This window comes from Azospirillum halopraeferens DSM 3675, from assembly GCF_000429625.1.
GTDB lineage: Bacteria > Pseudomonadota > Alphaproteobacteria > Azospirillales > Azospirillaceae > Azospirillum > Azospirillum halopraeferens.
Window position 1 is genome coordinate 1 of record NZ_AUCF01000009.1, and the last position, 57,671, is coordinate 57,671.

Genomic DNA, 57,671 nt, shown 5'->3' on the forward strand with positions numbered 1-57,671 from the left:
TGCCGTGGCTGATGATCCTGCTGACCTTCCTGGTGTTGGTCACCTACATCCCGACCATCTCCACCTTCCTGCCCGACCTCATGTTCGGCAAGGACACCTTCGCCCATTGAGGCCGGACGGCGGGGCGCCGGTTGCGGCGCCCCGTCCGCTTGCCCCTGCGCCGGGCCGCGTGCCATACCTTACGCAGTCGTGGAGGGTTCACCTTGGCGTTGCCCGGTATCGCTGCCCTGCGCCGGCCGCCGCGGGCGGCGTCTTTCATCCTCGGTGCCGTGCTGATGCTGACGGCCCTGTGGACCGTAGGGGAGTGGCGCGCCCGTTCCGCCGCCGCGGACCTGGAACACGCGGCGGAAGGGGCCCTCGCCCTGCATCTGGCCGCCTTGCTCAGCGGGCTGGACAAGCACCGATCCGTCCCCTTCGTGCTGGCCCGCGACCCGGAGGTGGCGGCGCTGCTGCGCGACCCCGCCGACCCGGACCGGCGCCGGTATATCGACCACAAGCTGGACCTTCTGAACGCCGAGATCCGCGCCGACGTCATCTACGTGATCGACGGCGACGGCAACACGCTGGCCGCCAGCAACTGGTCGTCGGGGCAGAGTTTCGTCGGCCACAACTACGGCTTCCGTCCCTATTTCCGCAACGCCATGCGCGACGGCCTGGGCGAGCATTTCGCCATGGGGACCGTCAGCCATCAGCCCGGCTTCTACATCGCCCGCCGGGTCGACGCACCGGACGCGCCCGGAGTCGTGGTCGTCAAGGTGCGCTTCGAGGACGTGGAGGCCGCCTGGGCGCGCAGCGATTCCCCCGTGTTCGTCACCGACGGGCAGGGGGTGGTGATCCTGACCAGCCGGCCGGACTGGCGGTTCCGCCCGATCACGCCGCTGCCCGAGGAGACGCGCCGGGTGCTGCGGGAGTCCCGCCGCTACGGCGCCGCCCCTCTGGCTCCCCTGCCCTTCGCCACGGGAGGGCCGGAGGACGCCGCGCGGGTCGTCCTGCTGGGGGACGGAGTGGCGGCGGAGGGTGACCCCGGCAGCCACCTGCTGGTGGCCGCGCCGATCCCCGGCCTGGACTGGACGATGCACATCCTGGTGTCCCGTGTCCCCGTCCACCAGCAGGTGGCGCTGACGGTCATCGCCACCGGGTTCGCCGGACTGCTGCTGCTGTTCGGACTGTCCCGCCTTCAGGATTGGCGGACGAGCCTGCGCGAGCGCATCGAGACGCAGCAGCGCGCCCGCGCCGAGCTGGAGGAGAAGGTGGCCGCCCGCACGCGCGAGCTGACGGAGGCCAACGAACGGCTTCTGCGGGAGGCGGAGGAGCGCCGCCGCGCCGAGGTGGTGGCCCGCCAGGCACGGGCCGACCTGGTGCACGCCGGCCGGCTGGCGGTGCTGGGCCAGATCAGCGCCAGCATCGCCCACGAGATCAACCAGCCGCTGGGGGCGATCCGTTCCTATGCCGACAACGCCGTCACCCTGCTGCGGCGCGAGCGCGCCGACGCGGCGTGCGACAACATGCACCGCATCGCCGGCCTGACCGAGCGCATCGGCACCATCACCAGCCACCTCAAGGGCTTCGCCCGGCGCACTTCCGGCCCGGTCGGGGTGCTGAACCTGGAGCCGTCGGTGCGCAACGCCCTGGCCCTGATGGAACACCGCATCCGCCGCGCCGGCATCCGCGTGGAGGTGGACGTGCCGGCGGTGCAGGTGCGCGCCGAGCCGGTGCAGCTCGAACAGGTGCTGGTCAACCTGTTGCAGAACGCCGCCGACGCGCAGGACGGCCGCCCCGCCCCGCGCATCGCCATCCGGGCCGAGCGGCGCGGCGCCACCTGCGTCATCGCCGTGGAGGACGACGGGCCGGGCATCCCCGAGGCGATGATGCCCCAGCTTTTCGCGGCGTTCCACACCACCAAGGCGGGCAGCGGCGGCCTGGGCCTGGGTCTGTCCATCGCCCGCAACATCGTCGAGACGTTCGGCGGCACCATCGCCGGGGGCAACCGGCCCGACGGCGGGGCCGTGTTCACCGTCGTGCTGGAGTGCGCGCCATGAGCCGATCCCCCACCCTGCCCGTCCTGTTCGTCGATGACGAGGAGGACGTCCGCCACGCCGGGGAGCAGACGCTGACGCTGGCCGGCCACCCGGTGATGCTCGCCGCGTCGGGCGAGGAGGCGCTGGCCCTGGCGACGCGCGAGATGCCCGGCGCCGTCGTCACCGACGTGCGCATGCCCGGCATCGACGGGCTGGAGCTGATGGCCCGCCTGCGCGCCCTCGACCCGGATCTGCCGGTGATCGTGGTGACCGGCCACGGCGACGTGCCCATGGCGGTGCGCGCCATGCGAGAGGGCGCCCTGGACTTCATCGAGAAGCCGCACGCCTCCGACCGGCTGGTGGAGGCGGTGGACCGCGCGCTGGAGATCCGCGCCCTCGCCCTCGACAGCCGCGCCCGCCGGGCCGAGCTGGAGCGTCACCGCGCCATGGGCACGCTGCTGGTCGGCCGCACCCCCGCCATGCAGCGCCTGCGCGCCACGCTGCACCGGCTGGGCGCCATCGACGCCGACATCCTGGTGCTGGGCGAGACGGGAACCGGCAAGGAGCTGGTGGCCCGCACCCTGCACGAAGGCGGGCCGCGGCGCGCCTGTGCCTTCGTGGCGCTGAACTGCGGCGCCCTGCCCGAGGCCATCGCCGAGAGCGAGCTGTTCGGCCACGAGGCCGGCGCCTTCACCAGCGCCAACAAACGCCGCGTCGGCCGCATCGAGCACGCCGACGGCGGCACGCTGTTCCTCGACGAGATCGAGAGCATGCCGCCCTCGCTGCAGGTCAAGCTGCTGCGCGTCCTGCAGGAACGGGTGGTCGAGCCGGTCGGCAGCAACCGCGCCGTGCCCGTGGACATCCGCGTCGTCGCCGCCACCAAGGTGGACCTGCGCCAGCTCGCCGCCGAGGGCCGGTTCCGCGAGGACCTGTACCACCGCCTGAACGTGGTGCCGCTGCGCATCCCGCCCCTGCGCGAACGGCCCGACGACATCCCGCTGCTGTTCGAGCATTTCGTGTCGGAGGCGGTGGACCGGTACCGCTGCGAGGCGCCGCCCCTGTCGGCCGATCTGCACCGCCGCCTGATGTCCCATCCCTGGACCGGCAACGTGCGCGAACTGCGCCACGTCGCCGAGCGCTACGTGCTGGGCCTTGACGATCCCATCCACGCCGCCGCCGCGACCGACGGCGCGCCCGAACCGGCCGCCACCCTGGCCGCCCAGGTGGACCGGTTCGAGAAGGGAGTGATCGAGCGCGAACTGGCCCGGCGCAACGGCAACGTCACCGCCACCCTCCAGGCGCTGGGCATCCCCCGCAAGAGCTTCTACGACAAGGCCCGCCGCCTGGCGATCGACCTCGACGCGTTCCGCTGAGGGGGACCCGGCCGACGCTAGAACGCCGGTTCGCTCACCCGCGCCGGCTCCGGGGCCTTCGCGGTGGTGCAGGCGTCCACCAGGTAGACGATGGAGCGGTACGGCATGCCCGCGTGGTGCGCCAAGCCGATCTCGCAGGTGCGGCTGGTCGAGTAGCCACCCTCGCCGCCCGGCGGCACGCCGGCCCTGAGGTGGCGCAGCGCATGGGCGTTGAGGTCCGGCCGGGTGAAGCCCTTGTCACCGGCGAAGCCGCAGCAGCCCACCCCGTCCGGCACCACGACGTGCCCGGCGCAGCGCTCCGCCACCGCCCGGAGCTTGCCCTCCAGGCCCATGCGCCGCAGCGAGCAGGCGAGGTGCAGCACCGCCGGCTCGGCGCGGCGGGTGAATTCCAGCCGGTCGAGCAGGTGGTCGTGGATGAACTCGACCAAATCCAGCACCTTGAGCCCGTCCTCGGCGAGGTGGCGCTTCAGGCGGAAGGCGCAGGGGCTGGTGTCGATGACCACCGGCCAGCGACCGCCGTCGGCGGCGCGCCGGATGGCGGAGACCATCTCGTCGGCCTTGGCGTCGGCCTCGCGGGCGAAGCCCTTGCTCTCCAGCGGCATGCCGCAGCACAGGCCGGACAGCCCTTCGGGGTAGAGCACGCGCAGGCCGGCCTTGCGGAACAGCGCCTCGGTCTTCTGCGGCAGCGGCGTGCTCTCCGGATCGTCCGCGGCGGGACCCATGGTGCGGCTGGCGCAGCTCGGCACGTACACGACGGCGGCGCCGTCCTCCGCCGCGGCCGGCGGCGGCAGGAAATTCAGCGCGGTCGGCAGTGAGGTCGGCACGTGCGGCAGGCGGTCGCCCGACAGCCGGCGCAGCGCTCCGGCGGCGGCGCTCAGCCGCGCCGGGCCGGCGACGCGGCGGGCGAGGTCGGCAAGCCTCAACCCGGCGCGCCCGGCGGCCAGCATCGTGCCGAAGTGCTCGCCGGCGAACCGGCCGAGGCGGCGCTGCACCGGGCCCCTGCGCCGGCCGCGCAGGACCTTGATGAGCAGGCCGGTTTCGATGCCCACCGGGCAGGCGGTGGCGCACAGGCCGCAGGCGGCGCAGGTGTCGATGCCCTGGTGGTCGTAGGCGGCGTGCAGAGCGTCCAGCCCGGCGCGCTCCCCGGTGCCCGACAGCCGGGCGATCTCGCGCCAGCCGACGATGCGCTGGCGCGGGCTGAGCGTGAACCCGTGCGACGGACAGGTGGGCTCGCAGAAGCCGCACTCGATGCACTTGTCGACCAGCGGGTCGGCCGGCGGCAGCGGCTTCAGGTTCTTAAGATGCGCTTCGGGATCGTCGTTGAGGATGACGCCGGGGTTGAGCAGGCCCAGCGGATCGAGCAGGCTCTTGATCTCCCGCATCAGGGCGTACGCCCGGCTCCCCCACTCCATCTCGACGAAGGGGGCCATGTTGCGGCCGGTGCCGTGCTCGGCCTTCAGGGAGCCGTCGTACTTCGTCACCACCATGGCGGCGACCGCGTCCATGAAGCGGCGGTAGCGGTCGATCTCCGCGTCGGTGTCGAACGCCTGGGTGAAGACGAAGTGCAGGTTCCCTTCCAGCGCGTGGCCGAAAATGATCGCCTCGTGATAGCCGTAGTGCTCGAACAGGTGCTGAAGCTCCACCGTCGCCTCGGCAAGACGGTCGATGGGAAAGGCGACGTCCTCGATGATGACCGTGGTGCCGGTGCGCCGCACCGCGCCCACCGCCGGGAACAGACCCTTGCGGATCTTCCAGAAACTCTCGCACTCCGCGGCGACGGTGGTAAACGCCGCCGGATGCAGCAGCGCGCAGCCGTCCAGCGCCGCGCCGATCGCCGCGATGTTGCGGGCGAGCGCGCCGGCATCCCCGGCGCGCGTCTCCACCAGCAGCGCCGCGGCGCGCTCGTCCAGGCCGCGGATCACCGCAGGCATGCCGGGCTTCCCCTGGACCGAGTGCAGGGCCGCGCGATCCATCAGTTCCACGGCCGAGACCGGGGTAGCCTTCAGCAGCGCCACCGCCCGGCAGGCTTCGGCAATGTCCGGGAACAGGAGCAGGGCGCTGGCCTTGTCGGCGTGCTCCGGCACGGTGCGGTAGGTGATCTCGGCGATGAAGCCCAGCGTGCCTTCCGAGCCGATCATCAGATGCTGGAGGATCTCGAACGGATCCTCGAAGTCGACCAGCGCGTTCAGGCTGTAGCCGGTGGTGTTCTTGATGGTGAACTTGCGGCGGATGCGCGCCGCCAGGGCCGCGTCGGCCCGGGTGCGCGCGCCCAGGTCAGCCAGTGTCGCCAGCAGCGGGGCGTGGCTCTGCGCGAAGGCGGCGCGGCTGGCCGGATCGCCGGTGTCCAGGAGCGTGCCGTCGGCCAGCAGCAGGCGCATGGAGACCAGCGTCCGGTAGCTGTTCTGCGCCGTGCCGCAGCACATGCCGCTGGCGTTGTTGGCGGCGATGCCGCCGATCTTCGCCGTGGCGATGGAGGCCGGGTCGGGGCCGATCTTGCGCCCGAACGGCGCCAGCCGGCGGTTGGCGTCGGCACCGACCACGCCGGGCTGGAGGGAGACCGTCCCGGCCCCCGGCGCGATGGTGCAGCCGCGCCAGCCGTCGCCCAGAAGGACCAGCACGCTGTCGCTGACCGCCTGCCCGGACAGGCTGGTGCCGGCGGCGCGGAAGGTGACGGGGGTGGCGTGCGTGCGGGCCAGGGTCAGCAGGCGCTCGACCTCCTGCTCCGTCTCCACCACCGCGACGATCTTCGGGATCAGCCGGTAGAAGCTGGCGTCGGTGCCGTAGGCCAGCGTGCGCAGCGGATCGACGATCAGGCGCTCGGCCGGGATGAACTGCCGCAACTCGGCGTGCAGGCGGACGTAGGGTGCAGGCAGCATCGGTTGGGTTCCACGAAGGCCGGGAAGAAGGAGACCGGCCGGAGCGGGTCCGGCCGGTCTGCCTCAGCGCAGGATCAGGCGGCGGCCGTCGCGAGCCGGCGCGTCTGGCGGCGGTCGGAGAGAGCCATCGCCGCCAGGACCGAGGCGGTCCAGACCACGGCGGCGATCCACCAGCCGTTGAACCCGCCGGCCACCAGCGCCATGCCGTACAGGCCGGCGGCGACCACGTAGTAGGTCATCGGCAGCAGCGCCTTGGCGATCAGGTCGCCCTCACGGTTCACCAGACCCACGGTGGCCGAGGCGGCGACCACGTTGTGCACGCAGATCATGTTGCCCGCCGCACCGCCGACCGCCTGCAACGTCACCACGATGGCCGCACCGGCGGCACCCAGGCCGATCTGCTCCGCCGCCGAGAACTGGAACAGCGAGAACATCATGTTGCTGATGGTGTTCGAGCCGGCGATGAAGGCGCCCAGCGCACCGATGGTCGGCGCGAACACCGGCCACATGCCGCCGACGACGTCGGAGACACCGCCGGCCAGGACGAGCGGCATGCTCGGATGCAGGGCCGATGCGGAGTTGATGAACACCTGCACCATCGGCACCGCCAGCAGCAGCGCCGGGGCGGCGGCCACCATGGTCTTGCCGGACATCGCCCACACCTTGCCGTAGCTGCGGGTGCGTCCCATGCCGTGGATCACGTAGGTGATCAGCGACACCAGGATCAGGATCGTCCCCGGCAGGTAAAGCGGTTGCGAGGAAGCGGAGATGCCCGACCCGAAGAGATTGGTGAACTTGATCGTCACGTCCGGCGAGGTCAGGAACGACTTCACCATCGGGATGGCGCGGGAGGCGACCAGCAGCAGGGCGACGATGACGTAGGGCGTCCAGGCGCGCAGCATCGGCATCGGCTCGCCGTGGCCGGTCGGGTCGTCCTTCTGCACCGCGCCGAGCCATGCGTCCTCCCACGTGCTCTTGTGCGGGAAGTCGAACACCTGCTTCGGCAGGAACAGGCCGGCGCGCGCCGCCGGGATCACGATCATCAGGCCGATCAGGCTGCCCAGCAGCGACGGGAACTCGGGCCCGAACAGGGCGGCGACGGCGTAGTACGGCAGCGTGAAGGCGATGCCGCCGAACAGCGCGAACTTCCACGCCCCGAAGCCCTCGGTGAACGAGCGCCGCTCGCCGAAGAAGCGGGTGATCATGCACACCATGATCAGCGGGATCAGGAAGCCGACCAGGGCGTGGACGAGCGCCACGTTCACCGCGACCTGGAACAGGTAGTCGGAGAACGGCATGCCGCCGAGCACGGAGCCGACGATCGGCTGGTTGGACAGGCCGGTGTTGACGCCGACCAGGATCGGGGTGCCGACGGCGCCGAAGGACACCGGCGTGCTCTGGATGATCAGGGTGGCGAGCACGGCGGCCATGGCCGGGAACCCGATGGCGACCAGCAGCGGCGCGGCGATGGCCGCCGGCGTGCCGAAGCCCGACGCACCTTCGATCAGCGAGCCGAACAGCCAGGCGATGATGATCGCCTGCACGCGGCGGTCCGGCGAGATCGCGATGAAGCCCTGCCGGATCGTGCGGATGGCACCGCTCTCCTGCAGCGTGAACAGCAGCAGGATGGCGCCGAACACGATGTACAGGACGTTCACGGCGGTGACGACGCCGTTCACGGAGGCGCCCGCGATCCTGGCGGGGTCGGTCCCCCACGCGAGAAGCGCGACGAGAACCGTGGCCGCGTAGGCGATGGCCATGGTCAGTTTCGCCGACCACCGCAGGACCACCAGCAGCAGGAAGACCAGCGCGATCGGAAGACAGGCCAATAGGAAGAATAGGGTGTCGGTCACAAACGTTCCCCCTCGATCGATTATCGCGATCACAACGCAGATGCGCGGGATTCGCCGATCGACGAGGAGGCGCCGGGCCGGAGTCCGGCCGGCGATCCGCCGCCTGCGCGCGTTCCGTCTCCCACCGGCGTCGGCAACCCGTTGGCCGGCTTAGCGATCTGTCATTCTGACCAATTGGGCCGTTTGGTAACATCATCTTGCCAGTTTGAGCAAGCGGATAATTTTCAGCGCCAATCAGGGTTCATTGGGCACCCATTCGACCCCGCCTCCGCATCGCGGCTGCGGTGGTTCGCCCCCTTGACCATCACCATATCCCTGTACGATCCTCCGTTGCGGCTGGCGGGCCGCGCCGTGCCTTCGGGGCCCTCACATGGAACGCGCATGAAATCGGACACCATCAAGCCGGCGAAGCTGGCCGACGCCATCGCCGAGCATCTGGAACGCCTGATCCTCGAAGGGGCGCTGCGGCCGGGCGAGAAGCTGCTGTCCGAGCGCGACCTGGCCGCCAAGCTCGACGTTTCCCGACCCTCGCTGCGCGACGCGCTGGCGAAGCTGATGGAGCGCGGGCTGCTGGCCACCGACCACAACGGTGCGGCCTATGTGTCGGAGGCGCTGGGGGCAACCTTTCGCGACCCGCTGACCCGGTTGCTGCGCGAGAACCCCGACGCGACGTTCGATTACCTGGAGTTCCGCAGCACGGTCGAGGGCTCGGCCAGCTATTACGCCGCCAAGCGCGCCAACGATCTCGACCGCCGGGCGATCCGCGAGAGCTTCGAACGCATGGAGCAGTCGCACGGCAACGACGATTCGAGCGAGGAAGCGGACGCCGATGCCGACTTCCACCTGGCGATCTACGAAGCGACGCACAATACGGTGCTGCTGCACATCATGCGCAGCCTGTCCGACCTGCTGCGCAACGACATCTTCTACAACCGCGCCAAACTGTATGAGCGCAAGGGCGTGCGCGATCTGCTGCTCGAACAGCACCGCGCGGTGTACCTGGCGGTGATGGACGGCGATCCGGAACGGGCGCGCGACGCCGCCGAGCAGCACATCACCTACATCAACACCGCCCTGCAGGAGATCCGCGACGCGGAAACGTGGCTGAAGGCATCCCTGCGGCGGGTGGGCCGCGGCGACGTCGTGGACATCGGCGCACGGCGCCGGCGCGGCTGAGCGGGGACCGCCGGCCCGAGCGGCACGTCCCCGGTCACCTCCATACAGCCGGATCAGACGTAGCAGGGCCCCTCGATCAGGGGGTGGGCGGCCAGGAAGCGTTCGTCCACCTCGATGCCCAGCCCCGGCCCGTCGAGCGGGCGGACGCAGCCCTCTGCGTCCAGGGCGTAGGGAACGCCGCCGACCTCGTCGCGGAACGGGTTGTGGCGGGCCACGTCGCCCTCGAAATAGCCGGGGTTGTCCACCGACGCCAGCAGGTGGATCGACGCCGCCATGTTGATGCCGGTCGCCGAGGTGTGCGGGTTGACCGTGATCTTGCGGGCGGAGGCGAGGGCGGCGATGCGCATGGTCTCGGTCACCCCGCCGGTCTTGGACAGGTCCGGCTGGACGAAGGCGACGGTGCCGTCCTCCAGCAGGCGGGTGAACTCGAACCGCGTGTAGTGGTTCTCGCCCGCCGCCAGCGGCACGGACCCCTGGCGGGCCGCGTCGGCATAGGCGCGGTGGTCGTGGGGGGTGAAGGGCTCCTCGAACCAGCCGACGCCCAGCTCCCCGTAAGCCGGCATCACCCGGCGCACGTCGTCGGGCGAACAGCCGGTGTTGCCGTCCACCAGGATGTCGATGTCGTCACCGACCGCCTGCCGCACCGCCCGCACCCGCGCGACGTCCCGTGCGGGCGTGTCGCCGACCCGCAGCTTGAGCGCGCGGTAGCCCTGCTCGACGTAGCGGCGCGCCTCGTCGGCCAATGACGCCGGGTCCTGCCAGCCCAGCGCGATGCCGCCGGCGTACGCCTTCACCGGCCGCGAGGCGCCGCCCAGCAGCCGGTACAGGGGCCAGCCGCAGGCTTTGCCGCGGATGTCCCACAGGGCCAGATCGACGCCGCTCAGCGCCAGCGCCGCCGCCGCCCCCATGCCGTGGCTGGCAAGCTGCATGCGGTAGACCCGGCTCCACACCCCCACCGTGTCGAAGGCGTCCATGCCCGTGACGAGTTCGGCGATGGTGGTGTCGATCAGCCTGGCGATGGCGCCGGGGCAGCGGCCGTGGTGGGCCTCGCCCCAGCCGACCACCCCCTCGTCGGTTTCGACCTTCACCAGGACGGCGTCGCGCTTGACGGCGCGGCCGATGCCGAGAGTGACGTTCTGGCCCTCGGGAACGCGGTAGGAAACGGGAACCGCGCGGATGTGGGTGATGCGCATGGTGTCTTTCACGCCTTCCGGTACTCGGGGTTGACGAGGTTGACGGGGGTGTCGCCGCGCAGCATCCGCAGCATCTCCCCGGCGGCGCCGAGGCTCATGTTGCGCATGCTCGTGGCGGTGATCCCCGCGGCATGGGGCGTCAGCAGGACATTCGGGCAATCGAGCAGGGCGTCCTCCGGCGGCAGCGGCTGCACGTCGTAGACGTCCAGCGCGGCCCCGCCCAGCCGGCCGCCCTTCAGCGCCCGCACGAGCGCCGCCGTGTCGATCACCGGCCCGCGCGAGACGTTGACGATGACCGCCCCCGGCTTCATCAGCCCGAGCAGCCGTTCGCCGACCAGCCCGCGGGTCTCGTCGGTCAGGGGACACGACAGCACCACCGCGTCGCTGCGGGCGAAAAGGTCGTCGATGGCGGCCTCCTCCACACCCTCGGGCATGCGGCCGGGGGTGCGGGACGCGCCCAGCACCGTCATGCCGAAGCCGTCGCGGGCCATCCGCGCGACGCGCCGGCCGATGGTCCCGACGCCGACGACGCCCAGCGTGCTGCCGCCGATCTCGCTCAGGGAATCGGCCAGGCCCCGCGCCGGCCCCCAGCCGTCCCGGCGCAGCGCCGCGTCCATGGCGTACAGCGGGCGGCGCAGGTGCAGGATGGCGGTCAGGCAGTATTCGGCGACCGCCCCGGTGTTGCTGCCCGGCAGGTTGGCCACGGGGATGCCCGCCGCCGTGGCCGCCGCCACCGGGATGAAGTCGAGCCCGACCCCGTGGCGCACGATGCCCCGCAGCCGCGGCCCGTGATCGCAGATGTCGTCGGGCAGCTTGGCCCGGACGATGATGCCGTCGGCCCCGGCGGCCAGCGCCCGCAGCGTCTCCGGCCGCGCGTCCGGCGCCGTCACCAGGTGCGCCTCCGGCTCCAGAAGCGCCACGGCGTCGGGGTGGACAGGGTTGGTGAGAAGGACGGTGGGCCGGTCAGCCATCGTACGATGCTCCTTCCACGACGGGGTTGGTCAGGGTGCCGAGCCCCTCGATCCACATGGACAGCGTCGAACCGGGGCGCACCCAGGTCGGCGGCCGGCGCACCGGCGCCACCCCCGCCGGCGTCCCCGTGGCGATCAGGTCGCCCGGTCGCAGCACCGTGCGGCGGGACAGGAAGGCGATCAGCTCGGCGACGCCGAACAGCATGTCGGCGGTGTTGCCGTCCTGAAGGGACTCGCCGTCCATGGTCAGGCCGAGCGCCAGCGCCTGCGGATCGGCGATCTCGTCGGCAGTCGCCAGATACGGCCCGAAGGGGCCGAAGGTCGGCAGGTTCTTGCCCCGATCGAAGTGGCCGTCGCGGCGGATCATCTCGCTGGCGCCGATGTCGTTGAAGGCGGCGTAGCCGGCGACGCGGGACAGGGCGTCGGCCACGCCGACATCCCGGCACTCCCGCCCGATCAGCACCGCCAGCTCGGCCTCGTAGGTCACGCCGCCGATGCCCGCCGGCAGCACGATGGGCGCACCGGGGCCGATCACCGTCTCCGGCCGCTTGACGAAGAGGACGGGCTCGACCGGCGGGGGCATCCCCCGCTCGGCCAGGGCGGTGCGGTAGTTGAAGGCGGCACCGAAGATGCGGGTCGGGCGCAGCGGGGCCAGCAGCTCGACCCCGGCGAGGGGAAGGCGCGCCGCCGCCCCGTGCCCCGCGATGGCCGCGGCCACCCGGTCCAGCCCGTGCTCGACGAAACGCTCCACCCGCGGCTCCAGCCCGGACAGGCGATCCCGCATGCTCCCGTGTCCCAGATCGACCACCGCGTCGTCGCCGTCCAGGATGCCCGCCCGCGCCGTGCCGGCGTGGCGGAAGGTGACGAACCTCATGGAAGCCCCCGTCAGCCGGCGCGATAGCGGTCGATCACCGACCGGTCGATCTCGATGCCCAGGCCGGGGCCGGAAGGCACCGCCACCCTGCCCTTCACCTGTTGGATCGGTTCGGTGGACAGGTGGTCGCGGAACGGGTTCTCGCACTGCTCGAACTCGAGCATCGGCGGGAAGGGGAACAGGCTGGGCGGCTGGTCCGGCAGGGAGGCCAGGAAGTGCAGCGTCGCGGCCAGCCCGACGGCCGAGCCCCAGGCGTGCGGCACGCATTCCACCCCGTGGGTCGAGGCGACGGCGGCGATCTTCTTGCATTCGGTGATGCCGCCGGCGGCGCAGACGTCCGGCTGCACGATGTCCATGGCCTTGCGCACGATGGCGTCGCGGAAGCCCCAGCGGGTGAACTCGTTCTCGCCGCCGGCCACCGCCATGTCCAGGGCGCGGCTGACCTCGACGTAGCCGTCGATGTCCTCGGGCGAGATCGGCTCTTCGAACCACTCGATGTCCAGCTCCTCCAGCCGGCGGCCCAGGCGGATGGCGGTCGGCACGGAGAAGCAGTGGTTGGCGTCGACCATCAGGCGGATGTCGGGGCCGACTGCCTTGCGCACGGCCGCCACCCGCTCGTAGTCGCGCTCGATGGAGCCGAGGCCGATCTTCATCTTCACGGCGCGGAAGCCGTCGCGGACGTAGCCCTCGGCCTCCTCCACCGCCTCGTCGATCAGGCGGTCCATGTCGGTGAAGTACAGGCCGGTGGCGTAGGCGTCGACCTCGCTGCGGAAGGCGCCGCCGATCAGCTTGTGCACCGGCCGGCCGCACAGCTTGCCGACGATGTCCCACAGCGCGATGTCGATGCCGCTGATGGCGGCGATGGACATGCCCTTGGGGCCGTAGTCCTTGATGCGGTTGTAAAGGTCTTCCCAAACGACCTCGACGTCGAAGGGGTCGCGCCCGACGACCCGGGGGCCGAGCTGGGTGTCGATGAACGCCTTGGCGACCGCCGAAGGGCCGTAGCATTCGCCCCAGCCGACGACGCCGTCCGTGGTCTCGATCTCGACGAGGCAGGTCCCGCGCGTCTTGTAGAGCCACCCCCGCGAGGAGGTGAAGGGGTGCTCGACGGGCGCGCTGAGGACGTGGGTGGTGACCTTCCTGATCTTCACTTCGTGTGCTCCGGTGTGGCGTGGGGGGAGTCGCTGCGCCGCCGGCCGGAGGCGGCCTTGAGGCGCGCGAACAGAGAGGGGAGGATGAGGGCCGCCAGGGCGACCGTGAGGATGACGGCCGAGCCCGGCCGGGTCAGGAACGTGGTCCAGTCCCCGCCGCTGATGACCAGGGCGCGGCGCACCTCGGATTCGAGCAGGGGGCCGAGGATGACCCCGATCACGATGGGGTAGACCGGGATGCTCGCCAGCGTCAGCAGGAAGCCGAACACGCCCAGGCACAGCATGACCACGACGTCGAACCACTGGTTCGCCAGCGAATAGGTGCCGACGACGGCCAGCACGAACAGGGCCGGTGCCAGCAGGTGGCGGGGCACGTCGAGCACGCGGACGAAGAAGCGGAAGCCGACGACGCCGACCAGCGCGATGGCCGCGTTGGCCAGCAGCATGGTGGCGATGATGCCCCAGACGATGTCGCCGCTCGCCTCGAACAGACGCGGCCCCGGCTGAAGGCCGTGGATCATCAGGCCGCCCAGCAGCATCGCGGTCACCGTGTCGCCGGGAATGCCCAGGGTCAGCAGCGGAATCAGCGCGCCGCCGGTGACCCCGTTGTTGGCCGCCTCCGACGCCACGACGCCGCCGGGCACACCCTTGCCGTACTGCGCGCCGGTGCGGTCGAAGCGCTTGGCCTGATCGTAGGCGATCAGCGAGCCGACGCTGCCCCCCAGGGCCGGCACGATGCCGATGACCGTTCCGATCACGGCGGACCGCACGGTGTTGACCGCCTGCCCGCACCATTCCCGGAAACCCGGAAACATGTGGCGCAGGCTGATGGGGGGGCGCCCGCCCGCCTGCCGCTCGAACAGCGACTTCATCAGTTCGGGAATGACCAGCAGGCCAATCAGCGCCGGCATGATGTCGATCCCCCGGATGAGGGCGAGCGTGTTGAAGGTCCAGCGCCCTTCGCCGGTGATCTGGTCGAGGCCGACGATGGACAGCCCGATGCCGAGGATGGCGCCGAGGAGCCCCTTCGTCACCTGCCCGGGCACGATGGACGCGATGATCGTCATGCCCAGCAGCGCCGTCGCGGCGTACTCCGCCGGCCCCAGCAGCAGTGCGGCGCGGGCCAGCGCCGGGGCGACGGTGACGAGCGCCAGCCAGGACACCAGCCCGCCGGCGATGGAGGACAGCAGCGCCCAGCCGTAGGCGCGGGCGGCCTGACCCTTGCGCGCCATGGGGTGGCCGTCCAGCGTCGTGACGACCGCCGACGGCGTGCCCGGAATGTTCAGAAGGATGGCGGGAATGGCACCGCCGGCCATCGAGCCGCAGTAGAGCGCGATCATCATGCCGACCGCGAGGTCGGTGGGCAGCGGGAAGGTCAGCGGGATGAACAGCGCCACCCCCATGGTCGCCGTCAGGCCCGGCGTCGCGCCGAACGTGAAGCCGACGACCACGCCGAACAGGATCAGGACCAGTCCGAACGGGTTGGACAGCTCGTAGAGCAGCGCGCCGCTCAGGCTCGAAAGGATTTCCATGGCAATGTCCCCGCGGGGTTCGCGTCAGCGCAGCGGCACCCCGAGGACATGGACGAACAGCGCCCAGACCCCGAGGCAGAACAGGACCGCCGTGGCGGCGGCGACGGCGATGCCCCGGCCCGTCCGCTGGGGGGCGGGCATCAGGAACAGGCTGAGCAGCACCAGGAAGACGATCGAGGCGGGCAGGAAGCCGACCTCCGTCCAGGCGTAGGCGTAGCCCGCTAGCATGGCGAGAACCGCCGGCCCCACCGTCAGGACACGGCGCGGATCGGCATCCGGCGCGACATCCCCGTCGGAGGGGAGCGCCGCCGCCGGCGACGCGCCGCCGCCGCGCCGACGGTGCGCGATGACCTGCTGGATGAAGACGACGACCGCCAGGACGGCGACGCTGACCACGATGAACTGCGGCAGCGCCCCCGACCCCAGTTCCCCCTGCGGGCCGAGCGCCCGCATGCCGAAGGACGGGCCGGCGAGAACGGCGCACAGGACGAGCAGGAGCATGGTCACGGCCGCCCCGGCCGCGAGACGCACGGTCTGCATGGCGAGACTCCGAATGCGCCCCGGCGGCACCGCCGCCGGGGTCCGGTACGGGAGGGGATCAGTTCCGGGCGAACACGTGCTGCGCCACCTCGGCCAGAGCCGCCGCCACGTTCGTCACTTCGGCGTCGAGTTCGGCGCCGGACAGCGGGTCGATGATGAACCCGTTCGTTTGGGCGAAGTCGCGGAACTCCTGACTGGTCAGGGCGGCCCGGAACGACGCCGTCAGGGTCTCGCGCACCTCCGGCCGCAGGCCGGCGGGGGCGGCGATGTAGGCCATCTGCACCACCGGCCCGTACGGGAAGACGTCGATCCCCTTCTCCGCGAAGGTCGGCACATCCGGCAGGGCGTCGAGGCGCTTGTTCTCGAACACGCCCAGCGGCCGCAGGTCGCCGGCCTTGATCTGCTCCATGGTTTCGCTGGGCTTGAGGACGCCGGCCTGGACCTGGTTGCCCATCAGTTCGGCAACGACGCGCGAACCGCCGGGATAGGGCACGTGACGGTAATCCACCCCCGCGCCGCGCGCCGTCATCGCCGCGAAGATGTGGTTGATGTTGTTTGCCCCCGGCGTGGCGATGGTCACCGCCCCCGGGTTGGCCTTCATGTGGTCGAGGAACTGTTCGAGCGTCGTGAACGGGCTGGAGGCGGGGACCACCAGGATCAGCGGGTCGATGGACACGCGGATGATGTGATCGAACTGTTCGTTCTTCAGGGGCACGTTGCCCTGCGCGATGATGGCGAGGGTCGAGCTGGTGCCGTTACCGATGGTGTAGCCATCGGTGCGGGCGGTCGCCACCTGCCCCATCCCGACCGCGCCGGTCCCGCCCGGCACGTTCTCGATGACGACGCGCAGCCCTTCCTTCTCCAGGATCGGCTGGAGGAAGCGGGCCATGATGTCGTTGGACCCGCCGGCGTTCCACGGAATCACCCAGCGCACCTCGCGCGCGGGGTAGTTGGACTGCGCGATGACGGGCGCCGCGGTGGCGACCAGAGCGGCCGACGCCAGCGCGGCGGCGAAAATCGTACGGCGTTGGATGGTCATGGTCATTCCCTCCTGCATTGTTGTTTGTTATAACAAACATCGATCCGCATGGCCCTGTCAACACCGACGTGATGGCGCGGACACGGAATGACACCCCGAGGGGCGGCAGCGGCAGAGGGAGTGCGAGGAGAGCGACATGTCGGAAGCGCCGGAAACCACGTTACAGAAGATCGACCGTGACCGCCTGTGGGGGCTGGCCCAGGCCCAGCTTCGCGACGCGCTGCTGGGCGGCCGGTTTGAACCGGGGCGCAGCCTGACCCTGCGCTATCTGGCTGAGATCTTCGGGACCTCGATCACCCCGGTCCGCGACGCCGTCATGCGGCTGGTGGCCCAGGGTGTGCTGGAGCAGGGGGCGCGGAACTCGGCCGTCGTGCCGGATGTGGGTGCCGCCACCCTGCGGCACCTGACGGTCGTGCGCACCGAGCTGGAGGGCCGTGCCGCCCGCGAGGCGGCGCTGCGCCCGGATCTGCCAGGGCTGGCGCGGCTGGAGGAGACGCTGGGCGCCATGCGCTCCATGATCGCGGAGCGCCGGCTCGACACCTATCTCGACATCCACCGGCAGTTCCATTTCGGCATCTACGAGATGGCGGGGAACCCGGTGCTGTACGACATGATCGAGAACCTGTGGCTGCGCTGCGGGCCGGTCCTGACCTTCGTGCTTCCGGAATATGTGCTCACCCTGAAGGGCACCGACCATCACCGCGCCATTCTCGACGCCATCCGCCGCGGCGACGCGGCGGTGGCCGAAGCCGAGACCACCGCCGACATCCGGGAGGCGGAAACCTATCTGCTGAGCCTCGCCGACGCGGCGGGGCGCATCCGCAAGCCGGGGGCCGCACGATGAGAATCAAAAGGTCCTTGCCGTGATCCCCGCTCCCCGTGACCTGCTGCAACGGATGTTCGCCGCCGCCGTGGCCGCCGCCCGGCCGGATCTGGTCGTGCCGCCGCATCTGCCCGCCCCGCCCCGCGGGCGGACGCTGGTGATCGGCGCCGGCAAGGCGTCGGCGGCCATGGCCCGCGCGGTGGAGGACCATTGGCCGGGTCCCCTGTCCGGGCTGGTGGTGACCCGCTACGGCCACGCCGTGCCCTGCCGCCGCATCGCGATCGTCGAGGCCGCCCATCCCGTTCCCGACGAGGCCGGGGAGCGGGCCGCCCGGCGCATGCCGGAGCTGGTGCGGGACCTGACCCCCGACGATCTGGTGCTGTGCCTGATCTCCGGCGGCGGCTCCGCCCTGCTGTCCCTGCCACCGGAAGGGGTGACGCTGGCCGACAAGCAGGCGGTCAACCGCGCCCTGCTGAGGTCCGGCGCCACCATCGCCGAGATGAACTGCGTGCGCCGCCACCTGTCGGCGATCAAGGGCGGGCGGCTGGCCGCCGACTGCCACCCCGCGCGGGTGGTCACGCTGCTGCTGTCCGACGTGCCGGGCGACGACCCGATCGACATCGCCTCCGGCCCCACGGTGGGGGACCCGACCCGCTGCGCCGACGCGCTGGACGTCCTGCGGCGCCACGGGATCGCGGTGCCGCCGGCGGTGCGGGACGTGCTGGAGAGCGGGCGCGGCGAAAGCGTCAAGCCCGGCGACCCCCGTCTGGCCGGCGCCGAGGTGCGCATGGTCGCCACCCCGCAGAGCGCCCTGGAGGCCGCCGCCGCGGTGGCGCGCGCCGCCGGCGTCGGCGCCCACATCCTGGGCGACGCCATCGAGGGGGAGGCGCGCGACGTCGGCACGGCCCTGGCCGGCATCGCGCTTCAGGTTGCCCGGCGCGGCCAGCCCTTCGCGCCCCCCTGCGTCCTGCTGTCGGGGGGCGAGACCACGGTGACCGTGCGCGGCTCCGGGCGCGGCGGGCGCAACGTGGAATTCCTGCTGGCGCTGGGCATCGCCCTGAACGGTCATCCCGGCATCCACGCGCTGGCCGCCGACACCGACGGGGTGGACGGGCTGGAGGCGATCGCGGGCGCCTGCCTCGGCCCCGACAGCCTTGCCCGCGCCCGGGAACTCGGCCTGCGGCCCCGCGACAGCCTGGCCGCCAACGACGGCCACGGCTTCTTCGAGGCGCTGGGCGACAGCCTGGTGACCGGGCCGACGCTGACCAACGTCAACGACTTCCGCGCCATCCTCATCACCGGTGCGGACGCGGGTCCATAGTGTCAACGGTATCATTCCCGGAGAACTATATATTTGACGCTCGGCACCCGCCCGCGCCATTCCGGGGGGCATGGCGAACGGGAGGAACGAGCAATGAAACGGGTGACGGACGCCGAACGGATGCTCATCGGCGGTGAGCTTGTGGAGAGTCTCGGCGGGGAATGGACGGTGTCGCTCAACCCGGCAACCGGCGAGCCGATCGGCCGGGCGCCGGCGGGCACCGCCGCCGACGTGGAGCGTGCGGTGGCGGCGGCCGAGGCGGCGTGGCCCGCCTGGGCGGCCCTGACGCCGATGCAGCGGGCGGCGGCCCTGCACCGCTTCGCCGACGCGGTCGCCGCGCGCGCCGACGAGATCCTGCACGTCGAGGTGACCGACACCGGCAACACCATCCGCCCCATGCGGGTGATCGACGTGCCCACCGCCGTGGAGTCCCTGCGCTATTACGCCGGCCTGGCGCCCGATCTGCGCGGCGAGACCATCCCGGCGACGCGCGATCACCTGCACCTGACGGTGCACGAGCCCTACGGCGTGGTCGCCCGCATCGCCCCCTTCAACCACCCCGTGATGTTCGCCGTGGCGCGCACCGCGGCCGCCCTGGCGGCGGGCAACGCGGTGATCGTGAAGCCGCCCGAGACCTCGCCGCTGTCGTCGATGATCCTGGCGGAGATCGCCCGCGAGGCGCTGCCGCCCGGCGTCTTCAACATCGTCACCGGGGACGGCGCCGGGGCCGGCGACGCCATCGTCCGTCACCCCCGCGTCAAGCGCATCGCCTTCATCGGTTCGCCGGTCACCGGCCGCGCCATCCAGCGCGCGGCGGCGGAGGTGGCGGTCAAGCACATCACCCTGGAACTCGGCGGCAAGAACCCGATGATCGTCTTCCCCGATTGCGATCCGGACCGGGTCGCGGCGGCGGCGGTGCAGGGCATGAACTTCTCCTGGCAGGGGCAGTCCTGCGGCTCGCTCTCCCGCCTGCTGCTGCACGAGGACATCCACGACCGGGTGCTGGCGGCGCTGGTGGAGCGGGTGGCGGCCCTGCGGATCGGCGATCCGCTGCGCGAGGACACCGACGTCGGCCCGGTGAACTCCGAGGCCCACATGAACCGCATCCTCGCCCATTGCGCCAACGCCGATGCCGACGGCGCGCGCCGCCTGCTGGGCGGCGGCCGGCCGCCGGGCAGGGAGTTCGAGCGCGGCTACTGGGTCGCCCCGACCGTCTACGCCGACGTCACGCCCGGCCTGCGCCTGTGGCAGCAGGAGGTGTTCGGCCCCGTGCTCGCCGTCGGCCGCTGGCGCGACGCGGAGGAGGCGGTGGCCATGGCCAACTCGACCGAATACGGACTGACCGGCGCGATCTGGACCAACGACATCACCGCGGCCCTGCGCATGGCCCGCCGGGTGCGGTCCGGCCATCTCTGGGTGAACGGCTCCAGCCAGCATTTCCTCGGCGTGCCGTTCGGCGGCATGGGATCGAGCGGGGTCGGACGCGAGGAGGGCCGGGAGGAGCTTTACAGCTACACCGAAGCCAAGACCATCAACATCATGCTGTGACGGACGCACCATGAACCAGACCCAGAGCACGGCCGCCGAATGGGGCTCGGACGTCATGGCGGCAACGCTGCGTGACCTCGGGCTGCGGTACATCGCCCTGAACCCCGGCGCCAGCTTCCGCGGGCTTCACGACAGCCTGGTGAACGCCACCGGCGGCGACCCCGAAATCCTGCTGTGCATCCACGAAGAGGCCGCGGTGGCGATCGCCCACGGATGGGCCAAGGTCACCGGCCGGCCGATGGCCGTGGCGCTCCACTCCAACGTCGGGCTGATGCACGGCTCCATGGGCATCTTCAACGCCTTCTGCGACCGCGTGCCGATGGTGGTCGTCGGCGCCACCGGCCCGCTCGACGCCGCCCGGCGGCGGCCGTGGATCGAGTGGATCCATACCGCGCAGGACCAGGGCGGGCTGGTGCGCGACTTCATAAAGTGGGACGACCAGCCGGGCAGCGTCGCCGCGGCGCGCGACGCGCTGATCCGGGGTGCCGCCATCGCCGCCACCGCGCCGCGCGGCCCCGTCTACATCAACATCGACGCGACGTTGCAGGAGGAGCCGGTGACGGCGCCGCTGCCCGACCCGGACATCGCGCGCCGCGGCGCCCCCCCGGCCGCGGCACCGGCCGCCGCGGCGGTGGCGGAGGCGGTCCGCCTTCTCGACGGGGCGCGCAACGTGGTGGTGCTGATGGGGCGGATGTCGCGCGATCCCGCCGACTGGGCGCGCCGCGTCGCCCTGGTCGAACGGCTGGGGGCCGGGGTGGTCACCGACTTCAAGACCGGCGCGACCTTTCCGTCGGCGCACCCCGCCGTCGCCGGACGCGCCGGCTATTTCCCCGACGCCGCGGCCAAGGACGCCATCGCCGCGGCCGACGTCATCCTGAACCTGGACTGGCTCGACTTCGGCGGGACGCTGCGGTCGGTGTTCGGCACCGGTCCGGTACCGGCGCGCATCATCGCGGCGTCGCTGGACTGCCACGCCCATCGCGGCTGGTCGAAGGACGGCGGTGCGCCCTACCCGGCGGACGTGACCTTCCTCAACGAGCCCGACCAGGTCGTCGCGGCCCTGGCCGACGCGCTGGGCGCCGGCCCCGCCGCCGCCGCCGCGGTGCCCCCGCCCCCGCCGGCCGTGGCCGACGACGGCCCGCTGACGCCGCAGGACGTGGCGGCGGTCCTGCGCACGTCCCTTGCCCTGTCCGTCACCTGCCTGGTGCGCGCACCCCTGAGCTGGACCGGTGCCGACTGGCCGGTGGACCACCCGCTGGGGGCGCTCGGCTACGACGGCGGCGGCGGCATCGGGTCGGGCTGCGGCATGGCGGTCGGCGCGGCGCTGGCCCTGCGCGACGCCGGGAAGGGCGTGCTGCCGCTGGCCGTGCTGGGCGACGGCGATTTCCTGATGAACGCTTCGGCGCTGTGGACCGGCGTCAACCGGTCGGTGCCGCTGCTCGTCGTCGTCCTGAACAACCGTTCGTTCTACAATGACGAGGTGCACCAGGAGACGGTGGCGCGCCACCGCGGCCGGCCACCGGAGAACAAGACCGTCGGCATCGTCCTGGATCAGCCGGCCGTCGACATCAGCGCGGTGGCCCGCGGGTTCGGGGCGTGGAGCCCCGGCCTGCTGCGCAGCGCCGGCGCCCTGCGCGGGGCGCTGGACGAGGCGCTTGCGGTGCTCGCCACCGGCGGCACCGCCGTGCTGGAGGTGGAAACCGCCAAGGGCTATGCCCCGTCCATGGCCACCGCGCTGCGCACGGGGGGCTGAAACCGGGTTCGTTCAGTTGCCGACGGGATGATCGCGCAGGGCAAGCGCCAGGTGGCGCATCAGCGCCACCTGGAAGCGCGACAGCCGCTTGCCCCGCCGGCGCACCTGATAGACGGGAACGGTCAGTTCCATCCCGGCGGTGACGATCTCCGCCAATGCACCCGAGGCCAGTTCATCCCGCACCGAGGAGCGGAACAGGAAGGCAAGGCCGGCCCCGGCGCGGACCGCCTGCTTGATGGCCTCGGCGTGCCCGAATTCCATGACGATCCGGCTCCGCCGCACCCCGAAACGCGACAGGGCGGCCTCCTCGATCTCCCGCCGGGGGGTGCCGGACTGGGCGGTGACGAACGGCAGGGCGGCCAGTTCGTCCGGCCGCAGGCTGCCCCCGTGCAGCCCGGTGCGGTCCGAGGCGACGAGGACGAGCCTCTCGTCGGCGATCCGGTCGACCACCAGGCCGGCGGTCTCGTGGCGCGGGTCCAGGATGGTGAAGGCGAAGTCGCAGTCGCCGGCATGGACCGCGTCGGTGGCGAGCATCGGCGTGGTGACCCGCACCGAGATCTCCCCCTTCGGGACGCGGCGGTGGAAGTCGGTGATCAGCCCCGGCAGCACATAGGACCCCAGCGTCATCGAAGCGCCCACCGACGCCTTGCCCACCACGCCCCGGTGGGTTTCCGCCATTTCCCGTTCCAGCTCGCGGGTCCGGCTCACCATCTCCCGCGCCCAGCGATAGACCCGTCGGCCCTCGTCGGTCAGCGACACCCGCCGCCCGTTGCGCGCCGTGAGGGGCGCCCCGAGCTTGTCCGACAGCGCCTTGATGTGCGCCGACACGACCGGCTGCGCGATGCCCAGCCGTTCGGCGGCGCGCGACACGCTGCCCAGTTCAGCCACCAGGCAGAGCACCTCCAGCTTGTGGATCGAGATCTGGGATACCAGGGAGCGCATATCATAGGGTCCCGGCTATGGGTTCAACTGATTTATATATTTGATCATCTGGAGTCGGACAATCTACCCTTTCCGCAAGAAAGGGAGGTTTACCGATGCCCGACGACCTGTCGCGCCGCTACGACGACGCGGTGCTCGACGCCGCACTGACGGAACTCGTGATCGCCAACCGCATCCTGGCGCGCGAGGACGTGATCGACGACTTCGGCCACGTCAGCATCCGCAATCCGTTGAATCCGGAGCGGTATTTCCTGTCACGCTCGCGCAGCCCGGCGGTGGTGACGCGCGGCGACATCATGGAGTTCACGCTGGACGGCGAGAAGGTCAGCGACGACCCCCGCCGTCCCTACGCCGAGCGGCACATCCACGGCGCCGTCTACAAGGATCGCCCCGACGTGAACGCGGTCACCCACCACCACGCCCGGTCGGTGCTGCCCTTCACCATGTGCGGCGTCCCGCTGCGCCCGATGTTCCACATGGCCTCGGTGATCGGCCGCGACATCGCCGTCTGGGATAGCCAGGACGAGTTCGGCGACACCAACATGCTGGTCGACAGCATGGCGATGGGCCATTCCCTGGCCCGTGTCCTCGGCGGCAACCGGGTGGCGCTGCTGCGCGGGCACGGCTGCATCTGCGTCGCCGACAGCCTTCGGGCGGTGGTGATGATCTCCATCGCGCTCCGCGACAACGCCGCGCTCATCCAGGCCACCCGCCCCATGGGTGAGATCACCTACCTGACGGACGGTGAGATCGAACGGTCGAGCGCCATGCTCCTCAGCGCGATGCCGCTGGCGCGGGCGTGGGACTACTGGGTGGCGCGGGCCGGGTTCGCCGGCCTGTGACGGCCGCACCCGGCCGTGGCTGAAACAATCACAAACGGGAGGACGACGCCATGACCTTCAAAACCCTTGCCGCGGCCTGCGTGGCCGCGGTCCTCGCGACGACCTCCGGCGCCGTGGCGCAATCGCTCGGCATCGGCGCCGGCACCCAGGGGTCGCAGAACTACGCCGTCAACGCCGCGATGGCCAAGTTCCTGACCGACGAACTCGGGCTCGACATCCGGGTGCAGTCCTATGGCGGGACCGGCCAGTCGATGCCGCTGATCGACGGCGGACGCCTCGACCTCCAGCTCGTGCCGAGCCCGGACTTCTCCGCCGCGGTGCTGGGGCAGGAACCGTTCGAGCGCCGGCCGCTGCGCAACCTGCGCGCCGTCGCCTCGCTCAGCTCCTCGGCCTACGGCCTGATGGTGCGCAAGGATTCGCCCCACCGCTCGGTGGCGGACGTCAAGGGGCTGACGGTCACCTACGGCTACACGGCGCAGCCGACGCTGCGCTTCCAGGTCGACGCGCTCCTCGCCGCCGGCGGCCTGTCGATCGCGGACATGCGGACCAACAACGTGCCGTCGGTTCCCAACGGCGTCGACGATTTCATCGCCGGCAACGCCGACGTCGCCTTCTTCGCCCTTCAGGGCGGCAAGACCCGCGAGGCGGACGCGGCGGTGGGCATCCGCTGGCTGGCCGTACCCGACACGCCGGAAGCGGACGCGGCGATGAAGAGGTTCGTTCCCACCTCCTACGTCAAGGTCGTCCAGCCCGGCGCGGCGCCGGGGGTCGCGGAGCCGACGCCGATGATGGGCTATGATTACGTCCTGACGGCCGGCGCGCACGTTCCCGACGCCGTCATCACCCGCATCGTCACCTTCCTCCACGACAACCCGGACAAGGTGCGGACCTCGGTGCGGACGTTCGCGGAGTTCGAACCGGCGGAAATGGCGCCGCGGTTCGAAGGGCTGACGTATCATCCGGGCGCCGAGTCCTACTTCCGCTCCATCGGGCTGATGAAGTGAACGGAACGCCGGCACGGGGGAGCGGGATGACGGATCGTGTGATCGACCGGCTCGAAGAGCTGGCCGGAGTGATGATCGTGCTGCTGTCGGCGGCCTACGCGGCGGATCTGCAGCGCTATGCGGGGATTGCCGTTTATGATGCGCAGCTTCTCGCGGCCGGCCTGTCGCTCGCCCTGACCGCCGGGTTCCTGGCGATGGCGCGGCGGGCGGCGGCGGCCGTGCCACGCGCCGCGGCACTGGCGGCGGCGGCGGTGACCATCGCGGTCGGCGCCTACGTCGCCGTCGCCTACGTCGACATCTCGATGGAGGCGCCCTATCTGCCGGGCTGGCTGGTGGCGCTGTCCGCCGTGCTGTTCGGCGGGCTGATGCTGAACCTCCGGCCCTCGGCCGGGCTCGGCATCCTGGTGGTCGTCCTGGTCTTCCTCGCCTACGGGCTGCTGGGCCATCTCATCCCCGGCGAACTCGGCAGCCGGCAGACGACGCCGTCGGAACTCCTGGTCTATCTCGCCGTCGACGCCAACGGCATGCTGGGCACCGCGCTGAAGGTCGCGGTGGTCATCGTGGTCCCCTACCTGCTGTTCGGCCAGCTCCTGTCGGCCTGCGGCGCGTCGGATTTCTTCAACGACCTGGCCCTGGCCGGCATGGGGCGCAGCCGGGGCGGCCCCGCCAAGGTGGCCGTCACCGCGTCGGCCCTGTTCGGGTCCATTTCGGGCAGCGCCGTGGGCAACGTGGTGGGCACCGGCGTCGTCACCATTCCCATGATGAAGCGCGCCGGCTTCGCCCCGACCTACGCCGGCGCGGTCGAGGCGGTCGCCTCGACCGGCGGGCAGCTCGTCCCCCCGGTCATGGGGGCGGCGGCCTTCATCATGGCGGACATGATCGGGATCGACTATGTGGACGTGATGCTCGCCGCCCTGCCGGCGGCGCTGCTCTACTACCTCGCCATCTTCATCAACATCGACCTGTCGGCCGGGCGGCGCGGCATCCGGCCGCTGGCCGCGTCCGAGATCCCCCGGGGGATGGCGGCCCTGAAGCGGGGCTGGCACTTCATCATCCCGTTCGCGGTGCTGTTCTACACCCTGTTCGCGATGAACATGCGCCCGGAGCGCGCGGCGATCCTGTCGGTGATCGTCCTGCTGGTCGGCAGCCTGCTGTTCAGCTACCGCGGCCGGCGCCTGCGCCTTCCCGACATCTGGCGGGTGGTCGGCGGGGCCGGGCGGGCGTCCCTCGACCTGCTGCTGGTCTGCGCGGCGGCGGGTGTCATCATCGGCGTGCTCAACATCTCCGGCCTCGCCTTCAACCTCACCCTGCACATCATCGCCGCCAGCGGCAACAGCGTGATCGTGCTGGCGCTGATCACGGCGGTGGTGTCGATCGTGCTGGGCATGGGCATGCCGACGGTCGGTGTCTACATCCTGCTGGCCACGCTGGTCGCCCCGGCGCTGGTCGAGGTCGGCGTGCCGGTGATCGCGGCGCACCTCTTCGTCTTCTACTTCGGCCTGATGTCGATGATCACGCCGCCGGTGGCCCTGGCCTCGTTCGCGGCGGCGAACATCGCCGGCACCCGCCCCTTCGCCACCAGCGTCGAGGCGATGAAGCTGGGCTGGCCGGCGTACATCGTGCCGTTCCTGTTCCTGTTCGCCCCGTCCCTGGTGCTTCAGGGCAGCCCGGTCGCGGTCGCCTGGGCGCTGGTGTCGGCGGCGACGGGCATCTACATGGTCACCGCCGGCGCCGTCGGCTTCCTGATGGGCCCGGTCGGCCCGGCCGGGCGGGCGGCGCTGATCGCCGGCGGCGGGCTGGCCATCGTCCCCGCCGGGCTGTTCGAGGGTGCCCTGTGGAGCGACGCGGCGGGCATGGCGGTGCTGGTGGTCATGATCGCCGCCCGGCTCCGCACCGCGGTGCCGCGCTCCCACCCGCCGGCCCCCCGCTCCGCCCCCGGCGGCTGAGGGCGGACGCGAGCGATCAGTCGTTCAGGAACGGGTTGTGCCGGCGTTCCTGACCCAGGGTGGACATGGGGCCGTGGCCGGGGATGAAGGCCACGTCGTCCCCCAGCGGCAGCAGCTTGGTGTGGATGGACTCCAGCAGCGCCGCGTGGTCGCCGCGGGGGAAGTCGGTGCGGCCGATGGAGCCCTGGAACAGCACGTCGCCGACCACCGCCAGCTTCGACGGGGCGTGGTGGAAGACCACGTGGCCCGGCGTGTGGCCGGGGCAGTGGAGAACCGCCAGCGTCTCCCCGGCGACGGTCACCGTGTCGCCGTCGGCCAGCCAGCGGTCGGGCGTGAAGCCCTGCGTCACCGGGAAGCCGAACATCAGGCACTGCCGCTCCATGCCGTCCAGCAGGAAGCGGTCCTCGGGGTGGGGGCCTTCGACGGGCAGGGACAGGCGCCGGGCCAGCTCGGCCACCCCGCCCACATGGTCCACGTGGCCGTGGGTCGCCAGGATCTTCTCCAGAGTGACGCCGGCCCGCTCCACCGCCCGCACGATGCGGTCGATGTCGCCCCCGGGATCCACCACGGCCCCGGTCATGGTCGCCTCGGACCACAGGATGGTGCAGTTCTGCTGGAACGGCGTCACCGGGATGATGGCGTACTTCATGCCCCGCGTCCTTGCTGTCATACGCGGTCAGGAAGATCCTGACCGCTGCGTTCAAACGCCACGCAGGCTTCGGCCCTATCGGGCCGCGGCCGCCGTCGCGGCCGATACCGGGTTCGGACGTCAAGACGTACCGAACCCGGTATCAGTCCCGTTGGAGGCGCGACCTTACGCGGGCACCGGCCCCGGGGGCAAGCACGGGACGGCGTCCTCGACCCACGCACCGGCTGCCGCCGTTCCGCCGCCCGCCATTCCGGCTGAGGACACCGCCACGGCGCTGCGGCCGCCGCCCAGCGGGGTGACCCGCACGCGGGTGCCGATGCGGTCGACCATGGCCGGGACGTGGCTGATGACGCCCACCTGCCGGCCCGACGCCTGCAACGCCTCCAGGCACGACAGGGCGACGTCCAGGCTGTCGGGGTCGAGGCTGCCGAACCCCTCGTCGATGAACAGGGTGGCGATGCCGCCCGCCCCGGCCCCCGCCGCCATGGACGACAGCCCCAGCGCCAGGGCCAGCGACACCAGGAACATCTCGCCGCCCGACAGGCTGTGGACGCCGCGCACCTCGTCCCCCATCTCGCGGTCGACCACCTGGATCTCCAGGTCGGCGCCGGCCACCCGTTCCAGCCGGTAGCGGCGCGCGAGATCATCGAGGTAGCGGTTGGCGTGCCCCAGCAGCACGTCGAGGCTGAGGCTCTGGGCGAAGTTGCGGAACTTCTGCCCGTTGTGGGAGCCGATCACCCCGTTGAGCGCCGCCCACACCGCGTGGGAGGCGCGCCGGCGCTCCAGCTCCCCGGCCATGGCGGCGAGACGGTCGCGGCCGTCGGCATCGGCCCGCAGCCGCGCCGTCAGCTCCGCCGCGCGGGCGCGCGCCGTCTCCAGCGCCTCCCCCGCCGCCGCCAGGGCCGCTTCGGCGGCCGGGGCATCGCCGTCCCCGGCGGCAGCGGCGCCGGCGGCGTCCGGATGCTCGGCCGCGTGCTCGGCGCGCAGGCGTTGCCGTTCGGCCAGGCGCACCGCCGCCTCGCGCCGCGCCGTGTCGAGGGCGGCCAGCGCCCCCTCTTCCGCCGCCAGCCAGGCGTCGTCGCGGGCCAGGCGGCGGCGTGCCTCCGCCGCCGTCAGGCCGCAGCCCGCGGCGCGGTCTTCCAGCGCCGCCACGGCCGCCGCCGCGGCGGCGGCGCAGCGGCGGGCCGTTTCGGCCCGGGTCGCCCGCTCCTGCTCCGCCGCCGAGCGGCGGGTGGCCGCCTCCTGCCGGAGGTGGGTCGCCCGCTCCAGACGCTGTTCCGCCGTCTGGCGCGCCTCGGTCAGTTCCCGCTTCACCACCGCCACGGGGCGGCCGTCCAGCACGCCGGCGCGCTCGCCGCGCAACGCCGCCAGGCGGGCCGCCAGGCCGTCGGCGCGCAGCCGCGCCCGCTCCTCCGCCCCGGCCGCCGTCTCGACCTCGGCCTCCTTGGCGGCGGTGCGCGCCTCCTGCTCGCCGGCCTGGCGCAGCCGGCCGGCCAGCGCCTCGCGGTTGCGCAGGAAGGCGGCGGCGCGGTCGGCGTAGCCGCTCCGGAATGCCTCCGGCCCGCGCGTCAGGGCATCCTGCCAGCGGGGTATCCCGGCGAAGGGCGTTGCCAGTTCGGCGAGCGCCTCCGCCACGTCCTGTTCCGCCCGCCGGTGGGCCGCGGCGGCCAGGGCGTGGTCGTGGCGGGCGGCGTCGAGGCGGCGGCGCGCCTCCTCGGCCGCTTCCGCGGCGGCGGCGCAGGCCGTCTCGCGCTCCCGGTGCGTCTTGACCGCCGTGTCCAGCCGGTCGCGGTGGTCCAGCGCCCGCCGCTCGTCCCGCGCCACCTCATCCAACTCCGCGTCGACCGCCGCCAGGGCATCGGCCAGGGACGCCGCCGGGGATGCGGCGGCGCCGTCGCCCCACGGCGTCGCGGCGAAGGGGCGCCCGCCGAGCGCCGCGGTCCAGCGCGTCCCCAGGGCGTCGCGCTCACCCGCCAGGTCGCCGATGCGGGCGTCGAGAACGGCGACGCGGGCGCGGGCGGCGCGGGCGGCCGCCTCGTGCCCGCCATGGGCCCGGACCCCGGCGTTGACCGCGCGGCGCAGTTCCGCCACCCGCTCCGCCTGGTCGTCGGCGAGACGGGCCAGCGCCCCGCCCCCTTCGGCCCAGGGGTGGTCGGTGCCGCCGCACACCGGGCACGGGTCCCCGGGCGTGAGCTGGGCGCGCAGCGTCGCCACGTCCTCGCGCCGCGCCACGTGCAGGCGGTGCAGCGTCGCCTCGGCCTCGCCCAGCGCCGCCTGGTCGCGGGCCAGCCCGGCCCCGGCAGCAGCCGCCGCCGCGTCCTCCGTCTCGGCGGCGGCGGCCTGCTGCGCCCGCTCCTGCGCCGCGGCGGCAAGGTCGCGGGACACCCGGGCGGCGGCATCCGCCAGGCCGGCCAGGACGGCCAGCGCCTCCCGCTCCCGCGTCAGGGCGGTGCGGCGGCGGCTCAGCGCGTCGAAGGCCGGGACCGTCTCCCCCTGCACGGCGGCGAGCGCGGCGGCGGCCGCGTCGCGGGCCGCCAGGGCGGCGTCCCGGTCGGCGTCGCGGGCGGCGCGCCCGGCCTCCAGGGCGGCCACCCCGTCGGCGTGGCGGCGCACGGTCGCCTCGCCGGCGACCGCCGCCCTGCGCGCCTCCGCGCAGCGGGCCAGAACGGCGTCCCAGCGCTCCCACTGGTCGGCGACCGGGGCGAGCGCCGCGTTGGCGGTGAGCCATTGGTCGAGACGGGCCGCCTCGGTCCGCAGATCGGCGGCGGCGGCGGCGCAGGCGGCGCGCTCGGCCTCCCGCCCGGCGCGGCGGTGGACCGCCTCCTCCAGGTCGGCGGCGGCGGCCGCGTGTTCCCCGGCGAGCGTGTCGATCTGTCCGTCCAGCGCCGCGGCGCGTTCCAGCGCCGGTTCGGCTTCGGCCAGGTCACGGCACACCCGTTCGAAGGCGGCGCGGGCCCCGGCATGCCCCTCGTCGGCCGCCGCCACGGCAGCCAGCGCGGCGGTCAGCGCCTCCGCAGCCCGGGCCTCGTCGGCGACGGCCGCGGCAGCGTCCGCCGCGCAGCGGTCGGCGGTGTCGATCAGCGGGCGCAGCGGCAGGGCGATCCGCACCGCCTCCGCAGCCTGCCGGCGCGGTGCGGCGTCCGCCCACGCCGCCTGCGCCGCGGCGACGCCGTCCTGCGCCTCCCGCTCGGCCGCGGCGAGCTGGGCGTCGCGCCGGTGCCAGTGGACGACCCGGCGGGCCGCCTCCGCCGCCGCTTCGGCCATGGCGACCGCGGTGCGGGCGGCGCCGGCCTCCGCCTCCAGGGCGGCGCGCCCGGCGTCGTCCAGCACCGCCACGGCGCCGCGCTGCGCCTCCAGCAGGTCCAGCTCCCGCTGCTCGGCGGTGCAGCGCTCGTGCGCGGCGATCGACAGGCGGGAGTAGATCTCGGTGCCCGTCAGCAGCTCCAGCAGGGCCGAGCGCTCGCGCGCCGGCGCCTTCAGGAAGGTGGCGAAATCACCCTGGGCCAGCAGGACGGACCGGCGGAACTGGTCGAAGCTGAGGCCGAGGCGGGCGCGGATCTCCTCCAGCACCCGGGTCTTGCCGTCGGCGCAGCACACCCGCCCGTCCGGCGTGGTCAGGGTCATCTCCTGCTTCTGCAAACGGCCGCGCGCCTTCAGGCTGGCGCGGCGCACCGACCAGCGCGCCCGGTAGGCGACGCCGTCCACCCCGACGAAGTCCACCTCGGCCCAGCCCGACGCGGCGCCGCGGCGCAGCACCGCCCGCACGTCGGTGGAGCGCAGGGCGTCGGGATCGCCGTCGCGGCCCATCACCACCCCCTGCCCGTCCGGCAGCCGCGGCATGGTGTCGAACAGGGCCAGGCACAGGGCGTCCAGGATGGTGCTCTTGCCCGCCCCGGTCGGGCCGGTGATGGCGAACAGGCCGGCGCGGCGCAGCGGCGCGCGGTCCAGCTCCACCGCGAACGGCCCGTCGAGGCTGGCGAGGTTGCAGCCGCGGATGGCAAGGATCCTCATCAGGCCGCGTCCCCCTGCACCGTCTCCAGCAGCTCATGAAAGGCCGCGAGCAGGGCCGGGTCGGGCTCCCCCTCATGCAGCTTTTGATAGGCTCGGCGGAACACATCTTCGGGCTGAAGGCTGGCCAGGTCGATGCCCGGCAGGCTTTCGGCCAGCGTCGCCCCGCTGCCGGTCAGCCGCACCGCCAGCTTCAGCAGGCGGACCGGCCGGCCCTGCACCGCCGCCTCCACCTCCTCGCGCAGGCCGGGGCGGGGTTCGGGCAGTTCGACCGACACCTCCAGGAAGGGCCAGGCGTCGGGCGGCAGCGTGTCGTCGAGGGCCAGCGCGCGCACCGCCGCCAGCGCCTCCTCCGGCGGGGCGAAGCGGCCGTGGCCGGGAATGCGGCGGATGGCCACCGCCCGCGGCACGGCCAGGGCGCGCCAATCGGCCAGCCGGCCCCCGGCGAACTCCGCCAGGACCACCTGGTGGGGATAGGGTTCCTCGTCCAGCGCCAGCGGAATGGGGGAGCCGCTGTAGCGCACGCACTCCCGCCCGCCCACGCACTGGGCCCGGTGCAGGTGGCCCAGCGCCACATAAGCCGCGTCGGCGGGGAAGATGTCGGCCGGCAGGGCGTGCAGGTTGCCGCCGAGGATCTTGCGCTCGCTCAGCTCCGACAGGGCGCCGCCGTGCATGTAGCAGTGACCGGTCAGGATCAGCGCCTCGCCCGGACCCAGCGCCGCCCGCCCGGCCTCCGCCGCGGCGGCGTAGAGGCGGCGCACCCCCTCGACCAGCGGGTCGGGGTCCGCCCCGCCCTCCCCCTCCTCCACCGGCGGCAGGTCGGCCGGGCGCAGGAAGGGAACGGCAACGCAGCGCGCCGCCACCGTCCCGTTGGGACCGCGCAGGGGCAGCACCGCCCGCTCCGCCCGGAAGGTGCCGTCGGCGTCCAGCGCCGGACCGCCCACCACATGAACGCCCAGCTCCGTCAGCAGGGGCGACGGCGCCTCCAGCCGGCTGCCGCTGTCGTGGTTGCCGGCCAGCACCACCACGTCCAGGTCGGGAAAGCGCCGCTTGGCCTGCGCCACGAAGCGGTAGAACCGGGCCAGCGCCGGGATCGGCGGGTTCTGCCCGTCGAACACGTCGCCGGCGATCACCAGCGCGTCCACCGCGTGCTCCCCGATGCGGTCCAGCAGCCAGTCGAGGAACAGCCCGTGCTCGTAGGTGCGGGCGACGCCGTGCAGCGTCTGCCCGAGATGCCAGTCGGCGGTGTGGATGAGGCGCATGGTCCCACGCGAACGGTCGGGTATGGCGGGAGTGTACGCGGGCAGCGTTGCGCGGTGCAACCGGGGTGCGGAAGGGTCGCGACAGCCTAACCGGTTCCCCCGGTCCGTGCATTGATCCCCGTCAAATCGCGCAGAACCGGGTCATGGCATGATATTTCCCGCTCATCCCCTGCAAGCGGGTGCCAGCCATGCTCAGCAAGCCCCTCATGACGGTTCACGAGGTGGCCGCCGTCCTCAGGATTTCCGAGGAGACGGTGCGCGAGTGGATCCACGCCAAGGATCTCCGCGCCATCCGGTTCGGCCGCGAATGGCGGGTCGCCGTGCGCGACCTGGAGAGTTTCCTCAACGCCCGCGCCAACCGCGAGCCGTCGAACGGCTGACCCGCGGGCGACCGCACGGGTACGGGTGCTACGACCGACAGACACGGGAGGTGGTGACATGCTCCTGGAAAAGACCAAGACGGATGGAAGCGGGCGGGATGCCGCGTCCGCTCCCGCATCCGACGTGCCGGCGTGGCACGTCCTGTCCGCCGCGCAGACGGCGACCCTGCTGGGGGCCGGTTCCGACGGCCTGACCGAGCGCGAGGCGCGGGAGCGCCTGCTGCGCCACGGCCCCAACAGCCTGCCGCCGCCGGTCGGCCGCGGGCCGCTGCTGCGATTTCTGGCCCAGTTCAACAACCTGCTGATCCAGGTCCTGCTGGTTGCCGCGACGGTCACCGCCGTGCTCGGCCACTGGATCGATTCCGGGGTGATCCTGGCGGTGTGCGTGCTCAACGCCACCATCGGCTTCATCCAGGAAGGCAAGGCGGAGCAGGCGCTGGACGCCATCCGCCACATGCTGTCGGCCAACGCCACCGTGCTGCGCGACGGGCACCGCATGGCGGTCCCGGCGGCCGACCTGGTGCCCGGCGACCTGGTGCTGCTGGAGGCGGGCGACAAGGTGCCGGCCGATCTGCGGCTGACGTGGTGCCGGAACCTGCACGTCCAGGAGGCGGCGCTGACCGGGGAATCCGTGCCCGTCGGCAAGGGACCCGATCCGGTCGCCGCCGACGCACCCCTGGGCGACCGCACCGCCATGGCGTTCTCCGGCACCCTGGTCACCCATGGCCAGGGACGCGGCATCGTGGTGGCCACCGGCCCGGCGACCGAGATCGGCCGCATCAGCGGCATGATGTCCCGCCTGGAAGGCATGGAGACGCCGCTGCTGCGGCAGATGGCGGGATTCGCCCGCACGCTGACCGCCGTCATCCTCGCCATCGCCACGCTGGTCTTCGGCTTCGGCGTGCTGGTGCACGGCTACGGCATGGCCGAACTGTTCATGGCCGTGGTCAGTCTGGCGGTCGCCGCCATCCCCGAGGGGCTGCCGGCCATCCTGACCATCACGCTGGCCATCGGCGTGCAGCGCATGGCGCGGCGCAACGCCATCATCCGCCGCCTGCCGGCGGTGGAAACCCTGGGGTCCGTGTCGATCATCTGCACCGACAAGACCGGCACCCTGACCCGCAACGAGATGACCGTGCGCACGGTGCGGACGGGCGGCGAGACGGTTGCGGTGGACGGCGTCGGCTATGAGCCGCGCGGCGGCTTCTCCGCCGCCGGGCGGGAGCGGCCGGCGGCGGACGTGCCGGTGCTGGTGGACCTGGCGCGGGCCGGCGCGCTGTGCAACGACGCCGCCCTGCGCGAGACCGACGGCGGCTGGACCGTCGAGGGCGACCCCATGGAGGGGGCGCTCCTGGTGCTGGCCCGCAAGGCCGGGCTCGACCCGGCCGGCGAGGCGCGGCGCCTGCCGCGCACCGACCTGATCCCGTTCGAATCCGAACACCGCTTCATGGCCACCCTGCACCACGACCACGAAGGCCGCGGCGTCATCTGCGTCAAGGGCGCGCCGGAACGCATCCTGGCCATGTGCACGGCCGAGCGGGGGGCCGACGGCGACCGCCCGATCGACGCCGCCGCCTGGCAGGCCGGCGTCGAGGAGATGGCGGCCGACGGGCAGCGGGTTCTGGCCGTGGCCGTGCGGTCCGCCGCCCCGGACCGTCACGCCCTGACCTTCGCCGACGTGGACGGCGGGCTGGTGCTGCTGGGCCTGGTCGGCCTGATCGACCCGCCGCGCACGGAGGCGGTGGAGGCCGTGCAGGCGTGCCGGACCGCCGGCATCCGCGTCAAGATGATCACCGGCGACCACGCCGTCACCGCCCGCGCCATCGCCGCCCAGCTCGGCCTGCAAAACGCGGGGGCGGCGCTGACCGGGCCGGAGATCGAGGCGCTGAGCGATGAGGAGCTGGCCCGCCTGGCTCCCGACATCGACGTCTTCGCCCGCGCCAGCCCGGAGCACAAGCTGCGCCTGGTGCAGGCGTTGCAGGGGCGCGGCTACATCGTCGCCATGACCGGCGACGGCGTCAACGATGCCCCGGCGCTCAAGCGCGCCGATGTCGGCGTCGCCATGGGGCACAAGGGCACCGAGGCCGCCAAGGAGGTGGCCGAGATGGTCCTGACCGACGACAATTTCGCGTCCATCGCCCGGGCGGTGCGCGAGGGGCGGACGGTCTACGACAACCTGAAGAAGGCCATCACCTTCCTGCTGCCGATCAACGGTGGCGAGTCCATCAGCGTCATCATCGCCATCATGGCCGGACTGACGCTGCCGATCACGCCGTTGCAGATCCTGTGGGTCAACATGGTCAGCTCCATCGGCCTGGCGCTGGCGCTGGCGTTCGAGCCCGCGGAGCGCGACGTGATGAACCGCCCGCCGCGCCCCGGCGACGAACCGCTGCTGTCGCGCTTCCTGGTGTGGCGGATCGCCTTCGTCTCGCTGCTGATGACCGCCGGCATCTTCGGCATGTTCGAATGGGCACTGTGGCACGGCGCCGACGTGGACACGGCGCGCACCGTGGCCGTCAACACGCTGGTGGCGATGGAGGTGTTCTACCTGTTCAGCGTCCGCTACCTGCGGGCGCCGTCGCTGACGCTGCGGGGCGTGAAGGGCACGCGGCCCGTCCTGATGGCGGTGGCGACGGTGGTCGTGCTCCAACTGTTCTTCACCTACACCCCCTTCATGGAGACCCTGTTCGCCACCCGGCCGCTGGAGCCCGCTCTGCTGCTGCCGGTGCTGGGGGCCGGGGTTCTGCTGTTCGCGGTGCTGGAGGTCGAGAAGATGCTGTGGCGCCGCCGCGATGCGGTGTCCGCACGGCAATGACCGCCCGCGGCACGGCGGGCCGGACGCCGCGGCGTCAGGTCCGCCGGTGCCAGTGCCAGGCGGTTTCGACGATGGCGTCGATGGAGGTGCAGGAGGGCCGCCAGCCCAGCGCGTCGCGCACGCGCTCGGCGGCGGCCACCAGCACCGGGGCGTCGCCGGGGCGGCGGGGGGCGAATTCCACCGGAACCGGCCGGCCGGCGACGCGCTCCACCGCGCGCAGCAGATCCAGGACCGAGGTGCCGCGGCCGGTGCCCAGGTTGAAGGCGCCCCCCGCCCCGCCCGCCATCAGCCGCTCCGCCGCCAGCACATGGGCCGCCGCCAGATCGTCCACATGGACGTAGTCGCGCACCGCCGTGCCGTCCGGGGTGGGATAATCCGTTCCCAGCACGCGGAAGCGGTCCCGCCGGCCCAGCGCCGCCAGGATGGCCAGGGGCACGGCGTGGGTTTCCGGCTCGTGCCGCTCGCCGATGTCGCCCTCGGGGTCGGCGCCGGCGGCGTTGAAGTAGCGCAGCGCCAGGGTGCGCAGGCCGTAGGCGGCGGCGTAGTCGGCCAGCAGCCGCTCCACCATCCACTTGCCGGCGCCGTAGGGGTTGATGGGCGCCGCCGGCGTGTCCTCGTCCATGGGGACGCGGCCGGGCAGGCCGTAGATCGCGCAGGTGCTCGAAAACACCAGGCAGGGCACCTCGTGGCGGCGCATGGCGTCCAGGAGGGCCAGCGTGCCGCCCACATTGGTGCCGTAATAGGCCGCGGGGTCGACGACCGATTCGCCGACGGCGGTGAGGGCGGCGAAATGCATCACGCAGCCGGGCCGGTGGCGCCGGAAGGCGGCATCCAGGGCCGCGGGATCGCGGACGTCCCCCACCTCCAGGGGACCCCAGCGCACGGCGTCGCGCCAGCCCCGCGACAGGTCGTCGAACACGACGGGATGATGCCCCGCCCGGGCCAGCGCCTTGCAGGCGTGGCTGCCGATGTACCCGGCCCCGCCGGTGACCAGCACGGTCGCCATGATCGACTGCGTTCCCTTCCCTACCGCACCGTGACGTCGCGCCGCATCTCGACCACCGCCGTGCCGTTGCGCATCAGCGTGTAGCGGCCGGTGTAGGTGCCGGCCGGCCATCCGCCGGGCGGCGTCTTGCGGCCGGCGAAAGCGAACCAGGCGACGCGGCTGTCCTTGAGCGTGTCGCGGTGGTCGATGACCGTGCCGCCGTCGGGACCGGTGACGCGGAAGCGCTGTTCGTCGCCGGCGTGCGCCCCCATGACGTCGGCCCACAGCAGCAGAGCGGCACCGTCGCGCGGCAGATCCGGCCCGGCCAGCGTCCCCGCGCGCGCCTCGTCCGCCTTTGGCGGGGACGCGGCGAACCCCATCACCAGGCCGGCCGTCGGGCGGTAGGCCAGCCGCTGCTCCGCCTCGGCGGTCCACAGGGGGTTGCGCGGCCCCTCGCAGCCCGGCGGGTCGTCGGTGCCGACGAAGGGATCGACGGGCGTGCCGTCCTTGCGCGCCTCGAAATGGACGTGCGGGAACTCCGTGAAGCCGGACAGGCCGACCAGCCCCAGCACCTGCCCCGCCTCCACCGTCTCGCCCGGCTTCACCCGCACGCTGCCGCGCTTCAGGTGGGCGTACTGGGTTTCCCAGCCGTCGCCGTGGACGACGACGACGCTGTTGCCGGCGTCGCGGCCCTGCAGCGCCTCGCGGCCGATGACCCGGATGCTGACGTCGTCCATGCCGTCGCGGATGGCGCGCACCGTGCCGGCGGCGGCAGCCAGCACGGGCACGCCCTTTTCCATGGCGGGGATGTCGGCGATGCGGAAGTCCGTACCTTTGTGGCCGTCGTAGCTGAGCTGTCCGCAGGTGTGATCGGCGCGCCCCGGCCCGGGGTCCTGGTCCACGTAATTCTGGATCCAGCAGGTCACGCCGGGATCGCAGTCGATGGGCAGCGCAAAGCGCGGCTCGGCCGCCGCCGGCCCGCCGGCGGCGATCAGGACGGCGGCGGCGAGGGCGGCGAAAGCAGCCGCGAACGGGCGACGCATGTCTTCCTCCTTGTCCGACGAAAGGCATGGTGCACACCGGCGGTCGCGGCGCAACCGCCTTGTGCGGTGTCCTTTTGCGGACGGGGGAAGTGCTGCGTCACGCCACCCCGGTCATTGCATGTCCGGCTGCGGTTCGGCGAACCAGCCGGGCAGGGGGGCCAGGCCGGCCGGCCACTGGTTGGCCCCCTCCGACACGCGGCCGAAGCCGTCGGAACCGGCATCGGCGGCGACGTCCGGCAGGGCGGCGACATCCGCGCTCGACAGCCCTTCAACGGCGATCCAGTGGGGGTGCAGGGCGACCCGGCCCTCGCTGATGTCGACACCGACCTCCCGGCCGCCGGCGATGGCGTCGTCCAGGTCGACGACCAGGATGCGGGCGTTGCCGCCCTCGTCGGCCAGCACGTCCGACACCGTCCCCAGCCGCTGGCTGTCCTGGCCGACGACGGTGCGGCCGATCAGGTCCTCCGTCCGCACCCGATCGGCGGACGGCACCGTAGCCACGTCGGGAACGTCACCCACCGGGCTGGCGGACCGCGCATCGGCGGACGGTGCGGCGGCGGGCGGCATGGCGGCGGATGGATCGGCGGCATAGGCCGGCGCGGCGATAAACGCGGCGGCGGCGGTAAACGCGATGATACGGGTGCGCATGGCGCTCCTCCTGCGATGGTGTCGCGGGCGTTGCTGCCACCATCAACCGCATCACCACCGGATTTGTCACGCCGTGCGGGTGGAGGCCCATGCCCGCAGATCGGCGGCCAGCCGGGCGATCACCGGCGTCCAGTCGGACGGCGCCTCCTGCCGGTACAGGCGCAGCGTCGGGTACCAGGGGCTGTCGTCGCGCCCGCTCAGCCAGCGCCAGCAGCCGTCGAAGCGCGACAGCACCCACACCGGCTTGCCCATGCCGCCGGCGAGATGGACAACCGACGTGTCCACCCCGACGACCAGGTCCAGATGGCTGATCAAGGCGGCAGTGTCCGCGAAGTCGCCCACGGCGTCCATCCGGTCCACCAGATCCAGGCCCGGCGGCGGCGCCTTGGCCTGGGCCGCCGCCTCGTCGCCCTTCTGGAGGCTGTAGAAGCGCACGCCCGGCGTGCCCGCCAGGGGGGCGAGCTGGCCCAGCGTGATGGAGCGCAGCCGGTCCACGGCGTTGGCCCCCGGCACGTCCTTGCGCGGGTTGCCGGCCCAGACCAGACCGACGCGCAGCGCGCCGGCCCCGTCCTGCGCCAGGCGGTGGCGCCACGTTTCAACTTCAGCGTCGGGCGGGTGCAGGTAGGGGATGGAAGCGGGGACGCTGTCCAGCCGCGTCCCGAACGCCAGCGGCAGGCTGAGCAGGGGGCAATGCACGTCGAAGTCGGGCAGGGGATCGCCCTTGGCCAGGATCGCCGCCACCCCCTGCGCCCGCAGCGGCGCCAGCAGGCGGACCAGCGGCGCCTGCACTTCCAGCACGACCCGCGCGCCGCGCGCCGCCACCAGCGGGGCGTAACGGACGAAGTGCAGGGTGTCCCCCAGCCCCTGTTCGGCGTGCAGCAGGATGGTGCGGCCGCGGATGTCCCCGCCGGTCCATTGCGGCTGCGGGAAGCCGCGCGGCGGCGTCCCCTTGTTGCGCCAGCGCCATTCGTACATGGGCCAGCCCTGCGCGAAATCGCCGCGCGCCAGCAGGGCCAGCGACAGGTTCCAGTGGGCATCCACATAGTCGCCGTCGAGCTGCGCCGCCCGGCGGAAGCTGGCGATGGCGCCTTCCAGATCGCCGCGCGCCTGGCAGGCGTTGCCCATGTTGAAGTGGGCGTAGGGCGGACCGCCGTCGGCGCCGATGGCCCGGCGGTAGCAGTCCATGGCACCGTCGATGTCACCCAGCGCCTTCAGCGCCACGCCGAGGTTGATACACCCTTCGGGAAACCCCGGCCGCAGCGCGATGGCCCGGCGGAACGCCGCGGCGGCCGCGGCGGGGTCCTCGCGCTCCTTCAACGGGGCGCCGAGGTTGTTGTACGCCTCGGCGTAATCGGGGCGCAGGGCAATGGCGCGGCGCAGGACGGCTTCCGCCTCCGCCGGCCGCTCCAGCCCGGTGAGGGCAAGGCCCAGGTTGTTCCGGGCGTCGGCGTGGTCCGGCTCCAGCCGCAGGGCCCGGCGGTAGGGCGTCTCGGCCGCCGCCGGCCGGTCCATTTCCCGCAAGGCGTTGGCCAGGCTGTACCAGCCCCCGGCAAGGTCGGGGTGCAGCGCCACGGCGACCCGCAGGGTGCCGGCCGAGTCCGCCGGCCGGCCGTCTTCGCGGAGCGCCACGCCGAAGTTGCAACGCAGGTCGTGGCGGTCGGGGCACAGGCGGACGGCCCGGGCGAACGCCGCCGGGCCGCGGCCGTCCGAAGGCCCGACGTCGCCAAGGGCCAGGCCCAGGTTGTTCAGCGCCTCGGGATGGTCGGGCCGGACGGCAAGGGCGCGGCGGAAGGCCCCCGCCGCCCCCTCCCCGTCCCCCGCGTCGCGCAGGGCGAGGCCCAGGTTGTTGTGCGCCTCGGGGTTGTCGGGCTGCACGCGGGCGGCGGCACGCAGGCGGGCCGTCGCTTCCTCCCGCCGGCCGGCGGCGCGCAGGGCGTTGCCGAGGTTGTAGTGCACGCTGGCGGTCGCGGGGTCGATCATCAGCGCGTTGCGGTAGCAGGCGATGGCGGCTTCCGACCGTCCCTGCCCGCGCAGCGCCGCCCCCAGATTCGCCCGCACCGCCACGTTCCCCGGCTGGCGCGCCAGCACGCGGCGGTACAGGCTCTCCGCCTCGGCCAGCCGGCCGGCCCGGTGGAGGGCCACGGCTTGGGCGAGCAGCGCCTCCGGCGTCGCGGCATCGGCGCGGTCACGGGGTTTGGCCGGAGAGGGCTTGACGCGAACCATGGTCTTCGGGCGTCCCTGAGGATGGGCGGGATGGCGCGCCGGACAATGGCAGGGGCCGCTCACCGGCTCAAGGCCGATTAGACGTCTAATCGCCGGCCCGGCCCCGCTGCGTCTTACGCGGTCAGGAAGATCCTGACCGCTGCGTTCAAACGCCACGCAGGCTTCGGCCCTATCGGGCCGCGGCCGCCGTCGCGGCCGACACCGGGTTCGGACGTCAAGACGTACCGAACCCGGCATTAGACGTCTAATAACCGGAATCGCCGAGCATGGCGTCGATCTCGTCGCGCAGGTTGCGCAGCTCGTCGCGACGGGATTCGTCGAGCGGGACACCGTCGCGGTCCAGCGCCCGCAGCCGGCTCACCGTCTTGCGCAGGTTGCGCAACAGCGGGTCGTAGGGCAGGGCGGGCGGCTCGGCCGCATCCCCGGCGCCGGCGCGGCGCGCCTGCTTGGCCCGGCGCACCTCGCGCACCGTCAGCCCGTCGCCGGCGCGCTGCCACAGGGCGCGCTGAAGCGCTTCGTCGCCCAGTTCGGCCAGCTCCATCAGCACGGACGCCGACACCTCCGGCCGCGACGGGGCGGCGTCGAGGATGTCCGCCGGCAGCTTCAGGATGCCCAGCAGGCGGGCCACATACTCCTGGGACCGGCCGATCAGGACGGCCGCCTGCTCCTGCACCAGCCCCTTCTCCTCGATCAGGCGGCCGAGCGATGCGGCCAGTTCGATGGCGTGCAGGTCCACCCGCTGGACGTTCTCCAGCAGCGCCAGCGCCTGCGGATCGTCGGTGTCGATGATCAGCGCCGGGATGGTCTCGCGCTCCAGCGACCGGAAGGCCCAGTACCGCCGCTCCCCCGCGACGATGCGAAAACGATCGGGCGCCACCTCCTGCACGTTGATGGGCTGCAACAGCCCCTTCTGGTCGATGGAGGCGGCCAGCGTTTCAACATCAGCGTTGCGCGCGTCGCGCCGCGGCTGGTCGGGATTGGGCTCCACCTGGTCCAGCGGGATCTCGCGATAGCGCAGGCGGCTCGACAGGCCGAACAGGGCGGCGTTGGCGCCGGCCCCGCCGGTGGTGGCGGCGCGGTTCAACGCCTTGCGGAACTGGGCGGCGTTGGACAGGTCCAGCTTACGCGCCATGGCGCACTCCTTCCTTGGCCAGGTCCAGGAGCGCCTCGGCGATCTCCCGGTAGCTTTCGGCTCCGGCCGAATTGGGGTTGATGGCCAGGCCGGGGCGCCCGGCCATGACGCTCTTGGTGTAGTCGGCGGCCCGCTTGACGGGGGAGAACAGGCGCAGGTTCTCCGACTCCGCCAGCGCCCTCAGTTCGGTCATCACCTGCTCGTCCTGCACCCGGCGCGGGCTGTACATGGTGGGCAGGATGCCGAGGACGCCCAGGCGGGGGTTCACCAGCTCCCGCACGCCGGCGATCGTCTCGAAAAGCTGCGGAATGCCCATCATCGACAGCAACTCCGTCTGCGTCGGGATGAGAAGCTGGTCGGCCGCGTTCAACACCGACACCGTCAGCTCCCCCAGGTGCGGCGGGCAGTCCAGCACGATGTAGTCGTAATGTCCGGCCAACTGGCCGATCTTGGCACGCAGGATCAGCGTGCCGTTGGGCTGGCGCAGCAGCTCCCGGTCCGTGGCGGCCAGGGAGATGGAGGCGGGCAGCAGATGGAAGGCGCCGTCGCACACCGGCACCACGAACTCCCGCATCGGGCGTGTCGACTTCAGCGCGTGGGTCAGGGTGGCCTTGGCCAGCTCCTGCTCGTGCGGGTCGACCCCCAGGTGCACGGTGGCGTTGGCCTGCGGGTCGCAGTCCACCAGCAGCACCCGGCTGCCCGCCTGCGCCAGCAGCCAGGCGACGTTGACGCAGGTGGTGGTCTTGGCGACCCCGCCCTTCTGGTTGGCGGCGCAGAAGACCACGGGCGCGCCGCGCGACGCCGCCGCCGGGATGCCCGACGGCTCGGTCCCGTCCTTCAGCGCCGCCGCCACCGTCTGCGGAATGCGCTCCGCCCCGGTTTCCCAGCGCGACACCTTCGCCCGGTCGTAGCGGCGGTTCAGCCGCTCGTTCAGCCAGGTGACCAGCGCCTGTTGGTTCATGCCGCGCTGCTCCCGGTAGCTGCGCAGCTCGTCGCCGGTCATGTCCCGCGGCATCGGGCTCCTCCATCGGTGGGAACGGTGCCACCTTCGGGCAGGGTGACGGTGGTGTCAACTTCCGTGATGCACATGGTGACGACGGCGGTCGCGGCGCCGGTTGACAGGGGGCGCGAATTGGGGGAAGCAGAGCGGCCAGAACCGCCGCGCCGGGACCCGCCAGCCTGCCATGACCCCTGCCGACTCCTTCCGCCTGGTCGCCGACCTCCTCGCCGCGCGCATCCGCGACAAGGGGCTTGAGGCGCCGGTCATTGCGGCCGACGCGCCCCTGCTCGGCGGCGACCTGCCCATCGACTCGCTCGACCTCGCCACCGTGGTGGTCGAGCTGGAGGAGCGCACCGGCCGCGACCCGTTCCGCGACGGCTTCGTCAGCTTCCGCACGGCCGGGGAACTGGCCGCGCTCTACGCCGACCCGGCCGGCTGAGCCGCCATGGACGCCCGCGTCCGGCGTTTGATCGACGGTGCCGGCGACCTGCTGGTCGACGACCGCACGATCACGCCGGCGGCGCTGGCGGAGCGCGTGGCGGCGCTGGCGCAGCGGCTGGCCGGCGACAGCTGCCGCCGCCTGGTCATCGCCGGCGCTGAAGTCGATACGCCGGCGGTCGGCCTGCTGGCCGCACTGAGCGTCGGAGCCGACGCGGTGCTGCTGCGCGGCGGCCCGGTGCCGGAGGGACTCGGCGCCGACGCGCGGCTGGGCGACGGCGACGCCTACACCCCGCCACAGGCGGGCGGCCCCGACGCGGCAGCACAGGCGGGGGCGGGGGCGGGGAGGGGCGAGGTGTGGATCGCCACTTCCGGCACCACCGGCGCGCCGAAGCTGGCCCGCCACAGCCTCGACTCGCTGCTCGGCCGCATTCCCGCGGTCCGGGTGGCGGCGGACCGGCGCTGGCTGCTCACCTACCATCCCGCCGCCTTCGCCGGCTTGCAGGTGCTGCTGACGGCGCTCTGCGCCGGCGCGGGGCTGGTGGCGGCATCGGCCGGCACCGTGGCCGCCCTCACCGCCGCGGCGGTGCGCCACGCCCCGTGCTTCGCCAGCGGCACTCCCACGTTCTGGCGCGCCTTCCTGACGGCGCTGGGGCCGGACGCGGCGCGGGTGCCGTTGCGGCGGATCACGCTGGGCGGCGAAACGGCGGACCAGGGGACGCTGGACCGCCTGGCGGCGGCCTGGCCGGGCGCGGCCATCGTCCACATCTACGCCTCCACCGAGGCCGGCGCCCTGTTCGCGGTGAAGGACGGCCGCGCCGGATTCCCCGCCGCCTGGCTGGAGGACGGCGTCGACGGCTGCGCCCTGCGCATCCGGGACGGCGTGCTGGAGGTGCGCAGCCCGCGCGCCATGCGCGGCTACGCCGGGGCCGGTGCGGAGACCCCGGCGGCGGCCGGCGGCTGGCTCGTCACCGGCGATGCGGTGGAGCGGGTGGGGGACCGCGTGCTGTTCCGCGGCCGCGCCGACAGCGTCATCAACGTCGGCGGCGCCAAGGTGCGGCCCGAGACGGTGGAGGCGGTGCTGCTGGACCTGCCCATGGTGGCGGACGTGCGCGTGTACGGGCGCCGCAACCCGATCACCGGGGCGCTGGTGGCGGCCGAGGTGGTGCTGGCCCCCGGCGCCGACGAGGCGGCGGCGCGGCACGCCCTGCTGGAGCGGGCGCGCGCCCTGTTGCAGGATCACGAGGTGCCGCGGCTGGTGACCTTCGTCCCCGCCCTGGGCACGGGAGCCACCCTGAAGAAGGCGCGGACATGACCGACCTCAACGCGCGCGCGGTCCTCGTCACCGGAGGAAGCCGCGGCATCGGGCTTGCCATCGTCGAACGGCTGCTGGCCGACGGCATGCGGGTGGCCACCTGCAGCCGCAGCCGCAGCCCCGCCGTCGACCGGCTGGAAGCGGCCCATGGTCCCGCCCGCTTCCGCTGGACCGCCTGCACCATCGGCGACGAGGCGTCGGAGGAGGCGCTGTTCGCCGACCTCGCCGGCTGGCTGGACGGGCAGGACCTGTGGGGCCTGGTCAACAACACCGGCATCGCCGGGGAAGGGGTGCTGGCCACCTTCCCCACCGTCGACGCCGCCCATCTCCTTCAGGTCAACCTGCTGGGCGCCCTGCGGGTGACGCGGCTGGCCCTGCGCCGTATGCTGCGCGGCAAGCCCGGCGGGCGCATCGTCTCCGTTAGCTCCATCGTCGCCCTGCGCGGCTACACCGGGCTGGCCGCCTACGCCGCCAGCAAGGCCGGCCTGGACGGCATGACCCGGGCCCTGGCCCGCGAGGTCGGGCGGCGGCGGATCACCGTCAACGGCGTCGCCCCCGGCTATGTCGCCACCGATCTGTCCGCCTCCCTGGACGAGCGTCAGCGCGCCCAGATCGTCAACCGCACCCCGCTGGGCCGCCTCGCCGAGCCGGCGGAGGTGGCGGCGGCCGTCGCCTTCCTGATGGGCGACGACGCCGGCTACATCACCGGCCAGACCCTGGTGGTGGACGGCGGCATCACCTGTTGACACTCTGCTACAGGGCGATGGCGAAGGCGCGGAAGGACTTGCGCCCCGTCAGCTCGCGCACCACGCCGCGGTCGGCCAGCCGCCCCAGCAGGCCGCGGGCGGCGCGGTCGGTGAGGGACAGGGCGGCGGCCGCGTCCTCCGCCGTCAGGGCCGGCCGCTCGGCCAGCAGGGCGGCCAGAGCCGGCAGGCTGGAGGCGCGCCGGGGCGGGCAGGCCAGCAGGATCGCCGCTTCCGCCGCATCGAGCCGACGCTGAAGTTGCAACCCCTCATCGGCCGAGCGGACCAGCGCCTCCAGCAGGTTCCGCGTCCAGGCCGCTCCGGCGTCCGGGGTGTAGCGGTCGCGGTGGCCGAGGAAGCCCGTGGCCACCGCCGCCACCGGCCGGCGCAGCCAGCCGCCGCGCCGCAGCCACACCTCCGCCAGGATGCGCCCCGGCGCCCCAGCCACGGCGTCGGCGGCCCCCGCACCGTGCCACAGGGCCAGCAGCCCCGCCGCGCCCACCGGCGGCGCCCGCTCGGCCAGGGCGCGCAACCCCGGCGGGGCGAGCGCCCGCTCCAGCGCCGCGCGCACCGCGTCGGGCGTGGCCAGGCGCCCGGTCAGCCAGCGCACCCGCTCGTCGTCCGGCGGGGCGCCCTTCAGGCGCAGCCGGGCGAAGGCGCCGAGGCGGCGCGGCGTGAACAGCTGGCGCGGCGTGCGCCGGGCGGCGGCGCGCAGCATGCCGAGAATCCAGCGCCCGGCGCCCAGGTCCACATCGCCCGGTCGCGGCAGCGTATCAAGTTCAGCGAGAACCAGGTCGTCCACGTCCACCATGTCACCGTCCAGCCGTGCCGAGGCCATGGCCTCGCGCAGATGGCGCCGCGCCAGCCAGCCGCGCCGCCGGTGCTCCGGCAGCAGGTCCACCGTGGCGTCCAGCCGGCCCAGCCCGGCCGCGGCGTCGGCCAGCAGCGCCGCATCGACCCCTTCCAGGAACACGGCGTTGCGTCCCGTCGCCGCGGCGGATGGCCGCACGGGGTCCGGGGCGTCACCGCCGCCCAGCGCGGCGTCGAGTTCGTCGAGCAAGCGGTTGGTCATGGCGACTCCGGGTTTGCGGTGACCGCGATGCTACCATAGCCCGGTCCCCAAGATCATTGGGGTCAGCGACGGGAAACGGAAATCAGAGGCGGCTTGATTTCCCTCTCCGGTCGCTGCCCCGTGGCACGGCCGACGACCCTGTGGGCTTCCCCCGGACGGGGGAATCGCGCTACACCGCCGGCGCACCGACCATCGACCGGAGGGCCTCGCCGTGGCGCGCCAGAGCTTCTACGCCGTCTACGTGTTGTTCAAGTCCGAAGCGGAGGCGACGGCCTGGGAAGCCAGGCTGCCGGAACGGCCGCCCGTGCCCGCGGAGGGGGAGGGCGATGCAATCCCGCCGGACCCGCTGTGGGAATGCCACGACGTCGCCTCAATCCGCGACGACCGCGGCGGCTATTACGAAGGGGTGTTCCGCAAGATCACCGGCCGCGACGGCGACGCCATCGCCGCCATCGCCCGCGGCATAGCGGAGCGCTGCTACGAACCGCGCAAGGATGGCTTCGTGTGGACCGAGCTGGCGGCGCTGGCCAAGGGCAAGCTGGAAGCCTTCGGGACCTACGTCGCCCCGGTGGAGGAATCCGCCGAGGGTGTGTCCCTGCTCGGCGGCGGCGGTGCCGGCGGCGAGATGTAGCGCAGCGTCCAAAGCACTCGCACCCGTACGGCCGTTTCGGTAAAAGGGCGCACCGGCCGATCGCGCCCTGCGGCCCTTCCCGACGAGACCCCCGCTTCCCATGGACCAGCCCGCCGCCCCCGCTTCCGCCCCGTCGCACGCCACCGCCGCGGTGCTCTATCACCCCGAAGGCTTCGACGCGTCTCAGGCTCAGGTGAAGGGGCGCCACGCCGCCGGCGCCGGCTTCCTGAAAGGTCTGGCGGATCACGCCGCGGGCGAGGTTTTCTATTGCCACACCGGCAGCCGCGGGGCCTATGAGGATTTCCACCGGCGGCTGGCGGCGTGGCGGGGCCGTCCGGTCGAGACGCGCTGGCTGCACGCGAGCCGGCCGGCCGCGCTGGCGGAGCCGGGCTGCCTGTTCGTTCCCGGCCCCGGCCTGGCCGACTATGCGTGGCAGCGCCGCGGCGTCGACGAACGGGCCTACAGCCTGTGCGGCGTCACCCACACCGTCTCCTCCGACCGCGCCATGGACGCGCTCGGCTCCTTCCTCACCGCGCCGGTTCAGGAGTGGGACGCCCTGATCTGCACCACGCAGTCGGTGCGCCGGGCCTGTCTTCAGGTGATCGAGTCCTATGCCGCCTATCTGGCGGAGCGGATCGGCGCCCGCCCGCCGTTGCGCCCGCAGCTTCCCGTGATCCCCCTCGGCGTCGACGCCGCCGCCTTCGACCGCGACGCCGCCGGGGACGCGGCGGCCGCGGCGCTGCGGTCTCGGCTGGGCCTCGGCCCGGACGACGTCGCCGGCCTGTTCTTCGGCCGTCTGTCCTTCCATGCCAAGGCCCACCCGGTGCCCATGTTCATGGCGTTCGAACAGGCGCAGGCGCGGCTGGAAGCCCCCCGGCGGCTGCACCTGCTGCTGGTCGGCCAGTTCCCCAACGACGGCGTGGAGCGCGAGATCCGCGAGGCCGCCGCCCGCTTCTGCCCATCGGTTCCCGTGCATGTGCTGGACGGGGCGGACCACGCCCTGGCCCGCACCTCCTGGTTCGCCGCCGACCTGTTCGTCTCGCTGTCCGACAACATCCAGGAGAGCTTCGGCCTGACCCCGGTGGAAGCGATGGCCGCCGGGCTGCCGTGCATCGTCAGCGACTGGGACGGCTATCGCGAAACGGTGATCGACGGCGAGACGGGCTTCACCATCCCCACCCTGCTGCCGCCGCCGCGAGCCGGCGCCGACCTGGCGGAGCGTTATGCGCTCGGCCTCGACACCTACGACCGCTTCATCGGCGGCGCGTGCCTTGCCACCGCCGTCGACGTCGCCGCGTGCGCCGGTGCGCTGGCGCGGCTGGCCGGCGATCGCGACCTGCGCCGGCGCATGGGCGACGCCGGCCGGCGGCGCGCCGTCGACGTGTTCGACTGGAAGCACGTCATCGCCGCCTATCAGGCCCTGTGGGCGGACCTGGCGGAGCGCCGGCGGGCCGCCCCCCTGCCGGCCCCGCGCGCCGCGGCGGATCCCGGCAATCCCCTGCGCGCCGATCCGTTCTCCATGTTCCGTCACCATCCCACACGCACCCTGGCCGGCACCGAAACGGTCCGCATCGCCGTCGCCGATCCCGGGCAGGCGCTGGAACGGGTGCTGGCGGGAACCATCAACAGCTTCGCCACCGCGGCCATCCTGCCGCACGACGTCATCCGCCGCCTGGTGGCCGAGCTTGAAGCCGGACCGCGGGCGCTGGGGGACATTCTGGCACCGCAGACCCTGGCCCAGCGGCGCCTGACGCTGCGCACTCTCGTCTGGCTGAAGAAGTATGCAATCGTCGAACTCTGAGGCGCCTGCCGCCATCGTCCTGCGCGCCGATCACCTGGTCCGGAACCGCCGGGTGGCGGAGGCCATCCGCATGCTCGAAACGGCGGCGGCATCCCATCCCGGCGATGCCGGGATCCTCGTGCGTCTGGCCGAGGCCGACCTGAAGGCGGGGCAGCCACGGCGGGCACGGGCGCGGGTGGAATCGCTGCTGGCGACCGGCCGGCCGCTGCCCGGCCGGGTGCACGCCCTGTGCGTGCGGGCCGGTGCGGCGATGAAGGACATGGGCTGGTACCGGGAACGGCTCGACGCCGCGCTGCGCGAGGCGCCGGGCAGCGCCGAGGTGCAGCTTCTCGCCGGACTCGACCGGCTGGACCGGCGGCAGCCGGCCGCCGCCCTTCGCCATCTGGAAGCGGCGGTCAACCTGCGGCCCGGCCATGTCTCCGCCGCGCTGGCGCTGGCGCGCTGCCTGGAGGCACTGGCCGACGACGCCCGGGCCGAGCGGGTGCTGCGCGCCGCGCTGGAGCTGGAGCCGGAGAACAATAACCTTCTCATCAACCTCGCCAACGCCCTGCAGCGGCTGGAGCGCTACGACGAGAGCCTGGAGACCTACCGCCGCTGCGCCGCCATCGCCGGCCCGACGGCCTCCCTGCTGGCCAACGTCGGCGCCTTGCTGCGCCGTAAGGGCGCGTTCGACGAGGCACGGCGCGTCTACCTCGCCGCCCTGGCGCAGGATCCGGGCAACGCCAGCGTGCTCTACAACTTCTCCAACCTGCTCAAGGAGACGGGCGACCTGGACGGTGCCATCCGGATGGTGCGCCGCGCCACCGCGGTCGACCCCGGCAACGCCCAGCTCCATTGGAACCTGTCGCTGGCGTTGCTGGCCCGCGGCGACTTCCGCGAGGGCTTCGCGGAGTACGAATGGCGCTGGAAGTACGCCGGCTTCCCGTCCCGCCGCCGCGATTTCACGCAACCCCTGTGGGACGGGTCGTCCCTGGACGGCCGGACGCTGCTGATCCACACCGAACAGGGCATGGGCGACGTTCTCCAGTTCCTGCGCTACCTGCCGGAGATCCGGGGGCGCGGCGGCCGGATCGTGCTGGAGTGCCACGACGCGCTGATGACGCTGCTGGCCGGCCGGCCGGAGATCGACGTCATGATCCCCCGGTTCGCCACGCCGCCCGCCTTCGACGTCCATCTGCCGCTGTTGTCGGCACCGTATGTCCTGGGTCACGCCACGCTCGACGATCTGCCGGCCGACGTGCCCTATCTGGCGCTGCCCGCCGGCACGGCGCCCTTCGCCATTCCGGAGGCACGCCCCGACCGGCTGAAGGTGGGCATCGTTTGGGGCGGCAACCCGCAGTTCTCCAACGACCGTGCCCGCTCCGCCCGGCTGTCCCATTTCCTGCCGCTGCTGGGGGTGGAGGGCGTGCAGCTCTTCAGCCTTCAGAAAGGGCCGCGCGAGGCCGACCTGGCGGGTGCGCCGTCGGACATCGTCCGCCTGTCCGACCGCATCGGCGACTTCCGCGACACGGCGTCGGCGATGCTTCAGCTCGATCTGGTGATCTCCACCTGCACCTCCACCGCCCATCTCGCGGGGGCGCTGGCGCGGCCCCTGTGGGTGGTGCTGCACCACGCGCCGGACTGGCGCTGGATGGTCGGCCGCGACGACAGCCCATGGTACCCGACCGCCCGTCTGTTCCGTCAGGACCGGCCCGGCGACTGGGCCGGCGTGATCGACCGCGTCGCCACCGCCCTGCGCACGATGGCCGCGGCGCCGCGCGGCTGATCGCCGGCCACACCAGGGCGCCCGCGCGGGCACCGAAACCACGACAAGGGGAAGGACGCACGGCATGGCACGGGTACTGCTCGCCTGGGAACTGGGGGACGGGTTCGGCCACGTCACCCGTCTGGTTCCCATCGCCCGACGGCTGCGGGACGCAGGGCACGACTGCGTGTTCGCCATGCGCAGCCTCGACAACGCCCACACCGTGCTGGACCGCGAGGGGTTCCGGCTGGTCCAGGCGCCGTTTGCCGTCCCGCGGCCGCTCCCCGGCAACACCGCGGGCGGCATGCAGAGCTTCGGCGATATCCTCGCCGCGGTCGGGTTCGCCGATCCGCCGCGGCTGGATGCGCTGGTCACCGGTTGGGAGTCGCTGCTCGACCTGCTGGATATCCGCCTGGTCGTCGCCGACTATTCCCCCGCCCTGTGCATCGCCGCCTTCGGCCGGCTGCCGGTCATCAACATCGGCGACGGGTTCGTGCTGCCGCCGGGGCATCTTGACCACATGCCCACCTTTCATGACCGGCCGCCGCTGGTGCCGGAGGAGCGGCTGGTCGCCGCCGTCCGCACGGTGCAGGAACGCCACGGACGCCCCGTCCCGCCCAACCTGCCGGCGATCCTGGCCGGTGCCGGTCAGTTCGTGGTGACCCTGCCCGAACTGGACTTCTACGGCGACCGCCGGCGCGAACCGGCCATCGGCCCCCTCCTGCCCCTGCCCGCACCGCTGGAGCGCGCGCCGGAGGAGGATTACTTCGGCTATCTGTCGCTGGGCTACCAGCACACGCGCAAGGTCCTGGATGGCCTGGCGGCCAGCGGCCGGAAGGGCCGCATCTACCTGCGCGACGCAACCCCGGCGCAGATGCGCGAGTACCGCGACAAGGGCCTGGTGATCCACGACACGCCCCAGCCCATGCGCGAGGCGGTGGAACGGGCCGCGGTCGTCGTCCACCACGGCGGCGTGGGCACGGTGGAGACGGTGCTCGCCCTCGGTCGCCCGCAACTGATCGTGCCGCGCCACCAGGAGCAGCGGGGCAACGCCAACGCCCTCGGCCGCCTGAAGGTGGCGGTGTCCATGCGTTCCGGCGGCGTGTTCGAGCCGCGCCACGTGACCGAGGCGCTGGCCCACCTGCTGGCCGAGCGATCGTTCCGCGACAACGCCGCCGCCACGGCCCGCCGTCTCGCCGCCGCCGGCCCGTCCGACGCGCTCGACCGCATCATCGCCCGTTGCCTGGAACTGCTGGACTGACGGGACAGGGAGGGGGCATCGGCCGCTACAGCCCCGGCGGCGGGCCGCTCTCGCGCAGGCGGATGAAGGCCGTCTCGATGCGGTCGCTCATCCGGGCCACCCGCTCGGCGTCGGCGGCGGAGATGAGGCGCAGCAGGTCCAGCACCTCCTCGTCCATGCGCGGGAACAGGCGGGTGATGCCGACGACCGTATCGTCGGCGCCGTCACCGGGCCGGACCTCTTCCAGGATGATGTGGAACGGGCAGCCGCGCAGGGCCAGCGCCGCCAGCGCCTTCAGCCAGCCCGGCGAGTCCGGGCAGAAGAAGCTGGGAAAGACCAGGCGGCCCTCCATCTCCCAGCGCCGCGACCGGGCGTCGGCCGCCGTGACCGCGTTGGGGTCGAGCCCGGCCTGACGGCGGGCCTCCTCCAGCATCTCCATGGGCGCCTGGATGATCCAGCGCGCCTCGATCTCCTCCCCGCCCATGCGCGGCTCCGCCTTACGGTCCGATCGGTTGGATGATCGGAAGAGGTGGGCGCGCCCGCAAGGGTGATTCCGGGGGGGACCCGTCCGGGCGGTCAGGGGCGTGCGGAGGACGCCGCGGCATCGAGCGCCGCCGCCAGGCGGGGCAGCAGTCCCTGGAGCGAGTAGTCGTGCTCGACCTTGCGGCGTCCGGCGAGCCCCATGGTCCGGCGCAGGGCGGCGTCGCGGCCCAGGGCCACGACCGCCTCATACCATTCCTCCGGCGTCTCGGCGAGGAACCCGTTGACGCCGTGCTCCACGATCTCGCGATTGACCCCCACCGGCGATGCGATGACCGGCTTGCCGCACGCCATGTACTGGATCAGCTTGTAACCGCACTTGCCGCGCTCCCAGCGCGTGTTGGACAGCGGCATGATCCCGACGTCGAAGGCCCGGATCTCCTCGACCTCGGTGTCCTCGCGCCAGCCGGGGCGCTCCGCCGCAAGGTCGGGAACGGAGTTGTCGTTGGCGCCGACCAGCACGATGCGGATCTGTCCCTCGCCGCACAGCCGGTGCAACGGGCTGCGCACCAGGTCCAGGTAACGGGCGGTGACCGGGGAGCCGATCCAGCCGACGGTCAGCCGGTCGTCCACGTCCGCCGGCGACGGCTCGCCATAGCGCGCCAGGTTGACCACCGTCGGGAACACCTCGACCCGGCGTGCGCCGGCCGCCAGCGCCCGCGCCGCCAGATAGGCGTTGCCGACGGTCACCAGCGCCGCGCCGCGCATGATGCGATCCAGCTTGGTGCCCAGCGCCGCGCGCACCAGCGCGCTGGGGTGGCTGTCGTAGACGTGGAACCAGGCATCGTCATAGTCGATGACGTAGGGCGGTCCCCAGGCGAGCAGCATCCGCTCGATCCCGAAGGGCAGCCAGGGCAGCAACTCCTTCTCGATCCACAGCAGATCGTAGCGACGGATCGTCAGCATGCTCAGGATGCGCGTGACGTAGGAGCGCGCCGCCAGCTCCATCGGCCGGGCACCCTTCTCGTACAGGGCGGCCAGATAGGCGTCGGGGAGCAGCGGCGACACGTCCACCTCGATGCCGCGCTCCGCCAGTTCCGGCAGGAACTGGTAATACCGCAGCCGGCTCGACGACCCCAGACGGGCGTAGCGGGAAAGCAGGAGAACGCGCATGCGCTGAGGTGCCGCTGTTGACGCAATGCGGCACGCTAGCGCGCCCGGCGCCCCGGCGCAACCGGCCGGAGCGCCGCAGGACCGGCCCCGGGTCAGAAGTATTCGAAAAAGCTCACGCTCACCTCGGCGGCACCCACGCCCACCAGTTCCACCTTGTAGCCACCGGTGAAGTTGATCACCACCCCGCGCGCGCCATCCGACAGGGTGAAGGAGGCCCCGACGCTGACCTGCATGCGGTCGCCCTCCGCGAAACGGAAATCCTCGATGGTGTCATACCCCGTGGCGCCGATCAGGTTGAACCGGTCGGCACCGAGCCCGCCGCCCAGCAGATCGTTGCCGGCGGCGCCGAACAGGGTGTCGTCACCCTGCCCGCCGAGAACGGTATCGTTGCCCTCGCCGCCATAGACCACGTCGTTGCCCTGGCCGCCGTGCAGCCAGTCGTTGCCGGCCTCTCCGTACAGCAGATCGGCGTGAAGGTTGCCGTACAGCACGTCGTTGCCGTCTCCGCCCGACAGGGTGTCACGGTCCTGGCCGCCGAACAGCGTGTCGTCGTCGCCGTCACCCTTGAGCAGATCATCGCCCTGGTTGCCGTACAGCACGTCGCCGCCATCGCCGCCCGACAGGGTGTCGGCCTCCCGCCCACCCGCCAGGGTATCGCTTCCGGTCCCGCCCAGCAGCGTGTCGCTGCCGTCCCCGCCGTCGAGGATGTCGTCACCGTCGCCGCCGTCCAGCAGGTCGTTCCCGGCATCGCCGTAGATGGTGTCGTGCCCCGCTCCGCCGCGGGCCGTGTCATCGCCGCCGCCGCCGGAGATGATGTCATTGCCGCCGCCGCCCTCGACCGAGTCCGCCCCGTCACCGGCGCGCAGCGTGTCGTGGCCGTCGTCACCGAACAGGGTGTCGTCGCCGGCCTCCCCCTCGATCAGGTCGTCGCCGCTGCCGCCGCTGACGAGGTCGTTGCCGGTCCCGCCGAACAGGTGGTCGTTGCCGGAGTCGCCCAGAATCGTGTCGTTGCCGTCGCCGCCATGGACGGTGTCGAACCCGTCGCCGGCGTCCAGAAGGTCGTTGCCGGCATCACCGAACAGCAGGTCCTCGCCAAGGCCGGCGACCAGGGTGTCGTCACCGTCACCGCCGTACAGCGTGTCGGCGCCCCCCACGCCCGACAGGACGTCGTTGCCTGCCAGACCGAAGATCACATCATCCCCCGCGGTGCCCGTGAGGGTGTCGGGGCCGGCCGTTCCCGTAATGGACGCCATCGCGTTCGACCTCTCTCCTTCCGAACGATATCGAAAGGATAGTGCCATCACGGCTCCCTGTCGTCACCCGCGTTCGCCCCGGGCAAGCCGGCGGTCGGTCCCAGCAGCGCCGCAATCTCCTCCAGGCGGCGGTCGATGCGGGCACGCTCCGCCAGCAGACGCTCCCGCTCCGCCTCCAGGTCGGGGCCGGACGGGGAGGGCGCGGCGCGGCGGCGACGCTTGAACGCCACCAGTTCGGCCCGGCGCATGTCGGGACGGATGATGCCGGTCGCCACCGCCTCGGTCCGCTCCGCCTCGTTCAGGGTCGTGATCTCGTAGACCATGGAGTAGGACGGCGGCGCGATCTCCCGCGGGACCAGTCCGCTCTCGATGGCGCGCGCGGCGGTCATCAGCTTGTGCGCCACCGCCCGCCCGAAGGGCAGGCGCTCCTCGATCATGGCGATGAAGCGGCCGTGGGGCAGTTTGCGCTTGGCCTGCTCCAGGTACTGGCCGATCAGGACGAAGCGTTCGTGGCTCTCGGTCCACAGCCGGCCGATCTCCGCCGCGAAGTCGTCGGCGTCGGACAGGTCCACCAGGCGGGTGTCGATGGAGTCGAAGCGGGTGTCGCGCGACGCCCGGCCCCGGGTTGCCGGAACCAGTTTCATCAGGCTGCCTCCGCCGCGGTCAGGCCGAGCCGGCTTGCGGCGAATCGCCACAGGGCGGCGACATCCGGTGCGGAGCGGCCGTCCGGCAGTTCCAGCACCCCCAGCCCGTGGGCCGCGGAGCGGAAGAACTCGGTCAGGTCGGGGATGTCCACGGGACACACCTCGGCCACCCCGGCCAGGCGGCGGCGGGCGTCGCGCACCTCCAGCACCCGTGGTTTGACCTGGTTGAGCACGAAAGCCGCCGGCTTGCCGAAGCCGCGGGCGAAGCGCATGGCGCGCTCGGTCGAGGTGACGTCGTCGATGGTGGCCTTGGCCGGCACCAGGATCATGTCGGCGGCCAGCAGCAGCGTCTTGATCGCCTGCGGAAACACCTCCACCGCGGTGGGGGTGTCGACGATCAGCAGGTCGATGCCGTCGATGGGCTCGGGCGGGCCGGACACCTCGGCGATGGGCACCACGAAATGCCGGATGGCCGGCCGTGCCGGGTCGCGGCGGTCCCACCATTCCGACAGGCTCTTCTGCGGGTCGGTGTCGAGCGTGGCCACCGCCACGCCGTCCAGCACCGCCGCCACCGCCAGATTGCGGGCCAGCGTGCTCTTCCCCGATCCGCCCTTGGGGCTGTAGATCAGCAACGTCTTCATCGGACATGCCCTGAATGTCTCACCGGTGAGACGAACCCCGGCCGGTGCGCGCGGCCAACCTAGCGGGGCGGCCCCGCCGAGTCCACCCGCGCCGCCCTCGCGGTCGCTCCCGTACGGGGCAGCAATCGGGCGACGGCGTGCACGCACGGCTTGACGCGGGGGGCGCCGGTCCGGCAACACTCCGCCCGCCCCGTCTCCTGATCGAAGTCATGCGCCATGGACATCCAACGTCTTGCCATTCCGGAGATCGCGATCCTCAAGCCGGCCCGTTTCGGCGACTCGCGCGGCTTCTTCTCCGAGACGTACAACAAGCAGCGCCTGGCGGAACTGGGCATCGACCTGGATTTCGTCCAGGACAACCACGCCTATTCCGCGGAGAAGGGCACCATCCGCGGCCTGCATTTCCAGACGCACCCCTTCGCCCAGGACAAGCTGGTGCGGGTGGTGCGGGGCGCCATCCTGGACGTCGCCGTCGACATCCGGCTGGGCTCCCCCACCTACGGGCAGCATGTGGCGGCGGAGATCAGCGCCGGCGCATGGAACCAGATCCTGGTTCCGGTCGGCTTCGCCCACGGCTATTGCACCCTCACTCCGGACACCGAGATCATCTACAAGGTGACCAACTACTACGCCCCGGCGCACGACCGGGGCATCCTGTGGAACGACCCGGCCCTGGGCATCCCCTGGCCGGTGGACGAGGGTGACGCGATCCTGTCGGACAAGGATCGCCGCCTGCCGACGCTGGCCGACCTGGCCGATCCCTTTCCGTATCCCGGCTGACGTCCCGTGAGCGCTTCGCACCCCACCATCGTCATCTCCGCCGACGCACCGCCGCCCCGGTTCCTGGACAGCGCGCTCGGTCCCTTCCGCCTGCTGGTCCGCCACGCCTTCCCGGTCGCGCAGATGACCCGGCGGGAGGTGGCGGCGCGCTACCGCGGCTCCGTCGCCGGCGTGCTCTGGTCGTTCGTGCAGCCGCTGCTGATGCTGGGCATCTACACCTTCCTGTTCGGCTTCCTGTTCCGCCCGCGCGTGGCCACGGCGGCGCCGGTCGATACGGTCGATTTCGCCCAGACCCTGTTCGTCGGCATCCTGCTGCACGGCCTGCTGGCCGAGTGCATCGGGCGCGCCCCGACGATGATCCTCGGCAACCCCAACTATGTGAAGAAGTTCGTCTTCCCGCTGGAGATCCTGGCCTGGCCGGCGACCTTCTCGGCGCTGATCCAGTTCTCCTTCGGCGTGCTGGTGCTGGTGGCCTGGCACCTGGCGAGCCTTCAGGGGATTCCGGCCACGGCCCTGCTGCTGCCGCTGGTGGTGGCGCCGCTGGCGCTGCTGACGGCGGGCCTGGTGTGGCTTCTGTCGGCGCTGGGCGTGTTCGTGCGCGACGTCGGCCAGGTGATCGGGCTGGTGGTGACGCTATTGATGTTCACCGCACCGATCCTCTACCCGCTGGAGATCCTGCCCGAAGCGGTGCGTCCCTGGATGTGGCTGAACCCACTGACCCTGCCGGTGGTGGAAGCGCGCAAGGTGCTGCTGGAGGGGGGGCTGCCCGACTGGACCGCCCTGGGCATCTACGCCG

Annotated in this window: 46 protein-coding genes (1 of these 46 running past the window's edge); 21 read left to right on the plus strand and 25 right to left on the minus strand. The window is 72.6% G+C overall.

All coding sequences use genetic code 11. The features are described from left to right. Window positions 1-203 precede the first annotated feature (203 nt). Both G472_RS0109545 and G472_RS0109550 read left to right on the plus strand, forming a co-directional pair. Window positions 204-2,039 (plus strand): sensor histidine kinase, encoded by a 1,836-nt coding sequence (locus G472_RS0109545; protein WP_156927057.1) that lies wholly within the window; start codon window positions 204-206, stop codon window positions 2,037-2,039. Then, window positions 2,036-3,391 (plus strand): sigma-54-dependent transcriptional regulator, encoded by a 1,356-nt coding sequence (locus G472_RS0109550; protein ID WP_029008209.1) that lies wholly within the window; start codon window positions 2,036-2,038, stop codon window positions 3,389-3,391. The genes G472_RS0109545 and G472_RS0109550 overlap by 4 nt, the downstream gene beginning before the upstream one ends. A 17-nt stretch (window positions 3,392-3,408) precedes the next feature. Here G472_RS0109550 and G472_RS0109555 read toward each other — a convergent pair whose 3' ends face one another. Then, a complete protein-coding gene (locus G472_RS0109555) occupies window positions 3,409-6,267 on the minus strand; it encodes an FAD-binding and (Fe-S)-binding domain-containing protein (RefSeq protein ID WP_029008210.1) in 2,859 nt (952 codons plus the stop codon). A gap of 74 nt (window positions 6,268-6,341) precedes the next feature. Then, on the minus strand, window positions 6,342-8,120 hold the full coding sequence (locus tag G472_RS0109560; protein WP_029008211.1) for an L-lactate permease: 1,779 nt from the start codon (window positions 8,118-8,120) through the stop codon (window positions 6,342-6,344). Between the two features lie 381 nt (window positions 8,121-8,501). On the opposite strand from G472_RS0109560, the gene G472_RS0109565 reads away from it, so the two are divergent. Beyond that, a complete protein-coding gene (locus G472_RS0109565) occupies window positions 8,502-9,296 on the plus strand; it encodes an FCD domain-containing protein (protein ID WP_084536547.1) in 795 nt (264 codons plus the stop codon). Window positions 9,297-9,349: 53 nt separating this feature from the next. On the opposite strand, the gene G472_RS0109570 is transcribed toward G472_RS0109565, so the two are convergent. Genes G472_RS0109570 through G472_RS0109600 form a run of 7 tightly spaced genes read right to left on the minus strand, consistent with a single transcriptional unit; the run spans window position 9,350 to window position 16,596 of the window. Further along, window positions 9,350-10,501, minus strand: coding sequence for a mandelate racemase/muconate lactonizing enzyme family protein (locus G472_RS0109570; RefSeq protein WP_245593446.1), 1,152 nt, complete (start codon window positions 10,499-10,501; stop codon window positions 9,350-9,352). Then, entirely contained in the window at window positions 10,498-11,460 is a 963-nt protein-coding gene (locus G472_RS0109575) for a hydroxyacid dehydrogenase (protein ID WP_029008214.1), read from the minus strand. Before G472_RS0109575 ends, G472_RS0109570 begins: the two co-directional genes overlap by 4 nt. Beyond that, window positions 11,453-12,334: a fumarylacetoacetate hydrolase family protein gene (locus tag G472_RS0109580; protein WP_029008215.1), complete on the minus strand. Its 882-nt coding sequence runs from the start codon at window positions 12,332-12,334 to the stop codon at window positions 11,453-11,455. The genes G472_RS0109575 and G472_RS0109580 overlap by 8 nt, the downstream gene beginning before the upstream one ends. Window positions 12,335-12,345: 11 nt before the next feature. After that, window positions 12,346-13,485 carry a mandelate racemase/muconate lactonizing enzyme family protein gene (locus tag G472_RS0109585; RefSeq protein WP_029008216.1) on the minus strand — a complete coding sequence of 380 codons (1,140 nt, stop codon included), beginning with the start codon at window positions 13,483-13,485 and terminating at the stop codon, window positions 12,346-12,348. Continuing rightward, a complete protein-coding gene (locus tag G472_RS32185; protein WP_051340624.1) occupies window positions 13,482-15,017 on the minus strand; it encodes a tripartite tricarboxylate transporter permease in 1,536 nt (511 codons plus the stop codon). The genes G472_RS0109585 and G472_RS32185 overlap by 4 nt, the downstream gene beginning before the upstream one ends. A gap of 24 nt (window positions 15,018-15,041) precedes the next feature. Next, complete coding sequence (locus tag G472_RS0109595; protein WP_029008217.1) at window positions 15,042-15,557, minus strand: tripartite tricarboxylate transporter TctB family protein; 516 nt, start codon at window positions 15,555-15,557, stop codon at window positions 15,042-15,044. Window positions 15,558-15,615: 58 nt separating this feature from the next. Continuing rightward, entirely contained in the window at window positions 15,616-16,596 is a 981-nt protein-coding gene (locus G472_RS0109600) for a Bug family tripartite tricarboxylate transporter substrate binding protein (protein ID WP_029008218.1), read from the minus strand. Window positions 16,597-16,732: 136 nt separating this feature from the next. Here G472_RS0109600 and G472_RS32190 point away from each other — a divergent pair, with 136 nt between their 5' ends. The 4 genes from G472_RS32190 (at window position 16,733) to G472_RS0109620 (ending at window position 22,041) form a co-directional block, all read left to right on the plus strand. Beyond that, window positions 16,733-17,440: a GntR family transcriptional regulator gene (locus G472_RS32190; RefSeq protein ID WP_051340625.1), complete on the plus strand. Its 708-nt coding sequence runs from the start codon at window positions 16,733-16,735 to the stop codon at window positions 17,438-17,440. A gap of 52 nt (window positions 17,441-17,492) precedes the next feature. Continuing rightward, a complete protein-coding gene (locus tag G472_RS0109610) occupies window positions 17,493-18,740 on the plus strand; it encodes a glycerate kinase type-2 family protein (protein ID WP_051340626.1) in 1,248 nt (415 codons plus the stop codon). Window positions 18,741-18,833: 93 nt separating this feature from the next. Continuing rightward, a complete protein-coding gene (locus G472_RS0109615; protein WP_029008220.1) occupies window positions 18,834-20,288 on the plus strand; it encodes an aldehyde dehydrogenase family protein in 1,455 nt (484 codons plus the stop codon). Between the two features lie 10 nt (window positions 20,289-20,298). Further along, complete coding sequence (locus G472_RS0109620; protein ID WP_029008221.1) at window positions 20,299-22,041, plus strand: thiamine pyrophosphate-binding protein; 1,743 nt, start codon at window positions 20,299-20,301, stop codon at window positions 22,039-22,041. Window positions 22,042-22,053: 12 nt separating this feature from the next. On the opposite strand, the gene G472_RS0109625 is transcribed toward G472_RS0109620, so the two are convergent. Beyond that, entirely contained in the window at window positions 22,054-22,983 is a 930-nt protein-coding gene (locus G472_RS0109625) for a LysR family transcriptional regulator (RefSeq protein ID WP_029008222.1), read from the minus strand. Between the two features lie 95 nt (window positions 22,984-23,078). On the opposite strand from G472_RS0109625, the gene G472_RS0109630 reads away from it, so the two are divergent. The 3 genes from G472_RS0109630 to G472_RS32195 are packed head-to-tail and all read left to right on the plus strand — an operon-like array spanning window position 23,079 to window position 26,775. Further along, window positions 23,079-23,825: a class II aldolase/adducin family protein gene (locus G472_RS0109630; protein ID WP_051340627.1), complete on the plus strand. Its 747-nt coding sequence runs from the start codon at window positions 23,079-23,081 to the stop codon at window positions 23,823-23,825. A 50-nt stretch (window positions 23,826-23,875) separates the two neighbouring features. Then, window positions 23,876-24,829, plus strand: coding sequence for a TAXI family TRAP transporter solute-binding subunit (locus G472_RS0109635; protein WP_029008224.1), 954 nt, complete (start codon window positions 23,876-23,878; stop codon window positions 24,827-24,829). Between the two features lie 26 nt (window positions 24,830-24,855). Further along, window positions 24,856-26,775, plus strand: coding sequence for a TRAP transporter permease (locus tag G472_RS32195; protein ID WP_051340628.1), 1,920 nt, complete (start codon window positions 24,856-24,858; stop codon window positions 26,773-26,775). A 16-nt stretch (window positions 26,776-26,791) separates the two neighbouring features. On the opposite strand, the gene G472_RS0109645 is transcribed toward G472_RS32195, so the two are convergent. From G472_RS0109645 to G472_RS0109655, 3 genes are all read right to left on the minus strand, one after another. Beyond that, window positions 26,792-27,424, minus strand: coding sequence for an MBL fold metallo-hydrolase (locus G472_RS0109645; protein ID WP_029008225.1), 633 nt, complete (start codon window positions 27,422-27,424; stop codon window positions 26,792-26,794). Between the two features lie 165 nt (window positions 27,425-27,589). Beyond that, window positions 27,590-31,435: an AAA family ATPase gene (locus G472_RS32200; protein ID WP_084536548.1), complete on the minus strand. Its 3,846-nt coding sequence runs from the start codon at window positions 31,433-31,435 to the stop codon at window positions 27,590-27,592. After that, window positions 31,435-32,694 (minus strand): exonuclease SbcCD subunit D C-terminal domain-containing protein, encoded by a 1,260-nt coding sequence (locus G472_RS0109655; RefSeq protein ID WP_029008226.1) that lies wholly within the window; start codon window positions 32,692-32,694, stop codon window positions 31,435-31,437. Before G472_RS0109655 ends, G472_RS32200 begins: the two co-directional genes overlap by 1 nt. A gap of 188 nt (window positions 32,695-32,882) precedes the next feature. Here G472_RS0109655 and G472_RS0109660 point away from each other — a divergent pair, with 188 nt between their 5' ends. Both G472_RS0109660 and G472_RS0109665 read left to right on the plus strand, forming a co-directional pair. Beyond that, entirely contained in the window at window positions 32,883-33,074 is a 192-nt protein-coding gene (locus G472_RS0109660; protein ID WP_029008227.1) for a helix-turn-helix domain-containing protein, read from the plus strand. A 58-nt stretch (window positions 33,075-33,132) separates the two neighbouring features. After that, a complete protein-coding gene (locus G472_RS0109665) occupies window positions 33,133-35,889 on the plus strand; it encodes a cation-transporting P-type ATPase (RefSeq protein WP_029008228.1) in 2,757 nt (918 codons plus the stop codon). Window positions 35,890-35,923: 34 nt separating this feature from the next. On the opposite strand, the gene galE is transcribed toward G472_RS0109665, so the two are convergent. The 6 genes from galE to G472_RS32215 form a co-directional block, all read right to left on the minus strand. Further along, window positions 35,924-36,895: a UDP-glucose 4-epimerase GalE gene (gene galE, locus G472_RS0109670; protein ID WP_029008229.1), complete on the minus strand. Its 972-nt coding sequence runs from the start codon at window positions 36,893-36,895 to the stop codon at window positions 35,924-35,926. A 20-nt stretch (window positions 36,896-36,915) separates the two neighbouring features. Further along, a complete protein-coding gene (locus tag G472_RS32205; RefSeq protein WP_035691797.1) occupies window positions 36,916-37,917 on the minus strand; it encodes a M23 family metallopeptidase in 1,002 nt (333 codons plus the stop codon). Between the two features lie 111 nt (window positions 37,918-38,028). Then, a complete protein-coding gene (locus G472_RS0109680; protein WP_029008230.1) occupies window positions 38,029-38,565 on the minus strand; it encodes a PRC-barrel domain-containing protein in 537 nt (178 codons plus the stop codon). Between the two features lie 66 nt (window positions 38,566-38,631). Further along, window positions 38,632-40,788 carry a tetratricopeptide repeat protein gene (locus tag G472_RS0109685; RefSeq protein ID WP_051340629.1) on the minus strand — a complete coding sequence of 719 codons (2,157 nt, stop codon included), beginning with the start codon at window positions 40,786-40,788 and terminating at the stop codon, window positions 38,632-38,634. 244 nt (window positions 40,789-41,032) lie between these two features. Further along, the gene (locus G472_RS32210; RefSeq protein WP_051340630.1) at window positions 41,033-41,920 is read right to left on the minus strand and encodes a ParB/RepB/Spo0J family partition protein; all 888 of its coding nucleotides are present in this window, start codon (window positions 41,918-41,920) and stop codon (window positions 41,033-41,035) included. Beyond that, window positions 41,910-42,935 carry an AAA family ATPase gene (locus G472_RS32215; protein WP_051340631.1) on the minus strand — a complete coding sequence of 342 codons (1,026 nt, stop codon included), beginning with the start codon at window positions 42,933-42,935 and terminating at the stop codon, window positions 41,910-41,912. The genes G472_RS32210 and G472_RS32215 overlap by 11 nt, the downstream gene beginning before the upstream one ends. Before the next feature lie 169 nt (window positions 42,936-43,104). Between G472_RS32215 and G472_RS0109700 the strand changes: the two genes are divergently transcribed. Genes G472_RS0109700 through G472_RS0109710 form a run of 3 tightly spaced genes read left to right on the plus strand, consistent with a single transcriptional unit; the run spans window position 43,105 to window position 45,419 of the window. After that, complete coding sequence (locus tag G472_RS0109700) at window positions 43,105-43,359, plus strand: acyl carrier protein (protein ID WP_029008233.1); 255 nt, start codon at window positions 43,105-43,107, stop codon at window positions 43,357-43,359. 6 nt (window positions 43,360-43,365) lie between these two features. Beyond that, entirely contained in the window at window positions 43,366-44,673 is a 1,308-nt protein-coding gene (locus tag G472_RS32220) for a class I adenylate-forming enzyme family protein (RefSeq protein ID WP_051340632.1), read from the plus strand. After that, window positions 44,670-45,419, plus strand: coding sequence for an SDR family NAD(P)-dependent oxidoreductase (locus G472_RS0109710; RefSeq protein ID WP_029008234.1), 750 nt, complete (start codon window positions 44,670-44,672; stop codon window positions 45,417-45,419). The genes G472_RS32220 and G472_RS0109710 overlap by 4 nt, the downstream gene beginning before the upstream one ends. Before the next feature lie 7 nt (window positions 45,420-45,426). Here G472_RS0109710 and G472_RS38780 read toward each other — a convergent pair whose 3' ends face one another. Beyond that, complete coding sequence (locus G472_RS38780; RefSeq protein ID WP_029008235.1) at window positions 45,427-46,488, minus strand: DUF1403 family protein; 1,062 nt, start codon at window positions 46,486-46,488, stop codon at window positions 45,427-45,429. A gap of 211 nt (window positions 46,489-46,699) precedes the next feature. Here G472_RS38780 and G472_RS0109720 point away from each other — a divergent pair, with 211 nt between their 5' ends. From G472_RS0109720 to G472_RS40540, 4 genes are all read left to right on the plus strand, one after another. Further along, entirely contained in the window at window positions 46,700-47,119 is a 420-nt protein-coding gene (locus G472_RS0109720) for a hypothetical protein (protein WP_029008236.1), read from the plus strand. 100 nt (window positions 47,120-47,219) lie between these two features. Next, window positions 47,220-48,920 carry a glycosyltransferase family 4 protein gene (locus G472_RS0109725; RefSeq protein WP_051340633.1) on the plus strand — a complete coding sequence of 567 codons (1,701 nt, stop codon included), beginning with the start codon at window positions 47,220-47,222 and terminating at the stop codon, window positions 48,918-48,920. After that, complete coding sequence (locus tag G472_RS36945) at window positions 48,901-50,685, plus strand: tetratricopeptide repeat protein (protein ID WP_051340634.1); 1,785 nt, start codon at window positions 48,901-48,903, stop codon at window positions 50,683-50,685. The genes G472_RS0109725 and G472_RS36945 overlap by 20 nt, the downstream gene beginning before the upstream one ends. A 64-nt stretch (window positions 50,686-50,749) precedes the next feature. Continuing rightward, window positions 50,750-51,925 carry a nucleotide disphospho-sugar-binding domain-containing protein gene (locus G472_RS40540; RefSeq protein WP_029008238.1) on the plus strand — a complete coding sequence of 392 codons (1,176 nt, stop codon included), beginning with the start codon at window positions 50,750-50,752 and terminating at the stop codon, window positions 51,923-51,925. A 25-nt stretch (window positions 51,926-51,950) separates the two neighbouring features. On the opposite strand, the gene G472_RS0109740 is transcribed toward G472_RS40540, so the two are convergent. From G472_RS0109740 to G472_RS0109760, 5 genes are all read right to left on the minus strand, one after another. Next, complete coding sequence (locus G472_RS0109740) at window positions 51,951-52,388, minus strand: hypothetical protein (RefSeq protein ID WP_029008239.1); 438 nt, start codon at window positions 52,386-52,388, stop codon at window positions 51,951-51,953. A 92-nt stretch (window positions 52,389-52,480) separates the two neighbouring features. Then, entirely contained in the window at window positions 52,481-53,557 is a 1,077-nt protein-coding gene (locus tag G472_RS0109745; protein WP_029008240.1) for a glycosyltransferase family 4 protein, read from the minus strand. Window positions 53,558-53,649: 92 nt separating this feature from the next. Then, complete coding sequence (locus G472_RS32230) at window positions 53,650-54,810, minus strand: calcium-binding protein (protein ID WP_051340635.1); 1,161 nt, start codon at window positions 54,808-54,810, stop codon at window positions 53,650-53,652. A 47-nt stretch (window positions 54,811-54,857) separates the two neighbouring features. Further along, on the minus strand, window positions 54,858-55,454 hold the full coding sequence (locus tag G472_RS32235; RefSeq protein WP_051340636.1) for a DUF3102 domain-containing protein: 597 nt from the start codon (window positions 55,452-55,454) through the stop codon (window positions 54,858-54,860). Beyond that, entirely contained in the window at window positions 55,454-56,095 is a 642-nt protein-coding gene (locus tag G472_RS0109760; protein WP_029008241.1) for a ParA family protein, read from the minus strand. Before G472_RS0109760 ends, G472_RS32235 begins: the two co-directional genes overlap by 1 nt. 216 nt (window positions 56,096-56,311) lie before the next feature. Here G472_RS0109760 and rfbC point away from each other — a divergent pair, with 216 nt between their 5' ends. Together rfbC and G472_RS0109770 are read left to right on the plus strand one after the other, a co-directional pair. Further along, window positions 56,312-56,875 carry a dTDP-4-dehydrorhamnose 3,5-epimerase gene (gene rfbC / locus G472_RS0109765; RefSeq protein ID WP_029008242.1) on the plus strand — a complete coding sequence of 188 codons (564 nt, stop codon included), beginning with the start codon at window positions 56,312-56,314 and terminating at the stop codon, window positions 56,873-56,875. A gap of 6 nt (window positions 56,876-56,881) precedes the next feature. Beyond that, on the plus strand, window positions 56,882-57,671 hold the 5' portion of the coding sequence (locus G472_RS0109770) for an ABC transporter permease (RefSeq protein WP_051340637.1). 77 nt of this gene lie beyond the right edge of the window; the window shows 790 of its 867 coding nt (coding positions 1-790); the start codon lies at window positions 56,882-56,884; its stop codon lies off the right edge, out of view.

Bases quoted from the DNA above. Each gene is read 5' to 3' on its own strand.
- G472_RS0109550 (WP_029008209.1), top strand. From the start codon at position 2,036: ATGAGCCGATCCCCCACCCTGCCCGTCCTGTTCGTCGATGACGAGGAG.
- G472_RS0109555 (WP_029008210.1), bottom strand. From the start codon at position 6,267: ATGCTGCCTGCACCCTACGTCCGCCTGCACGCCGAGTTGCGGCAGTTC.
- G472_RS0109565 (WP_084536547.1), top strand. From the start codon at position 8,502: ATGAAATCGGACACCATCAAGCCGGCGAAGCTGGCCGACGCCATCGCC.
- G472_RS0109575 (WP_029008214.1), bottom strand. From the start codon at position 11,460: ATGGCTGACCGGCCCACCGTCCTTCTCACCAACCCTGTCCACCCCGAC.
- G472_RS0109580 (WP_029008215.1), bottom strand. From the start codon at position 12,334: ATGAGGTTCGTCACCTTCCGCCACGCCGGCACGGCGCGGGCGGGCATC.
- G472_RS32185 (WP_051340624.1), bottom strand. From the start codon at position 15,017: ATGGAAATCCTTTCGAGCCTGAGCGGCGCGCTGCTCTACGAGCTGTCC.
- G472_RS0109595 (WP_029008217.1), bottom strand. From the start codon at position 15,557: ATGCAGACCGTGCGTCTCGCGGCCGGGGCGGCCGTGACCATGCTCCTG.
- G472_RS0109600 (WP_029008218.1), bottom strand. From the start codon at position 16,596: ATGACCATCCAACGCCGTACGATTTTCGCCGCCGCGCTGGCGTCGGCC.
- G472_RS32190 (WP_051340625.1), top strand. From the start codon at position 16,733: ATGTCGGAAGCGCCGGAAACCACGTTACAGAAGATCGACCGTGACCGC.
- G472_RS0109610 (WP_051340626.1), top strand. From the start codon at position 17,493: ATGTTCGCCGCCGCCGTGGCCGCCGCCCGGCCGGATCTGGTCGTGCCG.
- G472_RS0109615 (WP_029008220.1), top strand. From the start codon at position 18,834: ATGAAACGGGTGACGGACGCCGAACGGATGCTCATCGGCGGTGAGCTT.
- G472_RS0109620 (WP_029008221.1), top strand. From the start codon at position 20,299: ATGAACCAGACCCAGAGCACGGCCGCCGAATGGGGCTCGGACGTCATG.
- G472_RS0109625 (WP_029008222.1), bottom strand. From the start codon at position 22,983: ATGCGCTCCCTGGTATCCCAGATCTCGATCCACAAGCTGGAGGTGCTC.
- G472_RS0109630 (WP_051340627.1), top strand. From the start codon at position 23,079: ATGCCCGACGACCTGTCGCGCCGCTACGACGACGCGGTGCTCGACGCC.
- G472_RS0109635 (WP_029008224.1), top strand. From the start codon at position 23,876: ATGACCTTCAAAACCCTTGCCGCGGCCTGCGTGGCCGCGGTCCTCGCG.
- G472_RS32195 (WP_051340628.1), top strand. From the start codon at position 24,856: ATGACGGATCGTGTGATCGACCGGCTCGAAGAGCTGGCCGGAGTGATG.
- G472_RS0109645 (WP_029008225.1), bottom strand. From the start codon at position 27,424: ATGAAGTACGCCATCATCCCGGTGACGCCGTTCCAGCAGAACTGCACC.
- G472_RS32200 (WP_084536548.1), bottom strand. From the start codon at position 31,435: ATGAGGATCCTTGCCATCCGCGGCTGCAACCTCGCCAGCCTCGACGGG.
- G472_RS0109655 (WP_029008226.1), bottom strand. From the start codon at position 32,694: ATGCGCCTCATCCACACCGCCGACTGGCATCTCGGGCAGACGCTGCAC.
- G472_RS0109660 (WP_029008227.1), top strand. From the start codon at position 32,883: ATGCTCAGCAAGCCCCTCATGACGGTTCACGAGGTGGCCGCCGTCCTC.
- G472_RS0109665 (WP_029008228.1), top strand. From the start codon at position 33,133: ATGCTCCTGGAAAAGACCAAGACGGATGGAAGCGGGCGGGATGCCGCG.
- galE (WP_029008229.1), bottom strand. From the start codon at position 36,895: ATGGCGACCGTGCTGGTCACCGGCGGGGCCGGGTACATCGGCAGCCAC.
- G472_RS32205 (WP_035691797.1), bottom strand. From the start codon at position 37,917: ATGCGTCGCCCGTTCGCGGCTGCTTTCGCCGCCCTCGCCGCCGCCGTC.
- G472_RS0109680 (WP_029008230.1), bottom strand. From the start codon at position 38,565: ATGCGCACCCGTATCATCGCGTTTACCGCCGCCGCCGCGTTTATCGCC.
- G472_RS0109685 (WP_051340629.1), bottom strand. From the start codon at position 40,788: ATGGTTCGCGTCAAGCCCTCTCCGGCCAAACCCCGTGACCGCGCCGAT.
- G472_RS32210 (WP_051340630.1), bottom strand. From the start codon at position 41,920: ATGGCGCGTAAGCTGGACCTGTCCAACGCCGCCCAGTTCCGCAAGGCG.
- G472_RS32215 (WP_051340631.1), bottom strand. From the start codon at position 42,935: ATGCCGCGGGACATGACCGGCGACGAGCTGCGCAGCTACCGGGAGCAG.
- G472_RS0109700 (WP_029008233.1), top strand. From the start codon at position 43,105: ATGACCCCTGCCGACTCCTTCCGCCTGGTCGCCGACCTCCTCGCCGCG.
- G472_RS32220 (WP_051340632.1), top strand. From the start codon at position 43,366: ATGGACGCCCGCGTCCGGCGTTTGATCGACGGTGCCGGCGACCTGCTG.
- G472_RS0109710 (WP_029008234.1), top strand. From the start codon at position 44,670: ATGACCGACCTCAACGCGCGCGCGGTCCTCGTCACCGGAGGAAGCCGC.
- G472_RS38780 (WP_029008235.1), bottom strand. From the start codon at position 46,488: ATGACCAACCGCTTGCTCGACGAACTCGACGCCGCGCTGGGCGGCGGT.
- G472_RS0109725 (WP_051340633.1), top strand. From the start codon at position 47,220: ATGGACCAGCCCGCCGCCCCCGCTTCCGCCCCGTCGCACGCCACCGCC.
- G472_RS36945 (WP_051340634.1), top strand. From the start codon at position 48,901: ATGCAATCGTCGAACTCTGAGGCGCCTGCCGCCATCGTCCTGCGCGCC.
- G472_RS40540 (WP_029008238.1), top strand. From the start codon at position 50,750: ATGGCACGGGTACTGCTCGCCTGGGAACTGGGGGACGGGTTCGGCCAC.
- G472_RS0109740 (WP_029008239.1), bottom strand. From the start codon at position 52,388: ATGGGCGGGGAGGAGATCGAGGCGCGCTGGATCATCCAGGCGCCCATG.
- G472_RS0109745 (WP_029008240.1), bottom strand. From the start codon at position 53,557: ATGCGCGTTCTCCTGCTTTCCCGCTACGCCCGTCTGGGGTCGTCGAGC.
- G472_RS32230 (WP_051340635.1), bottom strand. From the start codon at position 54,810: ATGGCGTCCATTACGGGAACGGCCGGCCCCGACACCCTCACGGGCACC.
- G472_RS32235 (WP_051340636.1), bottom strand. From the start codon at position 55,454: ATGAAACTGGTTCCGGCAACCCGGGGCCGGGCGTCGCGCGACACCCGC.
- G472_RS0109760 (WP_029008241.1), bottom strand. From the start codon at position 56,095: ATGAAGACGTTGCTGATCTACAGCCCCAAGGGCGGATCGGGGAAGAGC.
- rfbC (WP_029008242.1), top strand. From the start codon at position 56,312: ATGGACATCCAACGTCTTGCCATTCCGGAGATCGCGATCCTCAAGCCG.